Below are 42,568 nucleotides of genomic sequence, written 5' to 3' on the forward strand. Positions count from 1 at the left end.
GTTTTTACTATTAAATAAAATATTAGTTGTATTTTTAAGAGTTAATATAATTAATGTTTTTATAAAGTATTTATAAGTTTTAAATTCTTTTAATAAAAATAGCTTTTTATGTTTAGTGATTATGTTTGAGATTGTTTTATTATGGTGTGTGTTTTTAATTGTTTTTTAGTTTTTAATTTAAAGTATTGTTTGTGTTGTTTAGAGTGGGGTTGGGGGGGGGGTTATAGTATTTAATGGATTAGTGGTTTATGGTGGGGGAATAGTTTATGTATTTATAGTATATTGTTTGGTTTAAAAAATTGAAAGGTGAAAAATGAAAAAAATATTAGCTTTAATTTTATCGCTACTTGGATTATCTTCTAATATTTATGCTGATGATAATATTAATAATAAAATGTTGGTTAGAATTTCTGTTGTTGAAGTTTATCCAGAGTATCTTGATGAGTACCTTGTTATTGCAAAAGAAGTTGCTGAAGCTTCAATTGAAAAAGAAAAGGGTGTAATATCTATTTATCCAATGATGCTTGTAAAAAATAATAATATAATTAATATTTTAGAAATTTATAAAGACCAAGAATCTTATAATAAACATATTAATTCCGAACATTTTCAAAAATATAAAAAAGGCACATTGCATATGGTAAAATCTCTTGAGTTGCTTGATTCTTATCAATTAAGTGATAAAAATTTTAAAGCAATTTTTAAAAGACAATAATTTCTATATGTTTTTTAATTAAAAGTATTAAATAGATTGTGTGTTTTATAGACAAGGAGTATAATAATTTATTTTTAATATAAATTAATTTAATTAGTAATTATTATCTTAATTAATTATAGCAGTAATTTTTATAGTATTTTTAATGTATGTATGGATACTTAATTGCACTAAAATATATTATAAATATCAAAATATTATATTTTATACAGATATAATAGTCCTTATTAAACAATAGGTTTAATTAAGTGGTAATAATGAATATTTTATATAGCTAAAATTAAAATAAATTTTTCAAATTTCATTCTAATTTATTGATATATGTAAAACTAATTTTTTTATTAAATTAGTTTTACTTTATAATATTTATTTTTTTAAAATATCTTGAACGCATTCAAGTGGGGTTTTAAATATTTTATCGCAACTTTGCTTGAGAGTATTCATATCTGTGTATTCAAATAAAGTTACATAAGCATTCACTCCAGCAGCTTTAGCAGCTTCTGTATCGTTTAAAGTATCTCCTATCATATAAATTTTACTAAAGTCAAATTCTTTTTTAAGTTCGTTAATTTCAAGCATTTCAGAGCCTTTTAAACGACTTAGTGCTTTATAAATTGGTTCTGGATTTGGTTTGCAGTATTTTACTTCATCACCACCCACAACTACGCTAAAATCATCTAAAATATCAAAATCTTTTAAAATTTCTTTAGCAAAATAAACAGATTTTGTAGTTACTAATCCTACTTTAGCATTTTTACTAGCAAGTTTTACTGCTTCTTTTGCCCCATTTAAAAGACTAGTTCCATCTTTATAATATATTTTATAATTTTGTCTATATAATTTAACTATATCAGCAACTTGCTCTTTTGGCACTCCTATTGTTTCAAACATTCCTTCAGTAGACATTCCAATTAATGTTTTTATATATTCATCACTTAAATTAAAATTATAACTTTCTAAGGCTTTTCTAAGACTAGTAATTATTGGCTGGGTAGAATCTATTAAAGTTCCATCTAAATCAAAAAATATAATCATTTGTATCCTTTTTTTATTTTAAGCTTAGCAAAATAAAGCTAATTTATTGACAATTTACAAATTTAATTATAAAATCTAATTTAATTGACTTTATCAACTATTAGGAATAACATGTTTTTTAAAAAAATTACCTATGCAAATAGAAAAATCATCAGTAAAGTAAATGAAATTTTAAAGCCATTTAATATTAATGCGACTGATTGGAGAGTATTTTATTATCTTAGCTCAACAAAAAGTGCTAGTTTAAGTGAGATTTGCGAGTTTTATCAGATGGATAAGGCTATTGCGTCTAGGATTTGTAAGAAACTAGAAAAAGCAAATTATTTAGAAATTTCAAGCTCAAATGATAAAAGAGAAAAAATCATTTCACTTAGTTTAAAAGGCAAGGAATTGTTTTTTGATGCAAATATTTTAATTTCTAATTACGAAAAGCAAATTTGTGATGATTTAGATTATGCTGAATTTGGATTGTTTATTAATATGCTTGATAAAATCAATAAAAAATTATAAGGAGTTTTTATGGGATTATCCAAAAAGTATAATATTTGGAATAAGAATTTTATTTGTGTTTTTATTATTAATTTTGTTATTTGTTTAGTGTTTTTTATCACTACGATTGCTTCTACAGATTTTGCAAAAACTATATTACAATCTAGCACAGCAATAGCAGGTCTTGCTAATGGTATTTTTGTAATTGGAGCACTATTGTCAAGACTTTATTTTGGCTCAATTATTGATAATATAAACATAAAAAAAGTTATGATTATTAGTTTAGTTTTGTATTTTATACCTAATTTATATTACTTGTTTTTATCAACTAATTTTGAATTAATATTATCAAGATTGCTTGCTGGTATGTGCTATGGTGCATGCTCTTGTGCTTGTGGTGCTGCAGTAGCTAGACTAGTGCCTAGCAATAAAAGAGGAATTGGTATAGGATATTATGCAGTTAGTGTTGTATTAAGTTCTGCTATTGGACCATTTTTAGCAGTATATTTAGTGGGTAAAAATAATTTTAATTTATGTTTTATAATTTCTTTGATTAGTATATTAATAGCATTAATTTCAAGTGTAGTAATAAAAGTTAAAAGATTTAGAAAACATAAGATAAATCATGTTAAAAAATCTTTTTCAATTTTTAATTATATTGAAAAATCTGTTTTGGGTGTTGCTTATGTTGTATTTTGTATGGGTTTTGTTTATGGAGCAATTATTGCTTTTATAAGTTCTTATTCAAAAGAGCTTAATTTAATTGAAGCAGGTTCATTATTTTTTGTATTTTATGCTTGTATTAGTGTGTTTTCAAGACCAATTTCAGGTAAAGTATTTGATAAAATAGGTGCAGATTATGTAATAGTTCCTTCTATTTTGTTTTATGTAGCAAGTTTAATAATTTTAGCTTATACAAACAATTCTTTAATGATGTATTTATCGGCTATTTTTTGTGCTTTAGGATATGGAAATGCCACTTCAAGTCTTCAATCACTTGCTATAAAATTATCTCCTAAAGAGAAAATGGGCTTAGCAAATTCAACATTTTTTATAGCTTTAGATGTTGGAATGGGTATTAGTCCTTATTTGTTAGGTTTGATTGAGCCTAGTTACGGGCATTCTAGGATTTATGAAATATGTGCGGGGATAATTTTGTTTTCTTTAATATTGTATTATGCTTTTGTTATGAGAAAATCAAAAGATTTTAAAAAAGATTTAAAAGATTATGAAGATAATTTTTTAGAAAAAAATCACTCGGATATTATCATTAAAGACTAGGAGAAAATATGAAATTTAGTGGAAAAAATGTATTAATTACAGGTGCATCTAAAGGCATTGGTGCTGAAATAGCTAGAGTTTTAGCAGGATTTGGTCTAAAAGTATGGATTAATTATCGTTCAAAACCTGAACTTGCAGAGAATTTAAAACAAGAAATTGAAAAAAATGGTGGTAAAGCAGCAATTATTTGTTTTGATGCAAGTTGTGAAAGTGATTTTACAAATGCTATTAAAACAATAATTGATTGCGATGGAGAATTAAGTTATTTAGTAAATAATGCAGGAATTACAAAAGACAAATTAGTTTTAAGAATGAGTGAAGCTGATTTTGATGATGTTATAAAGGCTAATTTAAATTCAACTTTTATAGGTTGTAAAGAAGCATTTAAAGTAATGAGTAAAAAGCGTTTTGGTAGTGTTGTAAATATTAGTTCAGTTGTTGGTGAGATGGGAAATGCAGGTCAAGTAAATTATTCTGCTAGTAAAGGTGGAGTTATTGCTATGACTAAGTCTTTTGCTAAAGAAGCAGCTAGTAGAGAAGTTCGTTATAACGCAATTACTCCAGGATTTATAGAAAGTGATATGACAGATGTATTAAGCGATGAAATTAAACAAACTTATTATAAAGCAATTCCACTTGCTAGATTTGGTAAACCTAGCGAAGTTGCAAATGCAGTTGCGTTTTTATTAAGTGATTATTCTAGTTATATTACAGGTGAGATTTTAAAAGTTAATGGCGGAATGTATGTGTAATTTATTTACACTTTTTTGTAAGAATACGAGTTTAATTTTATTTTAGGAGAAAAAAATGTCTATTTTTGAAGATGTTAAAAAAGTTATTGTAGAAGAATTAGGAGCTGATGAAGCTAGTATTACACCTGATGCTAAAATTATTGAAGATTTAGGTGCAGATTCACTTGATGTAGTTGAATTAATTATGGCTTTAGAAGAAAAATTTGATATTTCTATTCCTGATGAAGATGGTCAAAAAATCGCAACAGTTAATGATATAGTAAAATACATAGAAGCAAAAAAACAATAAGGATTTAAATTGAGAAGAGTAGTAGTAACTGGCATTGGAATGATAAATGCCCTTGGGCTTGATAAAGAAAGTTCGTTTAAGGCGATTTGTGATGGAAAAAGCGGTGTTGGAGAAATTACTCTTTTTGATACCAGTGATTTAAGTGTTAAAATTGCCGCAGAAGTTAAGGATTTCGATCCTTTAACAGTATTAAATGCAAAAGATGTTAAAAAAGCTGATAGATTTATTCAACTTGGATTACACGCCGCAAAAGAAGCTATAAGTGATGCTAATTTTAAAATGGTTGATGGCGTGATTAGTGAAGTTGATTTAGATGAATTTGGAGTAGTAAGTGCAGCAGGAATTGGTGGCTTACCTAATATTGAGAAAAATTCTAATGTATGTTTGCAAAAGGGCGCAAGCAGGATTTCGCCTTTTTTCATACCTTCAGCTCTAGTTAATATGCTAGGGGGAATGGCTTCAATTGATTATAAATTGAAAGGTCCAAATTTATCTTGTGTAACTGCTTGTGCAGCAGGAACTCACGCAATTGGCGAAGCTTATAAAACAATAGTTTGCAATCAAGCAAATAAAATGTTAGTAATTGGAGCTGAATCAGCTATTTGTGCAGTAGGTATAGGTGGATTTGCTTCAATGAAAGCTTTATCTACTAAAAATGATACTCCAGAAACAGCTAGTAGTCCATTTGACGCTAGTAGAGATGGCTTTGTTATGGGAGAAGGTGCAGCTGCTCTTGTTTTAGAAGATTATGAAGATGCTAAAAAAAGAGGTGCTAGAATATATGCTGAAGTTATAGGGTTTGGTGAAAGTGCAGATGCAAATCATATAACTTCTCCAGCTTTAGATGGCCCATTAAGAGCTATGAAAAAAGCTTTATGTATGGCAAAGGGATTTGATTGCTCTGCTAATAAAATTAAAATTGATTATATTAATGCACACGGAACATCAACTCCAGCTAATGATAAAAATGAAACAGCAGCAATGAAAGAATTGTTTAAAGATGATATGCCTTTAGTAAGTTCTACAAAAGGTCAAACAGGACATTGTTTAGGTGCTGCTGGTGCTATTGAAGCAGTAATTTGTTTAATGGCTATGAGAGATAGTATAGTTCCACCTACAATAAATTATAAAAACCCTGACCCTGATTGTGATTTAGATTATGTGCCTAATGTGGCTAGAAAGCATACAATTAAAACAGCTATGAGTAATTCGTTTGGTTTTGGTGGAACGAATGCTTCAGTGATTTTTAGAAAATTGGATTAATTAAGATGGCAGCTTATTTAGATTTTGAGAAAAATATTCAACAATTAGATGAAGATATTATTAATGCTAATATTAAAGGCGATATAGAAGCAGTTAAGATTTTAAAAAAGAATTTAGAAAAAGAATTAACAAAAACCTATAAAAATTTAAGTGATTTTCAAAAGCTACAGCTAGCAAGACATCCTGATAGACCATATTCTCTTGATTATGTGAGAATAATTTTAAAAAATGCCCATGAATTACATGGAGATAGAGCATTTAGAGATGACCCTGCTATAGTTTGTTTTGCTGGTTATATTGGCGAGCAAAAAGTAATGTTAATAGGCGAACAAAAAGGTCGTGGAACAAAATATAAATTACATAGAAATTTCGGTATGCCACATCCAGAGGGTTATCGTAAGGTTTTAAGATTTGCTAAAATGGCTGAAAAATTTAAAATACCTATTGTATTTTTAGTAGATACTCCAGGTGCTTATCCTGGAGTAGGAGCTGAAGAGCGTGGTCAAAGTGAGGCAATTGCTACAAATTTATATGAATTAAGCGCTTTAAAAACGATAATTATTTCTATAGTAATTGGAGAAGGCGGAAGTGGTGGAGCTTTAGCTTTAGGTGTAGCTGATAAATTAGCTATGCTTAAAAATTCAGTGTTTTCTGTAATATCTCCTGAAGGTTGTGCTGCTATATTATGGAATGACCCAAGTAAAAGTGAAGCTGCAACAAAGGCTATGAAAATAAGTGCTGATGATTTATATGAGCAAGGATTAATAGATGATATTATAGAAGAAGGCATTGCTCATAGAAACAAAGAGATTACTGCAAATAATATACAAAATTATGTTTTAGAAAAAATAGAAGAACTAAAACCATTAAATCTTGATGAATTGGTTGCAAAAAGAATGCAAAAAATTCTCAAATTGGGTTCTTTTAATGAAGACAAATAATATTTATCCAAGTATCTTACTTGGATAATTTTAGGTTTGTATATGAAATATGTTTTTTTACTCAATATGGGTGGTGTAAATCAAATTGATGAATGTGAAGTATTTTTAAAAAATATGTTTAATGACCCAAATATTTTGGGAATAAAATCAGATTTTTTAAGAAGTCTTGTAGCATTTATGATAAGAAAATTTCGTATTAAATCTATGAAAGAAAATTATAATAAAATAGGTGGTAAAAGTCCTTTAACTAAAATCCAAAAATCTCTTTGTGATAAATTAAATTCTTTGCAAAAAGATTTTCATTTTGATTTTATATCAACTTATGTTCCGCCTTTTGCTAAAGAAGTCTTAGCTAAATATGATTTTAAAGATAATGATGAAATAATACTATTTCCTTTATATCCACATCATTCTATAACCACTACCACATCATCTTTGCAAGATTTTTATAAAAATTTTGATAAAAAAATCAATATAAAAGAAATACCTTATTTTTACCAAGATGAGCTTTATAATAATATTATTTTAAATGAGATACAAAAATATAAAAATATTGATTGTTTGATAATATCAGCACATTCTTTACCGATAAAAACTATAGAAAAGGGTGATATTTACGAAGAGCATATAAAAGAACATTTTGCTATATTAAAGGATAAATTGCAAAACGATTTTAAAGAAATTAAATTAGCTTATCAGTCAAAATTAGGACCTGTAAAATGGTTAGAACCTGCACTTAGTGATGAATTAGATAAATTAGGCAATAAAAGTGTTTTAATATATCCACTATCATTTTGTATTGATTGTTCTGAAACTATTTTAGAATTAGATATTGAATATAGACATCAGTATAAAGGTGATTATAATGTGTGTAAATGTCCAAATGATAGTGAAGATTTTGCTAAATATATCTTAAGCAAATTGGAATTTGCAAATACTAATTTAAATTATGAAAGTCAAAATAAAATTTAAGCTTAAAATGATTTTTTATAACTAATATAAATAACCTATCAAAAGAATTTCAATAATTTTACTTATTTATAATTGGTATCTTATTTATTCTTTATAATTTATATTAAGTTTTGAAATTCTTATTTCAATTTTTTAGATTTTATGGTATTTATAGATAGATTTATTTAGAGTATAAAATAGTAGTTTGGCTAAAATTAGATTTAAAAAAATAAACTTTTATTTTAAATTCCATAGTTTTTTAAGTTAAGATATATATTTTATTAAATTTTTTAAACTAATTTTAAAAGTATAAAAGATTAGAGTTTTAAGTGTTTTTTATTAGCAAAGCAAATAAAATTATAATTAAAATTGTAAAAATAACATTAAAAAATGTAAGTAGTAAATATATATCATATACAAAATGTGGCGAATTTTTAAAATACTTGATTGTAATATCGCTTAAAGTTTTATAATGGAATTTAAAGAGCTTTTAAAGTATAAAAACTAATGCACGAAAAATATGTATAATCGTTATTAAATTTTACAAAATAGGCAAAATTAAATTAATCTTGCTAAGTCCTTAAAATCATATTTTAATGATATTTTATGTAGTTTGAGTTTTTAAAAATAATATTAAGTCAAGCTTAAGCAATATATTCCATAAAAATTCATCTAACTTTAGCGAGTAAAAAAAGTTCTTGGCTTTAAATATTTTTATCTATAATTTAAAGCTAATAGTAAGTTTTTGTTATCACAATTTTGAAACGCTGCAATGGTTAAGAATATTGATTTATAAGGCAAATATTTGCTTTGTAATTTTTTATATTTTAATTTAATAAATTTAAAAATTAATAGATTTTTTCTATTCAAAAACTTATTCTGATTTATTTTTACTTAGAAGGGGATGGACACAAACTTCATTTAGTTATTCTCGTATCCTTATTGCATAATTAGTCATTATCTTTGTTTTAACATAATCTAGGTTTTTCTAACCTTTATACTTACTTATATTTATAAAAATCAAGGTAGGTTTATTAACAGCAGTTTTATATTCTAGTTGTTATTTCATTTATTTTAAGGTTAAATATTATGGAATTTAAAATAAGAATTTGTATTTGAAATTTATAATTTAAATTCCATAATTTAATATGAAAAATTACTAATAAAAGCTATTTAAAATACTATTAATTGCGTATGTTTTAAATTCTAATATTTTAGATTTTATAAATAAGTTTAGTTTTAAAATTTAGAATTTAAAATGAGAATTTGATTTTTAATACAGATTATATTTATGTTATTTTTATTAGCTGTAATACCTTTAAAACTCTTAATAACTTAGATTTAAATTTTAAAGATTTTATCTACAATACTAAAAACATTATAAAATATTTTATCATCTATGATTGAAACTTTTTTATTAATACCCTTTGCGTTTAATAATTCTATTAATTTTTCTAAATCATCTGGATTAAGCAATTCGGTGTTTATAATGCTGCTAAAGAATTTGTTTTTATAAGATAGATGTAAAATTTTGTGTGATGAAAATCTAATGTTTAAATATTCGAAATAATATTCTTTTAAATTATCATAATATATCCTTGTTTTACTAAAAAGCCTAATGATTTCAAAATACTCATCATAACAGATAATTTTTCTTATCATAAGTGGAAAAAGCATAAAACGAAAATGGTGAGGAAGGGCAAATAAAACAAATAGCAATATCACTAAATAACCATCATTCAAATACAAAGAACAAGCAAAAATTAAAATGATAAACAAGCATACAATAACATTAGGAAATAATAAAAATAGTGATTTATATATAGAAAACAATAAGCTTTTTTTAAGATTTACTATCAGAATTATTTCTTTATCATTTTGCATAATATAAGCCTTTTTTTGATAATTTAAGATTACATTATTTTAGCAATTAAATTAGTTAGCTTTAACACTAATTAAAATATATTTAAACTAAATTCTTATTTTCAATTATATAATGTTTTAATTTTTATGCTATTAAAATTGGGCTTTAATTAATGAGTAAATTGCGAGAAAATCTCGCAATTTTTTATTTAAAGTTTAGATTTTTTACATCCTCATCAACTTTTTTCATAGTTTCTGTTGGTAGAGAACCTGTTGGTGGTTTGTGATCTAGTTTTAGAGGTGCTGCTGGAATTGTTGCTGTTTTTGTTAATTCAATTTTAATTCCATAAGGAGCTAACGCATTTGCTAACTCTGCTTGTCCTTCTCTAGCTACTTCTTTACATTGACCTATAATTCTCATAAATTCTTGTGGTGAGTGGAAGCCATAGCTATTTTCACTAAATGATACGTCCCATCTAATATGTGCTTTTCTATGAGCATATTGTGCTTTTTCTATAACTTTTGAAATAGCATCATCTCTTGCTTTATCTTCAAGATTTGCAAATTCAGGAAGTTTTGCTAATTCTTCACGAGCTGTTTTTATATCAGCAATTAATGCTAATAAGTTATTTTCACAACCTCTAAGCTCATAAGCGTGGCGATTTTGAATAAAGCTAATTCTATCTTTTAATACTTGTTCGCTTTGTGGATGGCAAGTTTTGCAAGCTGCATTTATATCAGCTAATGGAGATAGTATATTGTGATTAGTTACTTTGTTTGCTCCATCTCTTTTGTATGGCATATGACAATCTGCACAAGTTACACCACTTCTATAATGTAAAGAGCTTGAATACATTTCAGCTTCTGGGTGTTGCATTTTAATTATTTTTGTTTTTGTATCTTTTTGAATGTAATCATATGGGAATTCGCCATTTGCAAATTTTTCATCATAGTATTCATCAAAATTCTCTATTTTAAATGCTTCATCTTTTTTCCATTTTGTCCATGGGAATGTTAAAGTGCTATCTTTACCTTCAAAATAATACTCAACGTGGCATTGCATACAAACATAATTTCTCATTTCTTTTCTACTAGCTTTGATACCACTTTTAGCGTCTGCTTCATAGCCTCTTAAAACCATAGCATTAACAAAAGCAGGGCGAGTTACACGAAGGCTCATATCATCTGGGTTATGACAATCTGCACAGGTTGATCCCATATGAGAGCCGTGAATTCCATCTCCGTATTTTTCTTCTACTTTTTTCATAACATCAAAATAAGGCATTTTATTCATATTTGTCCAAGCTTCTTTCATAGCTTCGCCTTTTTCACCAAATGCGTCAAAAAATCCCATTTTCTTTGCACCCATTACTTCAGTTTTACCCAGCATAAAACTTGGGCTTAATTTATCACTTTTATAAATAGCAGTTAAAAATCCAGTATGGCAATTTACACAAGCACCAGGCTGACCTTTAAATGCAGGTAATCCGTGAGCATTTAGATATTCTTTATTGTTTCTTTTTGTTTCCATTTGGTCAATTTGTGAGTAATAGTGAGTTCTTGGTTTAGAATAATCAACCGCAAAAGCATATCCATTCCAAAATGTTGTTGCAGCCGGCCAGCGAATAATCTTACTATAAGGTAAGCTTCCACCAAATGGTGTTTCAATATACTCATCTTTCATTTGTAAATAACCATCTAATTGAGCTGGGAAATTTCTACCCCATTTTGCAAAATCTGGTTCTTCATCACTAATTTCAAAAGTTTTTAATGGTTGAGTTTTACTTTCACCTTTATGTTCTGCAATGTTTGTATTAAGTGCAAATAAGCCTGCACCACCTAAAGCAGCTACCACAATAGCCGCAACATAAACTGATTTTGACATATTTTCTCCTTTTAATTATGTAAATGACCTATTGTTCTATGACAGCTAAGGCAATCAAGTGGCTCGCTATTTAATTTTGTCGTTGCATTGATTGCATTATGTGCGTAGTCTTTATGACAAGTCGCACAATTGCGATTAACATCTTCGTGTGTCATTTCGGTAGGTTCTAAATTAGGTGGATTTCCTCCTACTGTAAAATAATAGCCGTGTTTTAATCCGTGATAAGCTTTTTTAGTCCAATAAGCTACCACATCACCTTGAGGTAAATGACAATCTACGCAACCTGCATTGCTTGAATGCTCACCTTTTGCCCAACTATCATAAACATCTGTCATAATATGACATTTGCTACAGGCTTCAGGTTTAGAAGTCATCATTAAAAAGCCATCTGCTATTATAAAAGTATAAATTCCACCACCAATAAAAATCCCAATTACTATGCAAAGGGCTAATAAAAGTTTGTTTGTTGGTTTTTTCATTTATACACCTTGTGAAAATTTGAAACACTACTTTAATATAAAAAAGCTTAAAAATAATTGATGGCAATTAATATATTTTTTTAAATTTAATTTAATTTTTAAATATTTTATATTATTTTATGAATGTTTTTTCAATTTTTATTGAATTAAGAATTTTAAGTTAATTTAATGTTGATAATATTTATGCGCTTTACTTTAAAAAAAATATTAATCTTAATCAATAAGATTTTAAAGCAAATAATCTAATCTATTTTTACATTATTATTATAAGGAGAATAAATGCAAAGACGAGATTTTTTAAAGAGCACAGCAGTTGCAAGTGCAGCAGCTTGCATAAATCCTACTATTGCTTTAGCAAAAGACGAAACAAGTGAATGGACTTGGGATAAAGCAGTTTGTAGATTTTGTGGAACTGGCTGTGGTATTATGGTTGCTACTAAAAATGGCAAAATTGTAGCTACTAAGGGCGACCCTGAAGCACCTGTAAATCGTGGTTTAAATTGTATTAAAGGATATTTTAATGCAAAAATTATGTATGGAGAAGACAGACTTGTAACGCCTTTATTAAGAGTAAATGCTAAGGGCGAATTTGATAAGAACGGAAAATTTGCTCCAGTATCTTGGAAAAGAGCTTTTGATGAGATGGAAAAACATATGAAAAAAGCTTTAAAAGAGCAAGGTGTAAATGGTATAGGAATGTTTGCAAGTGGTCAGCATACTATTCAAGAAGGATATGCTGCTTCAAAATTATTTAAAGCTGGTTTTAGAAGCAATAACATAGACCCAAATGCTAGACATTGTATGGCAAGTGCTGTTATTGGTTTTATGCAAACATTTGGTATTGATGAGCCTGCAGGTTGCTATGATGATATTGAACTTACAGATACTATTATTTGTTGGGGTTCAAATATGGCTGAAATGCATCCAATTTTATGGAGCCGTGTAAGTGATAGAAAATTAAGAGACCCTGAAAAAGTAAAAATTGTAAATCTTTCAACCTATACAACAAGAACTAGCGACATTGCTGATATGGAACTTATATTTACTCCAAGTTCTGATATTGCAATATGGAATTATATTGCTAGAGAAATTGTATATAACAATCCAAAAGCAATTGATTGGGAATTTGTAAAAAATCATTGTGTATTTACAACAGGATTTGCTGATATTGGATATGGAATGAGAAATAATCCAAATCATCCAAGCTTTAGCGAAGCTGAAAAAGATACCGTTGCTAAAGAAAATGCAATCACTTTAGATAAAGATGAAGCAATAGCATTAAGTCATTTAGGTGTAAAAGATGGCGAAAAATTTGAAATGAAACATCAAGCTCAAGCAGCACTTAACTGGCAAATTCAATTTGAAGATTTCAAAAAAGCACTTGAACCTTATACATTAGATTATGTTGCAAGCGTAGCTAAAGGAAATCCTGATGAAGATATAGAAGAATTTAAGAAAAAATTAAAAGCATTAGCTGATTTATATATTGAAAAAAGTAGAAAGGTAGTAAGCTTTTGGACTATGGGCTTTAACCAACATACTCGTGGTAGTTGGGTAAATGAACTTGCATACACTGTGCATTTATTAGTAGGAAAACAAGCAAAACCAGGTGATGGAGCATTCTCTTTAACAGGTCAGCCAAGTGCTTGTGGAACAGCAAGAGAAGTTGGAACTTTCGCACACCGCTTACCTGCTGATTGGGTTGTAGCAAATCCTAAACATAGAGCTAAAAGTGAAGAGCTTTGGAAAGTTCCTGAAGGAACAATTAATGGTGTTCAAGGAAATCACTTTATGCAAATGATGAGAAATCTTGAAGATGGAAAACAAAAATTCGCATGGGTTATGGTAAATAATCCTTGGCAAAATACTGCAAATGCAAATCACTGGATAAAAGCTGCTAGAGAAAAAGATAATTTTATAGTAGTAAGTGATTGCTATCCTGGAATTAGTGCAAAAGTTGCGGACTTAATTTTACCTACAGCTATGATTTATGAAAAATGGGGAGCTTACGGAAACGCAGAAAGAAGAACTCAACATTGGAGACAACAAGTATTGCCAGTTGGCGAAGCTATGAGTGATTTATGGCAATTATTAGAGCTTAGCAAACGCTTTAAATTAAGCGAAGTTTGGAATGAAGTAAAAATTGATGAAAAGACAACATTACCAAGCGTATTAGAAAAAGCTAAAGAAATGGGATATAAAGAAGATGATACTTTATATGATGTTTTATTTGCTAATAAAGAATGTAAAGAAATTTCATTAGATGATAGTGAAAGCTTAAAAGATTGGTTAAATAGCGAAGTTAAAGGCGATAGTAGAAATGTAAAAGGTAGTGATGGCAATGTATTTAAAGGCTATAATTTCTTTATTCAAAAATATTTATGGGAAGAATATAGAAAATTCGGAGCTGGTCACGGACACGATTTAGCTAGTTTTGAAACTTATCATAAGGTAAGGGGCTTAAGATGGCCTGTTGTTGATGGTAAAGAAACTCAATGGAGATTTAATACAAAATACGATGTATATGCTAAAAAAGCAAATCCTGAAGGTGATTTTGCATTCTATGGGGATTTTGATAAATCAATTAAAAGTGGTGATTTAGTAAAACCAACAAGTGAAGAAGCAACAGCAATTACAAATAAAGCTAAGATTTTCTTTAGACCATTTATGAAAGCACCTGAAAGACCATCTGAAGAATATCCATTCTGGTTATGTACTGGTAGAGTTTTAGAGCATTGGCATAGTGGAACAATGACAATGAGAGTTCCTGAATTATTCCGTGCAGTTCCTGAAGCTATGTGCTATATTCATCCAGAAGATGCTAAAGCTTTAGGAGTTGAGCAAAGAGAATTAGTATGGATAGAATCTCGCCGTGGAAAAGTTAAAGCTCGTATTGATATGCGTGGAAGAAACAAACCACCAAGAGGTCTTGTTTATGTTCCTTGGTTTGATGAGAATGTTTATATTAATAAAGTTACATTAGATGCAACTTGTCCAATTTCAAAACAAACTGATTTTAAAAAGTGTGCAGTAAAAATAACTAAGGCGTAATATTTATGAGAAGGCAATTTTTTACAAATACTATAAAGATTTTAGCAGTTGGTGTTGGAACTTTTAGCATATTCAAATTAAACGATACACCAAAAAGTGAAAGCAAAATTGAACTTAAAAAGAGTTTTTTTCTACGCCCACCAGGAGTTGTTAGTGAAAAACATTTTTTGGCTAATTGCATTCGTTGTGCTAAATGTGTAAAAGCTTGCCCTTATAATACTTTAAGTTTAGCTAAGATAGGGGAATTTGCTAGTTTAGGAACTCCTAAATTTAGTGCAAATGAAATTCCTTGCTATTTATGCGATGATTTGCCTTGTATTAAGGCTTGTCCGACAGATGCGCTAGATAAAAGTATTAATAAAATTTCTTTAGTAAATATTGGTCGTGCAATAGTAGATGAAAGCTCTTGTGTAGCTCATTTTGGAATTCAATGTGATGCTTGCTATAGGGCGTGTCCTTTTATAGATAAAGCTTTAAAGCTTGAATATAAAAGAAATGAGCGAACTAAAAAACATGCAATGTTAGTGCCTAAGGTTGATTATGATTATTGTGTGGGTTGTGGTTTATGCGAAAAAGTTTGTATTACTAAAAAGCCAGCTATTGTTATTTTGCCTACTAGTTTTATATTGGGTGAGAGAAATGATAATTATGTTAAAGGCTGGGTTAGTGGTGATGATGAAAGATTAAAACACATAGATACTAGCAAAAAACACGATGAGAAAAAAGCTATAAATTACCTAAATGATGGAGAATTTTAATGAAGATATTAAAAAATAAATATTTGATTTTAAGAAGATTTATCCAATTAGGACTTTTAGCTTTATTTATATTACCTAGTGCTGATTTTATTTTAAAAGGAAATCTTAGCTCTTCGCTATTATTTAATAGTATTAGCTTAAGCGACCCTTTTGCGTATTTGCAAATATTTTTAGCAACTTTTACTCTTAATGTGGGATTATTTATATCTGCATTTTTAGTTTTTATTATTTATGCTTTGTTTTTAGGTCGTGCATTTTGTTCTTTTGTTTGTCCTGTTAATTTGATTACAAATTTAGCAGATTTTATCAAGCAAAACACAAGTTTTAAAAGCTCTAAGCTGACTAATTTTAAACAAAACACTAGATATTTTATATTATTTAGTATTTTGATTTTGTGTTTGATAGCAAATGAGCCAGTATTTGAAAAGTATTCTCATATAGGAATAATTACTAGGGGAATAATTTTTATGCAAACTTCGGCTATATTTGTTGCAATTATTATATTTTTACTTGATTTATTTGTGCAAAGGAATTTAGTTTGTTCGCATCTTTGTCCATTAGGTGCTTTTTATAGTTTAATTTCAAAATTTGCTATGTTAAAAGTAAGTTATGATTTAAATAAATGCACTAAATGTATGAAATGCAAAATGATTTGTCCAGAAGCTCAAGTATTATCACTTATTACAAAATATAGTGGTAATGTTAGCAATAGTGAGTGCATTAAGTGTGCTAGATGTATTGAAGTATGCGATGATGATGCACTTAATTTTAATTTAATTAATTTTTTGAAAGGAAAAAAATGAAAAAAATATTTTTAAGTTTAGCTGCTAGTAGTTTGTTGATTGCTGCTAGTGTGAGTGATACTGAAATTGGTTTAAGAAAACATTCACTAAACGATGAAACAAAATTAGAAATCAAGAATTTTACATACTCTGAAAAAGAAGCTGGAGAAGCAGAGCGTTTTGAAAGAGCTTATTTAAATGCTCCACCACAAATTCCACACAATGTAGAAGATTTTTTACCAATTACTCAAGATAATAATATGTGTCTTAGCTGTCATGATTTAGGTGCTGATAATGAGCGTGTAAAGCTTAGTATTGAAGAAGCAACTCCTATGCCAGCAAGCCATTATTATGATTTAAGAAATGAGAAAAAACTTGATTCTATATCTCAAGCAAGATATAACTGCGTTCAATGCCACGCACCACAAGCAAATATTGATAGTGGAATCAAAAACACATTTAAGCCTGATTTTAGAAATGATGAATTAGGCAAACATCGTTCAAATTTACTTGATGTAATAAATGAAGGATTAAAGTGAAAAAATTGCTATTATTTATAGCTAGTTTAGGTTTAGCAAGTGAGCTAAACCTAAATGAATTAGAATATTTAGAATATGATTGTTATATAAACTATATTAATAATGAATTTGTGGCGTGTGGCAATGATATTTATAAAAATAATGATAAGGTTTTAAGCCTTGATGATAATATTATTTTTATTGATGATTACGATAGTAGCATTTTAGCAATTAGTTCAAAAGATGGATTAAAGACTTTAAACATTTATAAAGATAATAAATTATTGAAATTTAAAATCTCAAGCGATATTAATAAGGCATTTTTATACAAAGATAAAATAATTCTTACTTCTTTAGGAAGCGAACTAATCATAAGAGATTTATCATTTAACTTAATAAAAAAAGTTCATTTTTCAAATGCAAGCATAAATGCTGCAAGTATTAATAAAGAAAAGGCAAAAATTGCTTTAGGATTTGAAAGTGGAAAAATAGTTGTTTATGATTTAAATTCTAATGATTTTATAAGCAAGGAAGTTCATAAAGATAATATTTATAATGTAGATTATAAAAAAGATAATATTATTTCTTGCTCAACTGATAGAAAAGTTATAATTAATGATGACAAATTAAATGAAATTACTAATATAGAAAGTGATAATTTAGTTTATAATTGCGCTTTAAGTGATAATTTAAACTTTGCTTATTCTTGCGATTTAGAAAATAATATTTGTATAGGTAAGGATAAAATAAATATAGGTAATTTATATCTTAATTCAATATTATTTGATAAAAATACATTAAAGCTCAATGCTTATTCAAAAATTTTATACAAAAAGGATTTTTAATGATTTCATCTTTAGTAGTTATTGCAAATGAAGAATTTGAAAACGAAATAAAAAATATAAAAGATGCCAACATAGAGCAAGTAATTGATAAAAAATTTATCGTTTTAATTGAAGCTAGTGATTTTGACAATACTTTAGCAACTTTTAATGCCATTAAGCGATTAGATAGTGTTATAGATGTTAATATGGCTTTTAGTGAAGCTAGTGAATTTGATTTAGAAATTAACGCTCAAAAAATAGCAGATAAAGTAAATGCTTTAGGCAATGCAGAGAATATTGAGTATTATGGAAACATTTATAATAAATATTAATAATTTAACTCGTAATTTTTTTATATTTTTATCTTTTAATATAAAATTCTTATAAGTATTATAATTTTAGATTATAATACTTACTCACATTTTTAATTAGATTAAAAAATTAATTTATTTTTAAGGAGAAGCTATGAATAAGCTTTTATGGATAGTTGTTGCTATTCTTGGAGCATTTTGTATGGGCGTTATTGCTTTAAATAATGGCGAAACAATAAATGCTGCTTGGATAGTTGTAGCTGCTGTTTGTATTTATACAATCGGCTATAGATTTTATGCTTTGTTTATAGAAACTAAGCTTTGCGGCGTTGATGCTACTAAGATTACTCCTGCTGTAGCACTTAATGATGGAAAAGACTTTGTTCCTACAAACAAATATGTTTTATTTGGCCATCACTTTGCTGCAATTGCAGGTGCAGGACCACTTGTTGGACCAATCCTAGCAGCTCAAATGGGATATTTGCCTAGTGTATTATGGATATTAATTGGTGGCGTTTTAGTTGGTAGCGTGCATGATTTTGTTGTGCTTTTTGTATCAAGCAGACGCGGTGGAAAAAGTCTTGGCGAAATGATTAAAGACGAGATGGGGAATTTCGTTGGTGTTGTTTCTATGATAGGAATTTTTCTTATTATGTTAATTATCATTGCTATTTTAGCTATGGTTGTTGTAAAAGCTTTAGCACATTCTCCTTGGGGGACATTTACAATAGCTTCAACAATTCCTATTGCTATTTTTATGGGAATTTATATGAGATTTATTCGCCCAGGTGCAGTCGGAGAAGCTAGTATAATTGGCTTTGTTTTACTTATGATAGCTTTATATTTAGGAAAAGTTGTATCAAACGACCCTGATTTAGCAAGACATTTTGATTTTAGCGTTCTTGAACTTAGCTTTATAATGATGGGCTATGGAATGATAGCTGCGATTTTACCGGTTTGGTTTTTACTTGCACCAAGAGATTATCTTTCAACATTTTTAAAAATCGGTGTAATTTTGATAATGGCTATTTGTGTTGTTTTAGTTTCTCCTGAAATTAAAATGGCAAAAGTTACACATTTTATAGATGGCACAGGCCCTGTGTTTGCAGGTGGATTATTTCCATTTTTATTCATAAATATTGCTTGTGGGGCGATTTCAGGCTTTCACGCATTAATTTCTAGTGGAACAAGTCCAAAAATGCTAGAAAATGAAACACAAGCAAAAATGGTAGGCTATGGTTCAATGCTAATGGAGAGTGCGGTTGCTATTATGGCTTTAATTGCTGCTTGTATACTTCAACCTGGAGTATATTTTGCAATAAATTCAGCACCAGCAATTATAGGCACGACACTTGAGAGTGCGAGTGCAGCTATTAGTGCTTGGGGATTTAGCGTAACTCCTGCTGATATTCAAACACTTGCTAATGATATAGGCGAGAGCACTATATTAAGTAGAACAGGTGGAGCACCTACATTTGCAATAGGCTTATCATTAATTATTCACGAGCTAATCGGTGGAAAGGAAATGATGGCATTTTGGTATCACTTCGCTATTTTATTTGAAGCATTATTTATCTTAACAGCGGTTGATGCGGGAACTAGAACTTGTAGATTTATGGTTCAAGATATGTTAGGAAATGTTTATAAGCCACTTGCAAACACAAGTAATTTAGGAGCAAATATATTCGCTACTTTAATTTGTGTTGCTGGATGGGGCTGGTTCTTATATGGTGGTGCTATTGACCCACTTGGTGGAATTTATTCACTTTGGTCGCTTTTTGGCGTATCAAATCAACTTTTAGCAGTAGTTGCTATGTTTTTATGTGGCTCTGTATTTATTAAAATGGGAAAAAGAAAGTATATCTTAGCTATTGTTTTACCTGCGCTTTTTGTAATCTCAACTACATTTACAGCAGGTATTGCAAAGGTATTACCACAAAGTGAAAGCAAAATCGCAAACTCAATTTCTCACGTAGCAACAGCTCAAATTAATTTTGCTAAAGCTGATGAATTATTAGTAAAAATTAATGCAGGAGATAATAGTGAAGCGACTTTAAAAGAATTTAATAAAGCTAAACAAGTGGCACATTCTAATGTAGTAAATGCTATTTTAACGATTTTCTTCTTATTAGTTACCATAATAGTTGGAATTAAATTCGTTCTAATTTGGAAAGAAAGTTATTCTAATAGGTTTAGCATTCCACTTAAAGAAGTGGTTTATGAAAAAGCAGCTTCGTGAGTTTTTTTACGCAATGCTTGGAGCACCTGATTATGAAAAATATTTAGAGCATTTTAAGAAAATGCACCCTGATAAAACTCCTTTAACTAAAAAGGAGTTTTTCATAGAACAAACAAGCAAGCGTAAAACAAAATGCTGATAAATTTAAGTAGCTAGTTAGCTAATACAAATTATCTTTATTAGCACATATTTTTATCTTTTTTTTATAATTTTATTTTTAAAAATCTTGAATAATTATTAAATAATTTTAATCCATTAACTTCTTGTTAGCGGGGGGGGGTATTACAATAGCTCTTTTATTTAATCAAAGGAGTCATTATGGACAAAAGTTCTTATTTAATGTTGCTTGATAATAAAATATCAAGCGAGCAAAAGTTTATGCTAAGCAATAAACTTGACAGCTTAAGTGAAGAAAAATTTAAAAATCTTTCTTGTATTAATTACAAACACCCTATATTGGCAATGAATTTAGGGTTTTTCTTCGGGATATTAGGTATTGATAGGTTTTATCAAGGTAATAGGTCTTTAGGTTTTTTAAAATTAGGAATATTTTTAATAGGCTTAATTAGTGTATTTCTTTTTATAGGGATATTTATTTTATGGGCTTTATATATTTATGTTTTAATAGATATTTATTTTGTATATAAAGCAATTCAACAAAGTAATTATCAAAAAATTTTACAAGCTATAGGCTAAGTAATAATTGGTTTTCAATACCAAATAACGGCAAAATTAGTGCAAAAGATAATAGCAAAGAACAGAATTATTAAAAGCTAAATAATTTGTAAGATTAAATATTGCAAAGTTATTTTGCCTATATTTTGCCTTTAATCCATTTTAAAATTAAAAATAAAGAAAATAAAATTAAAGGAAAAAAATGAAAAAAAAGAAAAATATCGGTATTGGTGTTATTGTAGGTTTAATAGCTGCTAGTTTATTTAGCACTAAGGTATTTACTCTTATGTTGTATTTAAAGAATCCTAATAACCCTTATAACTCGTTGAAAAATATTGAAGCAACAATTAACTTAGTAAAAAGTGTAGGGGAATTTGATAAATTTATATCGCAAGAGCGTTTGGCATTAGAACTATATGCTTCTTATGGTTTAACTTTTATCTTAGGATTTGTAATAGCGTTAATAGCATTATATTTTATGCAAAAAGCTAAGAATAAAAATAAAATACAAAACTGATTTAATATTTTTATCTTAAAGTTATAAAAACATTAAGCTCTATTATTTTTATAACAAAGCTTAATGTATAAATAAAAATTAAAATTATGATTAGACTAATTTTTTAAATACTAGAATTTAAAATCATCAAGAAGTTAAATAAATATCAAACTATAACTTTTTTTAAGATGAATTAGCAAGCATAAAATACTAATAAGCTAAGTATTTTTATAGGTTTTTGTTTATAAAAACCATTGTAAAATCCTTTTAAAAATAATATTATATAAAAAATAATTTTAAGGATTAATATGAAAAAACCAACAAAAGCACAAATGCAATTAATTAAAAAATTACCATTTAAATACCAAATAATTGCTTTAATTATTTTTTTAGTAGTTGCAAATTTTTCTTATTTTACTTCTTTTACTAAAGAGTATTCACTAGAAAAAGTAAGTGATGGAGATACTATAGTTTTGCTTAGCAAAGGAGAAAAAATCAAAGTGAGATTTTATGGTATAGATGCACCAGAAAGCGCTCAAGAATACGGGCAATTTTGTAAAAATATGCTAAGTGATTTTCTTAAAAATAAAGATATTAAGTTAGAGATTAAAGACAAAGATAAATATGGACGGGTTGTAGGCATTGTCTATGCTAATGGCGAAGATATAAATAAAGCAATGGTAAGAAATGGTTGTGCGTGGTCGTATCAAAACTATACGAAAAAATATTTAGATGATGAAAAATACGCAAGAGCCAATAAATTAGGATTATGGCAAGGTAAAAATCCACAAAATCCAAGAGAATTTAGATTAGAGCATAAAAGAGATTGATTAGCAAATCTTTTATGTTATCTTTAGATTTTATTTTAACTTAAGGAGAAAGCTATGGGATTTTTTGATAAACTCAAAGCAGCTTGTGGTATTCCTGATTATGAAGCTTATTTAAGAGAACATAAGGAAAAATACCCAAATGAAGAGCCTTTAAGCAAAGAAGAATTTTTAAAGCGTGAGAAAGAGCGTTTAAATTCTAATTGTGCTTGAGGTTAATTAAGAAGCAAGTTTGCTTATACAAGATTAAGGACAAGCAATGTTTAAAAAGCTTAAAGCATTTTTTAAAACAAAAACTCAAAGCTATGAAAAATATTTAGCTGAATGTGAAAAAACAGGCGAAAAGCCAAAAAGCGAAGAAGAATTTAAAACGATTAAAAAAAGTTGTTGATTATTTAAAAGAAGCTAGTTTAGTTTTACAAATTAATTTAAAATAATTCCTATTTTAAAATTAAAATAGGAATTATAAATATTAAAATCTTCTAAAAATTGTTGCTAAAATCCCACCTGAAATATTGTGCCACACGCTAAATAAAGCAGCCACAACAGCAGCTAAAGGATAAGCAGCAAAATGAGTAGTTGCTAGTGAAGCAGCTAAGCCTGAGTTTTGCATTCCTACTTCTATTGCTAGAGTTTTTTGTTTTGCTAATTCTAATTTAAAGATTTTTCCCGCAAAAAAGCCTAAAAGATAGCCTAAGACATTATGAAGCATTACAACTACTAAAATAATGCCTAAATTATCTAAGATTTTTGTTGCGTTTGCACCAACTACGCTCATTACTATAGCTACAATTCCAAAGGTTGAAATAAGTGGCAAAGTATCTTGTAATTTTTCAGTAATTTTAGGTAAAAACTTATGAGCTAAAACACCTAATAAAATAGGAATAATTATTACTTGAATAATGCTAACAAACATTGAAATAGCGTTAATATCAATGCTTTTTCCAACTAATAAATAAGTAATAAATGGAGTAATTATCGGAGCTAAAATCGTAGTGCAGCTTGTAATACTAACTGATAAAGCAACATCAGCTTTTGCTAGGTAGCTAATCACATTTGAGCTAGTGCCACCAGGACAAGCACCAACTAAAGCAACACCTATTGCTAAAGCACTATCAAGTTTGAAAACAAAAATCAAAACAAAAGCTATAAAAGGCATTATTATAAATTGTGCAAAAATACCTATAATCACATCTTTAGGTCTTAAAAATAATTCCTTAAAATCACTAGCTCTAACGCTAAGCCCCATTCCAAACATAATAATTCCAAGCAAATAATTAACATAACTTGTCTTAATGATATTAGAAATACTTGGATAAAACAAAGCAAAAGCAGTGCAAACTAAAACCAAAATAGCTAAATTTTTTGAAATAAAATCGCTAATTTTTTTCATAAAATCTCCTTTAAAAAACACGAAATTTATTAAATTAAACTTTAAAGTAAATTAAAAATGAAAATTAGTTTTTTATTAGTTTTATTAATTATTCTTTTGATAACATAAAGGCAAAATCAAAGGTAGAAAATATGAAAAAAATAATAGTAGTAGATACTTTAAATGTGCTATTTCGCTCTTATTATGCGATGAGGAATTTAAAAAGTGCAAAAGATGAAAAACCAATAGGAATGATATTTGGTTTATTAAATTTTATGTTAAAAATTGTTGAAGAAATTGAATGTGATTATGTAGTTTTTGCACTAGATAGCTCGGGCGGGTCATTTAGAAAAGAGCTTTTGCCTGATTATAAGGCTAATAGAAAAGAATTAGAGCCTGAATTAAAAGAGCAAATTCCAGTATGTATCGAGCTTATTAAAAAATCAGGATTTTTATCAATAGAAATTCCTAATTATGAAGCTGATGATATTATTGCTAGTGTTAGTAAGTTTGCTAAGCAACAAGGCTTATTTACTAGCATTTATTCAACCGATAAAGACCTTTATCAATTGCTTGATGATAATAATACCGAGTTAATTGGTAAGAATTATGAGATTATAAACGAGTTAGCTTGTATTGAGAAATTTGGCGTTAAGCCTTATCAAATGCTTGATTATTTAACCTTAGTAGGCGATAGTGCTGATAATTTTAAAGGTATTCCTGGTATTGGACCAGTTGCTGCTAAAAAATTATTAAACGAATACGATAGCCTTGATAATGTATATAAAAATCTAAATGTATTAGGTAATAAAAGTTCTCAAAAAAAATTAGCCGAACATAAAGATGATGCAGTTTTATCTAAAAAATTAGCAAAATTAGTTGATGATTTGCCTTTAGGAGATTTTCTAAGCAAGGCTAGTAAGCCAAGTATTAATATATTTAATAATATTGAAGATGAATTAAGAGAATTTGAATTATTTAAATTCTTAAAATTTATAGATAAACAAAACGAGATAAAAGAAGAAAAACAAGTAAGCTTAAAATATACAAAAACCTTATTAGATGATAAAGAAGAATTATTTAAGATTATAGACAATTTAGGTGATGAGGTTGGATTTGACACCGAAACAACAGGGCTTAATTATGATGATAAGATAGTTGGATTTTCGTTTTGCAATCAAGATAAAAGCTATTATGTTCCAATACTACATAAAAATGCAAAAAATATTGCTAAAGAAGATGCTATAAAAGCTATAAATAAGATATTTGAAAAAGTAATAATAGGTCATAATTTAAAATTTGATTTAAAAATGCTGAAAAATGACTTAGGTATTTCATATCCAAAGAAATTTAAAGATAGTATGATAGCTGCTTGGCTAATTGATTCAAGTTCTAAATACTCACTTGATTATCTTGCTAAGGAGTATTTTGATTATACTTGTTTAGCTTATGAAGAAGTAGTTAAAAAGGGCGAAAATTTTAGCGATATTGATACCAAATTAGCTTGTGAATATGCAAGCGAAGATGCGTTTATAACTAAAGCAATTTATGAACACGCTTTTAAAAACTTAGATGATGAACGCAAAAAAGAATTTGATTTTGAATGTGAGTTTATTAAAGTTTTAATTTCTTTAGAAAATAATGGAATTACACTAAATAAAGAAAAATTATTAAATCTTCAAAATATATTAGAGCTTAATTTAAAAGAATTAGAAAATCAGATATTTAATATGGTTGGCTTAAGCTTTAATTTAAATTCTCCAAAGCAACTTAAAGAGATTTTATATGATAAATTAAAACTACCTGATAATCATAAAGGCTCAACTAATGAAGCAGCCTTACAAAGCATAGAGCATCCTATTGCTGAATTGATTTTAGAATATAGAACCGCTAGCAAAGTCCTTAGCACCTATGTTTTACCATTGCTTGAGTTAAATATAAATAATCAAGAGAATTTCAAAGTGCGTTCAAACTTTTTACAAACAGGCACAGCAACAGGAAGACTTAGCTCAAACAATCCAAATCTACAAAATATCCCTGCTAGAAGCAAATACGCAAGTTATTTAAAAGAAGCTTTTATCCCGCAAACTGGTTATTCATTTATTAGTCTTGATTATTCTCAAATTGAGCTTAGAATGTTGGCTCATTTTAGCCAAGATGAAAATTTATTAAAAGCATTTTTATTTGATGAAGACATTCATACAAGAACTGCTATTGAGATTTTTGGCACGAGCGATAAAGATAAAAGAAATTATGCAAAAAGCATAAATTTTGGTCTAATTTATGGAATGGGTGCTAGAAGACTTAGTGAAGAGTTAAAAATACCATATAGCGATGCTAGTGATTATATTAAAAAATATTTTGCTTCTTTTAGTTTGATTAAAGAATATTTTGAAAATACAAAAAAACAAACAAAAGACTTAGGTTATATCAAAACGCTTTTAGGTAGGAAAAGATTTTTCAAATATACAAATGATATTAAGATAAATAATGCAAACGATAGAGAATGTATAAATAGCATTTTGCAAGGTTCGGCAGCAGATTTAATTAAATTAGCTATGATTAAGATTTATCCATATTTGAGTGAAAATGCAAAATTGATATTGCAAATTCACGATGAATTAATTTTTGAAGTAAAAGATGAATATGTATTAGAATTTTCAAAAATAGCTCAAAATATAATGGAAAATGCTTATGGTTTAAAAGTTAAATTAAAAACGAGTTTGAGTGTTGGGAAAAGTTGGGATAAATTAAAATAAAGGGAAAGGTTATGGAAATAATATTTGCTTGGAATAAAGACTATGAAACAAATATTGATAATGTTGATAAGCAGCATTATTATTTAGTGCAATTAATCAATGAACTAGCTTTAAAATTAAGCGAAAAGAATTTAAATAAAAATGAGTTAGATGAAGCTTTTAATGGTATTTTAAACTATGCTAAAGAGCATTTTTCAGAAGAAGAAATGCTAATGCAAAATGTAAATATTTTTAGTGATTTTTTTCAAGAGCATAAATTAAGTCATAAAATGTTTATAGAACAAACTAAGCAATTATATGATGATGTTGGAGATGGCACTAATAAAGAAGCTGTTAAGAGTTTGTTAGAGTTTTTGATTTCTTGGCTTGCTTTTCATATTTTAGGGATTGACCAAAATATGGCAAAACAAATAGAATTAATTAATCAAGGTCTTGAAGCTAAAGAAGCTTATGAGATAGTAGTTCAAAATGAAAATAAGCAAACAGCACCTTTAGTAAAAGCTCTTAGTAATCTTTTAAATGTTGTAGTTAAGAAAAATAGTGAATTATTAGAACTTAAAAGAAATCTTGAATTAAAAGTGAAAGAGAAAACAAGAGAATTAGCAGCAACAAATCAAACTTTAAGAAGTATAGCTTTAACAGATGTATTAACAAATTTGCCAAATAGAAGACATTTATTTGAAGTTTTAGAAGTTATTTTAAATGAAGCTAAAGAAAATTCATTAATTACAAGTGGTTTAATGATTGATTTAGATAATTTTAAAGAAGTAAATGACACTTATGGACACGAAATGGGCGATAAGGTATTAAGAGAGTTTTCGCAAACAATCAAAGAAACTATTAGAACTGATGATGTTTTAGCAAGACTTGGTGGAGATGAGTTTTTTGTTTTACTACCAAATACAGATATTGATGGTGCTATGTTACTAGCAAAAACACTTTTAAATGTTACTAGAAGTTTAAATATTCAAGTAGGAAATAAGCTAGATGATAGATGGAAAAGTAGTATTAGTATAGGAGTGGCTACAATTTTACCTACTACTATTACAAATTCTAATGATTTTATGAAAAAAACCGATTTAGCAGTGTATGCTGCTAAAAATGCTGGCAAAAATTGCATAAAAGTATATAATGAAGAAATTTTAACTAAATGAATGTAATATTTTAAGATTTAAATAAAGGAAAAAATGTGGATTTAACAACGGTCTTAGGAATGGTTTTAGCTCTTACATCTATTTGCGTAGGGGATATTTTAGAAGGTGGTAACCCATTACACCTTATTCATATTTCATCGGTTTTAATCGTTTTACCAACAGCATTTTTCTCTACTATGGTTGGAACGAATAAATATTTTATAAAAGGAGCTTTTAAAGAGCTTAAAATAGTTTTTAAAGGTAGTGGGGTTAATTTTCAAGCAAGAACCGATCAGTTAATAGAATTTGCTTCTATTGCTAGAAAAGATGGGCTTTTAGCACTTGAACCAAAAGTAGCTGAAATAGATAATCACTACTTAAAATCAGCAATGATGATGATGGTTGATGGTAAAGATGTTGAAGAAATAAAAGAAAGTATGGAGCTTGATATTTCTCATTCAGAAACTTATTATGATGAGTGTAGGGAATTCTTTTGTCGTGTAGGTGAGTCTTGTCCTACATTTGGACTTGTTGGAGCGGTGTGCGGTCTTATGCTAGCACTTCAATTACTTGATAATCCGCAAGCAATGGCGATGGGTATTGCGGGTGCATTTACGGCTACGGTTACAGGGATTTATTGTTGTTATGGAGTGTTTGTGCCTTGGGGAAACAAAATCAAAGGTAACGGACATGATTTAATAGTAGAAAAAGAGCTTATGATGGCTGGGGTAGTTGGTATAGCAGAAGGTGCAAATCCAAGAGATTTAGAGCAAAAGCTATTTTTATATTTCCCACATGGTTTAGTGCCTAAATCACAATTTGGTGAATAATAATGTCTAAGAAAAAAAAGTGCCCACCAATACCAGCATGCGAGAAATGGGCTGTTCCTTTAGCAGACTTTTTCTCATTATTACTAGCGTTATTTATCGCACTTTATGCTATTGCTTCGGTAAATACTGATAAAGCAAAGGCTTTAACTAAAGAATTTGTAAAGATTTTTGATTTTCCAAGCACGCAGGTGGTAGAAAAAGAGAGTAAAACAGATGGCAAACATAGCCCATCAAATAACGAAGAATCTCGTGCTTTACAAGCTCAAAATATAAATCAGCAAGAAAGTATAGAAAAACTAAAAGCTATCTTAGATCAAAGAGAAAACCAATTCTATATGGAACTTCCTTCAATATTGTTATTTAATAAAGATGAAACTAGAGTTGCAAATAGTGATGATATTTTATATCTTAAAAGAATTAAAATGATTATGCAAGGCTTAGGAGATGGGGTTCAGCTTGAAATTCGTGGATTTAGCGATAATGATGATAGTTATTTAACAAGTTTTGATTTAGCAACTGCAAGAGCTAGAGAAGTCCTTGAGATACTTATTAAAAGCGGGGTTGATTCATCAAAACTTAGTATCAAAAGCTATGGAGCAAACAATCCTAGATTTGATAATAATAGTTTAGAATCTGCAAAAAATAATAGAGTTGAATTATATTTTAAAACTGATATAAACGATATAAAATCTCAAAAAACAATACTTGATGCAGTAGAAAAAGTTAAATAATTTTATATATATTTAAAGTTTTAAGGAATTTCAAATTCTTTTAAAGCTTTAAATATTACATTTTTACTACTTTTATCTTTTATAAATTAATAATAAAAACCTTATACTTATTTTACATATAATTAATTGTGTAATTTTGTAACAATTTTAGTTAAGTTTTTATATTTTTACTTTTTTTCACATTTTTTCACACTACATTTTCAAAAAGGAGAAAAAATGAGACCAGAAGAGTTAAGAGCTTTAATTTCAAAAAACATATTTTAAAATTAAAGCTTAAAACTATAATGCTAAAAATGATTTAATAATTTTACTTTGTAATTAAAATTAAAGCTATTTTTTAAAGCATTACTTACATAATCTTTTGCATTTTTACAAGCTGTTTTAATATCTTCGTTTAAAGCTAAATTACAAGCAATTGCAGAGCTTAGAGTACAACCCGTGCCGTGAGTTACAATATTTTTTATTTTTTCGCCTTTAAAAATAGTAATTTCACCATTTTCGCTTAAAAAATCACTTGCTTTTAAATGTCCACCTTTTAACAAAACCTTACAATTTAGAGTTTTTTCTAGACTTTTTGCTGCATTTATTGCATCTTTTTCATTTGTGATTTTTTCGCCCAACAAAACTTCAGCTTCATATAAATTTGGAGTAATCAAATAAACATTTTTTGCAAAATCTTTTATAGCATTAATCGCTTTTTCATCAAGTAATCTTGCACCACTTGTAGCCACCATTACTGGATCTAATACGATTTTACTATATCCATTTAGAGTATTTTTAACACAATTTATAATTTCTTCATCATAAAGCATTCCGATTTTTATGTAATCTATTTCGCATTCATCAAAACAAGCTTTTATTTGAGCTTTTATAAAATCTGCATCAACTTTTAAAACGCCAAAAACTCCGCTAGTATTTTGAGCAGTTAAGGCTGTAATTACACTCATTGCATACATTTTATGAGCTTGAATTGTCTTTATATCAGCTTGCAACCCAGCCCCACCAGATGGGTCACTTCCAGCTATGCTTAATATCTTTTTCATTTAATTCTCCTATGTTTTTAATATTTATTTTTGCATTTTCGCAATTGATTCCAATGCTAAAAATGTCGTTTTTATTAGCTAAATCAATTATTTTAGAGCTATCATCAATTAAAATAAATTTATTAGTATTTAGCTTATTCATACAAGTTTTTAAAGCTATTTGAGTAGTTTTTAAATATTTTCTTTCATCTTGAATGAAAACAAATTCATCTAAAATATCAAATCTTTTTAAAACAAGTTTTGCAAATGGACTAGCTGTATAAATACATTTTTTATAAGCTCTAAATTTGGCTAAAAACTCATTTACACCTATACATAAATTAGCTTCTTTGCTATAAAAATCAATGCAAGTTTTAATGATTTTTTTACTTAATTTAGTTTTGTTTAATTCATCAATTTTTTTAAGCCCATCATAAAAACTTAAATCATCTAAATTATATCCATTAGCTAATTCTTGCCAAAAGCCAACGCTATCAATGATTACGCCATCAAGGTCAATTATAAAAGAGAAATCTTTTTCCATAATTTTTCGCAATTTGCTTTATAATTTTGATTTTCATAAATCGCACTTATACAAGCTATATTTTTTATTTTAAATTCTTTTAAATTGTCTATATTTTGATAATTTAATCCTCCTATTGCCACTTTAGGAATATTTATTTCTTGCACTATTTTTATTAGGTCATTTTTGCTTAGCATTTTTGCATCTTTTTTAGTATTGCTCTCATAAATTGCTCCAATGCCTAGATAATTTGCTCCTAATTGTAAGCCTTTTAACGCTTCTTCATAATTACTTGCACTTATTCCTAAAAACATATTTTTTGGTATTTTTAGATTTTTGTTTATATCACTTTGTCCTAGATGAATACCATCAGCATTTAGCTTAATTGCAAGGTCTAAATCATCGTTTATTATTAAAGCTACTTTTTTTATTTCACAAAGATTTTTTAATTTTAAAAGTGTATTAAGGCTATAATTGTTCGCTTTATTTCTTACTTGAAAGCAAGTTACATAATCAAATAAAATCTCACAAATATCTAATAATTCATCTTCTTTAGTGTATATATCATCACTAATTGCATAAAATCTTAAAATTTCATCTAAGTTTTTCAATTTTTATCCTTTCTTTTATGGTAGTTCCATCAATTTTGCTTAACTCATCAATTAAGTGCATTTTAAACGACATAGTGCCATTTGCTTTAGTTTCGGCTATTTCAGCACTTATGTTAAATGCACTTATACCTGTGATTACAGAATTTAATTTATCATCATTTGCCCCTACAAAAACGGCTAAGATATTGCCTAGCATACAACCTGCACCTGTGATTTTTGTTTGCATTGCCGAACCATTGCTTAGCATAAAAACATTTGTTTTATTGATGATAAAATCATTTTTACCTGTGATTACCAAAATAGTTTTATGTTTTTTAGCAAAATCAATGTATTTTTCTAAATCATTTTGATTTATTTCATCACTACTATCGCAGCCACTTGTATTTAATGTCTTATTTACTAGATAATTTATCTCGCTTGCATTGCCTTTAATTACACAAAACTTTATATTTTGCATTAAATATTTACATAAATTATTTCTTGCATTACTAACTCCTGCTGCAACGGGGTCAAAAACAATAGGAATATTTAATTCATTTGCCTTTAAGGCTGCGTTTTTATGGGCTTTTATTAGATTTTCGTTTAACTGCCCGATATTTAGCAAAACCGCATTACTAATTGTAACAATTTCGCCAACTTCTTCATAAAAATCTCCCATAATAGGTGAGCCACCAACAGCTAAAATAGCGTTAGCTGAGTCATTTATCGTTACATAATTTGTAATACTTTCTACTAAAGTTTTATGATTTCTTGTTTTTTGAATAATGTTTTGATACATATTCTCCTCCTAAGGTTAAAATTAAAATAATTAAAAAAGTTAAAATTGATGCTAAAAAATCAAAATAAATTAGTATTTGATAAATTAAAAATCCAATAAACCAAATTAAAAAATTTAATTTAGCTGAATTTTTTAGTTTAAAACAATATACACATACCATAACCGATGCCATAGGTAAAAATACTGAACTTAATGTATATAAAAAATTTTCATATAAAGAAAAAGGTATAAAAATAGCTATTAATAAAGCAATAAAGATTATTAATAAAATTGTAATTTTATTACCAAATTTATTATTTATGTTTTTAATACTTTCATTAGCTGAAAAAATGTCTAAATATGTTGTTGTTATTGTTGAAAAAATAATCAAAAATATTATTAACATTGATAATTTTAAAGTGATTAAAAAACTAGAAAGGTCGCTATAGTATTTCATAGTTAAATATCCAATTATATATATAAGCGAACTTCCTAGAAAATACGCAACTGAAGCTACTAAACTATCTTTTATTGGATTTTTAAAATATTTTGTATAATCACCAACTAATGCAAGCCAAGAAATTGGCATAGCAATACTTAGTTCAATAGCATTTATTAAGTTTATTTTATTAACTTCTATTTGGTTTAAATTAAGATTGATTAAGTTATAAAAAATATAAATTACTATCAAAAAAAGTATGCAAACTATAAAATTATTTATTAACATTAATAAATTTTGTTTTAATAATAGCCATATTATTAAAAGTGATGATAACAAAATTGCTACTAAGTTAAAATTTGTATTTGGATATAGTCCATTTAGTAGTATTGCTGCACTCATAATCATAACTGCACTCCAGCAAATTAAAGCTAGAAAATTGCAAAATGAAAAGAATATTTTGCCATTTTGTGAGTAAAAATATTTAAGACTACCCATAGCATTGCATTTTAGTTTAGTGCTAATATACATCATAGCAAAAAATAAAATTCCACCTAAAAAATGTCCAAAAAATATAGCAAATAAAGAATCACTTAAAATAAGACCTGAAAATAAACTACCGGCTTCAATTTCAGCTAGCGAAATACTAGCTCCAAGCCACAAGAAAAAATTACTCATACAACTCTCCATAAAATCAATTTATGGGAATGCTAAGAAAGGATTAGAAAATTTTGCATCTCCCTACGCTGGCATTACCCAAACAGGTTCAAAGGGTCAAGACTATTACGCCTACTCTCAGCTTTCGCTCCCCTAAAATTATTATTCTAATTAAAATTAGTTATGAAATAGATATATAAAATATTACAATAATTATTTGTTATATTGCAATAATTTCTTAATTTTTAATATAAATAATCAATATATTTAATACTTATTTTATATATAATTAATTGTGTAATTTTGTAACAATTTTAGTTAAGTTTTTTATATTTTTACTTTTCTTCACATTTTTTCACACTACAATTTCAAAAAGGAGAAAAAATGAGACCAGAAGAGTTAAGAGCTTTAATTTCTAAAAATGAATTTAGCAAACCTACAGCAGGGGTTTGTAAAGGTTATGTTCAAGCTAATCTTGCGATTTTGCCTAAAAGTGATGCTTATGATTTTTTATTATTTTGTCAAAGAAACCCTAAACCTTGTCCTTTAATTGAAGTCTTAGACGCGGGAGAATATCTTACAAAAACAAGTGCAAATAATGCAGATATTAGAACGAGTATTCCTAAATATAGAATATATAAAAAAGGCGAATTAGTAGAAGATACAAGCGATATTATTAATCATTTTAAAGATGATTATGTGAGTTTTTTAATAGGTTGTTCGTTTTCATTTGAAGCAGCTTTATTAAATCACAATATACCTTTAAGACATATTGATGAAGATCATAATGTGCCTATGTATATTACAAATATTGATTGTGCAAGTGCTGGTAAGTTTTATGGAAAAATGGTTGTTTCAATGCGACCAATTAAACATAAAGATTTAATCAAAGCTACAACCGCAACAGCTCTTTATCCTAGCGTGCATGGAGCACCTGTTCATATAGGAAATCCTAGTGTAATAGGTATTAAAGATATTAATAATCCTGATTTTGGAGACGCATCTACTATTTATCCTGATGAAGAATGTGTATTTTGGGCTTGTGGGGTAACTCCGCAAAGCATAGCACTTACTAGTAAGCCTGATATTATGATAACTCATTCTCCTGGATATATGTTTGTAACGGATAGAAAAGATAGCGAATATAGTGTGTTTTAGTATTAAAAAAAATAAATTTAAAGGATGATTATGTATAACAAATTTAAAATTACAAGCGAAACTTCATTGCTTTTATATCTTGAGCCTCCAATAAGCATAGAAAAACAACGCCTATGCTATGCACTTAATTTAGTAATTAAAGATATGCCTTATATAAAAGAAGTAGTGGTTGGAATGAATACTCTTTATGTCTTAACAAGTGATTTAAATTATAAAGATTTATTAGATTTACAAAGTAAATTAAATGAGTTAATTACTAGCACTAAACCACTAGAGCTATCAGGAAGATTGATTGAAATTCCTGTTGATTATGGTGGGGATTTAGGACTTGATTTAAAGGTAATTGCAAAGGCTAAAGGTATGAGTATGAGTGAGTTTGCTAAATTACACGCCGAGCCTATTTATGATGTTTATTTTATAGGTTTTCAACCAGGATTTGCATATTTGGGTGGATTAAATGAGCTTTTGCACACTCCAAGGCTTAGCACCCCAAGACTTAAAATTCCAGCAGGTTCGGTTGGTATAGGCGGAGCTCAAACAGGAATATATCCTTATCAAAGTCCAGGTGGATGGAATATCATAGGAAATACAAAGGCAAAATTATTTGATGTAAATAGCGAAAATCCGAGCCTTTTAAAAGCAGGTGATAGATTAAAATTTGTAATCAATAGCATTAAGGAGAGATTATGAAAATTACAAAAATATCATCAATTGCAACTATTCAAGATTTAGGTAGGTTTTCGTATAAAAGTTATGGGGTAAATGAGAGTGGGGCTTTAGATAAATGGAGCTTTATGTTAGGTAATGCTTTATTAGGAAATGACTTAAATGCACCTGCAATTGAAGTGATTTTAGGTGGGATAGAAATATATTGTAATAAGGCAATGACTTTTTGTATCACAGGGGCAAATTATGAAGCATTCATAGATGAAAAGCCAATTCATAATAATTATAGAATTAGAATTGAAGCAGGAAAAACTCTTAGATTAATAAGAGCTATGTCAGGAATGTGTGCTTATATTTGTGCTTATGGTGGTTTTAGTGCTGATTTTGTTCTTAATTCAGCTTCTACAAATCTTAGTGCATCTTTTGGTGGATTTAATGGTAGAGCGTTAAAAGTAGGCGATGAATTAAGCATAGGTTCAAGAATGAATTTATCTCAAATAGCAGTATCTAGGATAAAACCAAGAGATAAAATAAGAATAATTAAAGGTGCTGAATGGGAGCTTTTTAGTGATGAAGCAAAGCATAATTTATTAAATCAAGAATTTAATATATCAAGCTCAAGCAATAGAATGGGATATAGGCTAAATAGTGATTTTAAACTTAATTTAATCAATGAATTAAGCTTGCCATCTCACGGAGTTAGTGCAGGAACTATTCAAGTGCCAAGTAGTGGAGAGCCTATAGTTTTATTAAAAGACGCACAAACAACAGGCGGTTATCCAAAAATTGCTCAAGTAATTGAAGCTGATTTAGGACTTTTTGCTCAAAGTAGAATTAATTCTAAGATTAGTTTTGAATTAGTAAGCATTGAAGAAGCTCTAATGGCAAAAAAAGAAAGAATTTCACATATAAATCAAATAAAGGAGTATGCAAGTGAGAATTGATTTTAATTCAGATTTAGCTGAAGGTATGCAAAATGATGATGAGATATTAGCTTTAATAAGCTCTGTTAATGTATGCTGTGGGCTTCACGCTGGTGGATATAAAGAAATATATAATACCTTAATTAAAGCTAAAGAATATAAGCTAAGAATAGGAGCTCACCCAAGCTTTAATGATAGGGCAAATTTTGGAAGAACTAATGAGAATTTGAATAAGGAATTATTACAAGCATTACTTGCTTATCAATTTGGTGCGATTAAGCAAATGTGCGAATTAGTAGGGGTAAAATTAAGCTATGTTAAACCACACGGAGCTTTATATAATATGGCTTGTGTTGATTTAGACTTAGCAAAAAATATTGCAATAGAAGTTGCAAAATTAGGCAAAGATATAGCATTAATGGGGCTTAGCAATTCTTGTTTAATTAGTGCAGCAAATGATGTAGGTATTAATAGTATTAGTGAAGTTTTTGCTGATAGAAGATATACAGATGATGGTTTATTAGTATCAAGAACTAAAGAAAATGCTTTAATTGAAAATGAAGATGAAGCAATAAATCAAGTATTAAATATGATAAAACATTCATATGTAATCAGTGAAAATGGTAAAAAAATTAATATAAAAGCTGATAGTTTATGCGTTCATGGAGATAGCAAAAAAGCACTTTTATTTGCACAAAAAATCAAAAAAACTTTAGAAGAAAACAATATAAGCATAAGGAGTAATTAATGAAAAATAATAAAGCTATATTAGGTGCTGCATTTTTAATGGCTACTTCAGCAGTTGGACCTGGATTTTTAACTCAAACTGCTAGCTTTACGCAAAGCTTAGGGGCTAGTTTTGCTTTTATTATTTTAATGTCGGTTTTAATGGATATTGGGGTTCAATTTAATGTATGGAGAATTATTGCAGTTAGTAAATTAAAAGCTCAAGATATTGCTAATAAGGTCTTTCCAGGTGTAGGATATTTATTATCATTTTTGATAATTTTAGGTGGACTTGCATTTAATATAGGTAATATTGCAGGTGCTGGACTTGGATTTGAGACTATTTTTGGGATAAATCCTATTTTAGGAGCTTGTATTAGTGCAGTAATTGCTATAGGTATTTTCATTAATAAAGATGCAGGTGCACATATGGATAGATTTGCTAAGATTTTAGGTGCTATATTAATACTTATAATAATTTATATTGTGTTTAAATCAAATCCACCTTTAAAAGAAGTGGCTATTGAGACATTTGCTCCATCAAAATTTGATGCTTTAAGCTTAGTTACTTTAATAGGCGGAACGGTTGGCGGATATATTACTTTTTCAGGTGCTCATCGCTTACTTGATGCGGGGATTTGTGGTGTTGAAAATCTAAAAGAAGTTAGTAAAAGTTCGGTTTCAGGAATAATTATAGCTAGTATTATTAGGGTATTTTTATTTTTAGCAGTTTTAGGGGTTATTTCTTTAGGCGTTAGTTTAAATCCTAACAATCCAGCTCTTACTCCTTTTGAATATATTTTGGGTAATTTTGGTAGTGTTGTTTTTGGTATTGTAATTTGGGCTGCTTCTATTACTTCAGTGGTTGGTTGTGCTTATACATCAGTTAGTTTTATATCAAGCTTTAGTCCTTGGCTGAAAAAGAATGAAAACAATATAATAATAGCTTTTATTATATTTTCTACTTTAGTATTTTCAACTATAGGAAAACCAACTGCAGTATTAATTTTAGTAGGGACTTTAAATGGTTTTATATTGCCTATTGCTTTATGTGTGATATTAATTGCAGCTTATAAGAAAAACATAGTAGGAGATTATAAACACTCTAAATTACTAGCTTTAATAGGTTGGTTAATTACCATTGCTATGGCGTATTTGTGCTATGTAACTTTAATGAAATATATAAACTCTTAAAATAATTAGAATTTGAAATTAATATTTCAAATTCTAAAACCCCCTTTAGCTTATTGTCTATAACCAAAAGTTATTACATAAGCTTCGTTTCTTGGTATAAAAAGTTCATCTTTTGGCTCATATACTCCTTTTGCCATATCCCAAGGAAAATATACATCAAGATTGCAATCTAAGCCATTATATTGTGTAAGTTGCAAAGTCCCTGCGAAAATTTGCTTGTGTTCTCCTTGCCATAAAGCATTTGTTGAATACAATTCATCATTTTCATTTGGTAATGTAAAAAATAATTCATATTCAATAGGAGCATTTTTTATTTTTTCTTGAAAATCTTTTGCTAAATAATCATTGCTTGTTGTTTTTATTTCTTCTTCGCTTAAAAATTTAACTCCATCTTTTGGTTTAAAAGTCCATCTAGCTGGAAATTTGTTATTGTTTTTATCATCAAAGAAAAAAGTATGAACGCTGTAAAATTGAGTATTAGCAACACTTTTTGAAAACCCTATATTTTTAGTATATTCTGCAAAATTTTTAAAAGATTGAACTTCGCTAAAAGCTTGTTTTATTTTTTCTTTATTTACATTACCATTTTCATCAGGTAATTGCATTTCGTGAAAATATCCAAATTCTTTTAGAGTTTTTGCAAAATTAATTGGATTGCTTAGCATTACCATAGTCCAATTATCATTATCTCCTTCTAGCTTAATAGCTAAACCCCTTGCTTTACTTTTATCATTTAATTCACCACCACCTAAAGAAACTCTTCCATTTACAGGTATGCTTTTTTGTTTAAATAGCTCAATGTTAAAATATTCATTAATATTACTATCTGGCTTAAAAACTCCACCTACGCAAAAACCCTTATGATGATTTGGTTTTTTGCTTTTATCTCCCATAACATTCAACTTTACAATAATATCTGCTAGTTTTTGAGCATCATATTCTTTTGCAGCAATTTCTTCATTTATATTGTTAGCATACAAACTAATTGAAAGAGTTGTTGCGACACTAATTTTTATAAGATTTTTCATTTTTATCTCCTTAATACAAATATAAAAAATCTTATAAAATAAATATTAATAATTAATAATTATTTTTAAGTAATAATTAATTATGTATATCAAATATATCTAATAAAGTAGAAGTTACTTCTTCTATGCTTTTATTCGTGATATTTAAAAATGGGATATTGTTTATCTTCATTAAAAATTCCGCATTTTTTACTTCATTTTTACAATTAATTATACTTGCGTATTCAGAATTAGGCAGCCTTTCGTTGCGTATTTCACTTAGGCGATATGGGTCTATGCTAAGACCAAAAAGCTTGTTTTTATAAGGTTTTAAAGCATTAGGCAAAGCACAAGCCTTAAAATCATCAGGAGTTAGTGGATAATTAGCTACCTTAATTCCATATTGCATAGCAAGATAAAGGCTAGTTGGTGTTTTTGCTGATCTTGAAACCCCTATTAAAATTATTTGAGCATTATCAAGTGCGTAGATGAATTGTCCATCATCGTGCTCTAAAGTAAAATTAATAGCTTCTATTCTATTTTGATAATTTTTATTATGAGTGTTTGAGTGAGATAGACCTTGTTTTATGCTAGGTTTTACATTTAATTTATTTGAAATTAAGCTAACAAAAGGCTCTAATAAATCTATAAAAACACAATTAGAATTCTTAATATGATTAGCAATATTTACATTAATTAAAGTACTAAATGCTAGCGGAATATCAGTTTTTGCTAATTCATTAATTTTATTTGCAACCTTAATCGCCTTTTCTTCGGTATTTATAAAAGGCTCTCTAATTTGTGTGAAAATATATTCATCTTCAAATTGAGCTAATACCGAGTGAGCAAATGTTTCAGCGGTTATTCCTGTTCCATCACTTATAAAAAACACAATTTTTTTATTTAATTGTTTCATTTAAGTTATCCTTGCTTGTTAAAATAAAATAATTCTATCAAAAAGGAGTGTGAAAATGGAATATGTTTTAGCTTTTTCAAAACTTAGAATGAGCGATGTAGAAATAGTTGGTGGTAAAAATGCTAGTTTAGGCGAGATGATTTCAAATCTTGCTAGTAGTGGGGTTAGAGTTCCTAATGGTTTTGCAACTACAGCACAAGCTTTTAGAGATTTTTTAAAATACAATAATTTAGATGAAATAATTACTAATGAGTTAAAGAATTTAAATCCTGATGATTTAGATGCACTTGCTAAGTGTGGTGCAAAAATTAGAAGCTTAATAACTAAAGCTAATTTTCAGCCTTTATTTTTAGAGCAAATTATTAAGTTTTATAAAGAATTAGATAGCGATGGATTAGGCACTTTTGCTGTTCGTTCATCAGCTACCGCAGAAGACTTGCCTGATGCTTCTTTTGCTGGTCAGCAAGAAACTTTTTTAAATGTTAGTGGAATTGATGATATATTGGATAAAATTCGTTTGGTTTTTGCATCGCTTTATAATGATAGGGCGATTTCTTATAGAGTGCATAAGGGTTTTTCACATTTTGAAGTATCGCTTAGTGCTGGTATTCAGCGTATGGTAAGAAGCGATAAAGGAAGTAGCGGGGTTATGTTTAGCCTTGATACTGAAAGTGGATTTAAAGATGTTGTATTTATCACTTCATCTTATGGATTAGGTGAATGTGTGGTTCAAGGCTCGGTGAATCCTGATGAGTTTTATGTATCAAAAACTTGCCTAAAAAACAATAATAAAGCAATAATCTCAAGAAAAATCGGCTCAAAGCTAATTAAAATGGAATTTAAAGAAGAAAGAAAAGCAGGAGAAAACGCCGTAAAAGTAGTAGATGTAGCTAAAAATATGCAAGATAAATTTAGCCTAAATGATGAGCAAATAAACGAACTTGCAAGATATGCTTTAATTATAGAAGAGCATTATAAAAGACCTATGGATATTGAATGGGGATTAGATGGATTAGATGGTAAGATTTATATACTTCAAGCAAGACCTGAAACCGTTCAATCTCAAAAGAAAAAAGATATAAGCTATAAATTAAAAGAAGAATCAAAAGTCCTAATAACAGGTAGAGCAATAGGACAAAAAATAAGCGTTGGGATAGTTAAGGTTATAAACGATATTAGCGAGATTTCTCGTGTAAATGCTGGAGATGTAATAGTTACTGATATGACAGATCCAAACTGGGAGCCTGTTATGAAAAAAGCCGCAGCAATAGTTACAAATAGGGGTGGTAGGACTTGTCATGCAGCAATTATTGCAAGAGAGCTAGGAATTGGTGCAGTTGTTGGCACTAGTAATGCTACAACTATATTAAAAGATGGAGATTTAGTAAGCGTTAGTTGTGTTCATGGAGATGAAGGTAGGGTTTATGAAGGGGCATTAAAATACGAAGTAATTGAAAATGAAGAATTTGAAATGCAAAATTGCGGTGTAAAAATAATGATGAATGTGGGAAATCCTGCATTAGCATTCAAATTCGCACAAATGCCAAATGATGGTGTAGGACTTGCTAGACTTGAGTTTATTATAAATAATCACATAGGCATTCATCCTAATGCTATTTTAGATTACGAAAATATAAATGATGATTTAAGAAATAAAATAAATGAAGCTAGTAAAGGCTATGCTAATGCAAGAGAATTTTTTGTATCAAAATTAGCCGAAGGTATAGCTACAATTGCGGCTGCTTTTTATCCTAAACCTGTGATTATTAGACTTAGTGATTTTAAGACTAATGAATATAGAAAATTATTAGGCGGAGAATTTTACGAAATGCACGAAGAAAACCCTATGCTAGGATTTAGAGGTGCAAGTAGATATTTAGCTCCTAATTTTGCGGAATGCTTTAAGCTTGAATGTGAAGCTTTAAAAATAGCAAGAGATGAAATGGGGTTAAATAATATTGAAATTATGGTGCCTTTTGTAAGGACTTTATCACAAGCAAATTCAGTTATAAATTTATTAGCGAAAAATGGCTTAAAGCGTGGTGTAAATGGCTTAAGAGTGATTATGATGTGCGAAGTGCCTAGTAATGCTATTTTATGCGATGAGTTTTTAGAATATTTTGATGGTTTTAGTATAGGCAGCAATGATTTAACCCAGCTTACTTTAGGACTTGATAGAGATAGTGGAATGGATATTTTAGTGGCTGATTTTGATGAAAGAGATGAAGCGGTTTTATTTATGTTAGAAAGAGCAATTACAGCTTGTAAAAAAGCAAATAAATATGTAGGAATTTGTGGTCAAGGTCCAAGTGATCATATAGATTTAGCTGTTTGGCTAAAGCAAAAAGGCATTAGCTCAATGTCACTTAATCCTGATAGCGTTATTAGCACTTCAAAACGCCTAGCTAGTATTTAAAAATAGTTAATTTACATTGCTAAAAACAAAAAAGCAATGTAAATTTATTTTTTTTCAAACTTTAAGAATAATTTAAGCTTAAAGAGATAGAATACGAGCTTTATTTCACAAATCAAAACTTAAACAGAGCATTTAAGCTAAATGTTCTTTCTAGGTTTTATTTAATTTAATTCTATGTTTATATATAGTTTCTAACCTAGTGTTATTTTATTTATCAATGTTAAGAGTCACAAGCAAGTAATATAAAACAATTTCATAAGCTTGTTAAAGGTAGTTATACTTAATCTCTTTCTTATTACATATA

42 protein-coding genes, 1 pseudogene and 1 riboswitch are annotated in these 42,568 nt (G+C 28.2%); of the genes and pseudogenes, 31 read left to right on the forward strand and 12 right to left on the reverse strand.

Going from position 1 to position 42,568, the window contains the following annotated elements; all coding sequences use genetic code 11:
* The first annotated feature begins 313 nt into the window (after positions 1-313).
* Positions 314-715: a putative quinol monooxygenase gene (locus tag KJR01_RS07740; protein ID WP_214118262.1), complete on the forward strand. Its 402-nt coding sequence runs from the start codon at positions 314-316 to the stop codon at positions 713-715.
* A gap of 366 nt (positions 716-1,081) precedes the next feature.
* On the opposite strand, the gene KJR01_RS07745 is transcribed toward KJR01_RS07740, so the two are convergent.
* Positions 1,082-1,750: an HAD family hydrolase gene (locus tag KJR01_RS07745; protein WP_214118264.1), complete on the reverse strand. Its 669-nt coding sequence runs from the start codon at positions 1,748-1,750 to the stop codon at positions 1,082-1,084.
* Between the two features lie 111 nt (positions 1,751-1,861).
* Here KJR01_RS07745 and KJR01_RS07750 point away from each other — a divergent pair, with 111 nt between their 5' ends.
* From KJR01_RS07750 to hemH, 7 genes are read left to right on the forward strand one after another with little or no spacing between them, the layout of a single operon-like run.
* On the forward strand, positions 1,862-2,260 hold the full coding sequence (locus tag KJR01_RS07750; RefSeq protein ID WP_214118266.1) for a MarR family winged helix-turn-helix transcriptional regulator: 399 nt from the start codon (positions 1,862-1,864) through the stop codon (positions 2,258-2,260).
* A 9-nt stretch (positions 2,261-2,269) separates the two neighbouring features.
* Positions 2,270-3,520, forward strand: a complete 1,251-nt coding sequence (locus tag KJR01_RS07755; protein ID WP_214118268.1) for an MFS transporter — start codon at positions 2,270-2,272, stop codon at positions 3,518-3,520.
* 8 nt (positions 3,521-3,528) lie between these two features.
* A complete protein-coding gene (gene fabG / locus KJR01_RS07760; RefSeq protein ID WP_214118270.1) occupies positions 3,529-4,272 on the forward strand; it encodes a 3-oxoacyl-ACP reductase FabG in 744 nt (247 codons plus the stop codon).
* Positions 4,273-4,327: 55 nt separating this feature from the next.
* Positions 4,328-4,561, forward strand: a complete 234-nt coding sequence (acpP, locus tag KJR01_RS07765; protein ID WP_214118272.1) for an acyl carrier protein — start codon at positions 4,328-4,330, stop codon at positions 4,559-4,561.
* A 9-nt stretch (positions 4,562-4,570) separates the two neighbouring features.
* Positions 4,571-5,824 carry a beta-ketoacyl-ACP synthase II gene (locus tag KJR01_RS07770; RefSeq protein ID WP_214118274.1) on the forward strand — a complete coding sequence of 418 codons (1,254 nt, stop codon included), beginning with the start codon at positions 4,571-4,573 and terminating at the stop codon, positions 5,822-5,824.
* 5 nt (positions 5,825-5,829) lie between these two features.
* Entirely contained in the window at positions 5,830-6,765 is a 936-nt protein-coding gene (locus tag KJR01_RS07775; RefSeq protein ID WP_214118277.1) for an acetyl-CoA carboxylase carboxyltransferase subunit alpha, read from the forward strand.
* 42 nt (positions 6,766-6,807) lie between these two features.
* Complete coding sequence (gene hemH, locus KJR01_RS07780; protein ID WP_214118279.1) at positions 6,808-7,737, forward strand: ferrochelatase; 930 nt, start codon at positions 6,808-6,810, stop codon at positions 7,735-7,737.
* A 1,320-nt stretch (positions 7,738-9,057) separates the two neighbouring features.
* Here the strand turns inward: hemH and KJR01_RS07785 are convergent.
* The 3 genes from KJR01_RS07785 to nrfH form a co-directional block, all read right to left on the reverse strand.
* Positions 9,058-9,600 (reverse strand): hypothetical protein, encoded by a 543-nt coding sequence (locus tag KJR01_RS07785; RefSeq protein WP_214118281.1) that lies wholly within the window; start codon positions 9,598-9,600, stop codon positions 9,058-9,060.
* A gap of 184 nt (positions 9,601-9,784) precedes the next feature.
* On the reverse strand, positions 9,785-11,464 hold the full coding sequence (locus KJR01_RS07790) for an ammonia-forming cytochrome c nitrite reductase subunit c552 (RefSeq protein ID WP_214118283.1): 1,680 nt from the start codon (positions 11,462-11,464) through the stop codon (positions 9,785-9,787).
* 11 nt (positions 11,465-11,475) lie between these two features.
* A complete protein-coding gene (nrfH, locus tag KJR01_RS07795) occupies positions 11,476-11,943 on the reverse strand; it encodes a cytochrome c nitrite reductase small subunit (protein ID WP_214118286.1) in 468 nt (155 codons plus the stop codon).
* A gap of 279 nt (positions 11,944-12,222) precedes the next feature.
* On the opposite strand from nrfH, the gene napA reads away from it, so the two are divergent.
* From napA to KJR01_RS10410, 13 genes are all read left to right on the forward strand, one after another.
* Positions 12,223-14,994 carry a periplasmic nitrate reductase subunit alpha gene (gene napA / locus KJR01_RS07800; RefSeq protein ID WP_214118288.1) on the forward strand — a complete coding sequence of 924 codons (2,772 nt, stop codon included), beginning with the start codon at positions 12,223-12,225 and terminating at the stop codon, positions 14,992-14,994.
* A gap of 5 nt (positions 14,995-14,999) precedes the next feature.
* On the forward strand, positions 15,000-15,752 hold the full coding sequence (napG, locus tag KJR01_RS07805) for a ferredoxin-type protein NapG (protein ID WP_214118289.1): 753 nt from the start codon (positions 15,000-15,002) through the stop codon (positions 15,750-15,752).
* A complete protein-coding gene (gene napH / locus KJR01_RS07810) occupies positions 15,752-16,555 on the forward strand; it encodes a quinol dehydrogenase ferredoxin subunit NapH (protein ID WP_214118290.1) in 804 nt (267 codons plus the stop codon). Before napG ends, napH begins: the two co-directional genes overlap by 1 nt.
* The gene (locus KJR01_RS07815) at positions 16,552-17,073 is read left to right on the forward strand and encodes a nitrate reductase cytochrome c-type subunit (protein WP_214118292.1); all 522 of its coding nucleotides are present in this window, start codon (positions 16,552-16,554) and stop codon (positions 17,071-17,073) included. The genes napH and KJR01_RS07815 overlap by 4 nt, the downstream gene beginning before the upstream one ends.
* A complete protein-coding gene (locus KJR01_RS07820) occupies positions 17,070-17,897 on the forward strand; it encodes a WD40 repeat domain-containing protein (protein WP_214118300.1) in 828 nt (275 codons plus the stop codon). Before KJR01_RS07815 ends, KJR01_RS07820 begins: the two co-directional genes overlap by 4 nt.
* Positions 17,897-18,208, forward strand: coding sequence for a chaperone NapD (locus tag KJR01_RS07825; protein ID WP_214118302.1), 312 nt, complete (start codon positions 17,897-17,899; stop codon positions 18,206-18,208). The genes KJR01_RS07820 and KJR01_RS07825 overlap by 1 nt, the downstream gene beginning before the upstream one ends.
* Positions 18,209-18,341: 133 nt before the next feature.
* Positions 18,342-20,426, forward strand: coding sequence for a carbon starvation CstA family protein (locus KJR01_RS07830; RefSeq protein WP_214118304.1), 2,085 nt, complete (start codon positions 18,342-18,344; stop codon positions 20,424-20,426).
* Positions 20,407-20,565 carry a CstA-like transporter-associated (seleno)protein gene (locus tag KJR01_RS07835; protein WP_214118306.1) on the forward strand — a complete coding sequence of 53 codons (159 nt, stop codon included), beginning with the start codon at positions 20,407-20,409 and terminating at the stop codon, positions 20,563-20,565. The genes KJR01_RS07830 and KJR01_RS07835 overlap by 20 nt, the downstream gene beginning before the upstream one ends.
* A gap of 179 nt (positions 20,566-20,744) precedes the next feature.
* A complete protein-coding gene (locus tag KJR01_RS07840; protein ID WP_214118308.1) occupies positions 20,745-21,122 on the forward strand; it encodes an NINE protein in 378 nt (125 codons plus the stop codon).
* A gap of 181 nt (positions 21,123-21,303) precedes the next feature.
* Positions 21,304-21,618, forward strand: a complete 315-nt coding sequence (locus KJR01_RS07845) for a hypothetical protein (RefSeq protein WP_214118310.1) — start codon at positions 21,304-21,306, stop codon at positions 21,616-21,618.
* 287 nt (positions 21,619-21,905) lie between these two features.
* Positions 21,906-22,427 (forward strand): thermonuclease family protein, encoded by a 522-nt coding sequence (locus KJR01_RS07850; RefSeq protein ID WP_250325170.1) that lies wholly within the window; start codon positions 21,906-21,908, stop codon positions 22,425-22,427.
* 54 nt (positions 22,428-22,481) lie between these two features.
* Positions 22,482-22,637: a CstA-like transporter-associated (seleno)protein gene (locus KJR01_RS07855; RefSeq protein WP_214118312.1), complete on the forward strand. Its 156-nt coding sequence runs from the start codon at positions 22,482-22,484 to the stop codon at positions 22,635-22,637.
* Between the two features lie 46 nt (positions 22,638-22,683).
* A complete protein-coding gene (locus tag KJR01_RS10410; protein ID WP_275591981.1) occupies positions 22,684-22,815 on the forward strand; it encodes a hypothetical protein in 132 nt (43 codons plus the stop codon).
* Between the two features lie 81 nt (positions 22,816-22,896).
* Here the strand turns inward: KJR01_RS10410 and KJR01_RS07860 are convergent, their stop codons facing one another.
* Entirely contained in the window at positions 22,897-23,817 is a 921-nt protein-coding gene (locus KJR01_RS07860) for a bile acid:sodium symporter family protein (RefSeq protein WP_214118314.1), read from the reverse strand.
* A gap of 131 nt (positions 23,818-23,948) precedes the next feature.
* Between KJR01_RS07860 and polA the strand changes: the two genes are divergently transcribed.
* The 4 genes from polA to motB are packed head-to-tail and all read left to right on the forward strand — an operon-like array spanning position 23,949 to position 29,249.
* Positions 23,949-26,555 carry a DNA polymerase I gene (polA, locus tag KJR01_RS07865; protein WP_214118316.1) on the forward strand — a complete coding sequence of 869 codons (2,607 nt, stop codon included), beginning with the start codon at positions 23,949-23,951 and terminating at the stop codon, positions 26,553-26,555.
* Positions 26,556-26,566: 11 nt separating this feature from the next.
* The gene (locus tag KJR01_RS07870; protein ID WP_214118318.1) at positions 26,567-27,709 is read left to right on the forward strand and encodes a GGDEF domain-containing protein; all 1,143 of its coding nucleotides are present in this window, start codon (positions 26,567-26,569) and stop codon (positions 27,707-27,709) included.
* 35 nt (positions 27,710-27,744) lie between these two features.
* Positions 27,745-28,518, forward strand: a complete 774-nt coding sequence (gene motA, locus KJR01_RS07875) for a flagellar motor stator protein MotA (RefSeq protein WP_214118320.1) — start codon at positions 27,745-27,747, stop codon at positions 28,516-28,518.
* A 2-nt stretch (positions 28,519-28,520) separates the two neighbouring features.
* A complete protein-coding gene (gene motB / locus KJR01_RS07880; protein ID WP_214118322.1) occupies positions 28,521-29,249 on the forward strand; it encodes a flagellar motor protein MotB in 729 nt (242 codons plus the stop codon).
* A gap of 287 nt (positions 29,250-29,536) precedes the next feature.
* Here motB and thiD read toward each other — a convergent pair whose 3' ends face one another.
* The 5 genes from thiD to KJR01_RS07905 are packed head-to-tail and all read right to left on the reverse strand — an operon-like array spanning position 29,537 to position 33,279.
* On the reverse strand, positions 29,537-30,292 hold the full coding sequence (gene thiD, locus KJR01_RS07885) for a bifunctional hydroxymethylpyrimidine kinase/phosphomethylpyrimidine kinase (RefSeq protein WP_214118324.1): 756 nt from the start codon (positions 30,290-30,292) through the stop codon (positions 29,537-29,539).
* Positions 30,261-30,815 carry a beta-phosphoglucomutase gene (locus tag KJR01_RS07890; protein WP_214118326.1) on the reverse strand — a complete coding sequence of 185 codons (555 nt, stop codon included), beginning with the start codon at positions 30,813-30,815 and terminating at the stop codon, positions 30,261-30,263. The genes thiD and KJR01_RS07890 overlap by 32 nt, the downstream gene beginning before the upstream one ends.
* Positions 30,791-31,405, reverse strand: coding sequence for a thiamine phosphate synthase (locus KJR01_RS07895; RefSeq protein ID WP_214118328.1), 615 nt, complete (start codon positions 31,403-31,405; stop codon positions 30,791-30,793). Before KJR01_RS07895 ends, KJR01_RS07890 begins: the two co-directional genes overlap by 25 nt.
* Positions 31,389-32,183, reverse strand: a complete 795-nt coding sequence (thiM, locus tag KJR01_RS07900; protein ID WP_214118330.1) for a hydroxyethylthiazole kinase — start codon at positions 32,181-32,183, stop codon at positions 31,389-31,391. Before thiM ends, KJR01_RS07895 begins: the two co-directional genes overlap by 17 nt.
* Positions 32,146-33,279 (reverse strand): cytosine permease, encoded by a 1,134-nt coding sequence (locus KJR01_RS07905; protein ID WP_214118332.1) that lies wholly within the window; start codon positions 33,277-33,279, stop codon positions 32,146-32,148. Before KJR01_RS07905 ends, thiM begins: the two co-directional genes overlap by 38 nt.
* Positions 33,280-33,322: 43 nt before the next feature.
* Positions 33,323-33,423, reverse strand: a riboswitch (TPP riboswitch).
* A gap of 216 nt (positions 33,424-33,639) precedes the next feature.
* Between KJR01_RS07905 and KJR01_RS07910 the strand changes: the two are divergent.
* The 5 genes and pseudogenes from KJR01_RS07910 to KJR01_RS07930 all read left to right on the forward strand — a co-directional run.
* Positions 33,640-34,416: pseudogene (locus KJR01_RS07910) on the forward strand (putative hydro-lyase); the annotation flags it as partial.
* Positions 34,417-34,446: 30 nt separating this feature from the next.
* Positions 34,447-35,106 carry a 5-oxoprolinase subunit PxpB gene (pxpB, locus tag KJR01_RS07915; RefSeq protein WP_214118337.1) on the forward strand — a complete coding sequence of 220 codons (660 nt, stop codon included), beginning with the start codon at positions 34,447-34,449 and terminating at the stop codon, positions 35,104-35,106.
* The gene (locus tag KJR01_RS07920) at positions 35,103-36,026 is read left to right on the forward strand and encodes a 5-oxoprolinase subunit C family protein (protein ID WP_214118339.1); all 924 of its coding nucleotides are present in this window, start codon (positions 35,103-35,105) and stop codon (positions 36,024-36,026) included. The genes pxpB and KJR01_RS07920 overlap by 4 nt, the downstream gene beginning before the upstream one ends.
* Positions 36,016-36,753, forward strand: a complete 738-nt coding sequence (locus KJR01_RS07925; protein ID WP_214118341.1) for a 5-oxoprolinase subunit PxpA — start codon at positions 36,016-36,018, stop codon at positions 36,751-36,753. Before KJR01_RS07920 ends, KJR01_RS07925 begins: the two co-directional genes overlap by 11 nt.
* The gene (locus tag KJR01_RS07930; protein ID WP_214118343.1) at positions 36,753-37,925 is read left to right on the forward strand and encodes an NRAMP family divalent metal transporter; all 1,173 of its coding nucleotides are present in this window, start codon (positions 36,753-36,755) and stop codon (positions 37,923-37,925) included. Before KJR01_RS07925 ends, KJR01_RS07930 begins: the two co-directional genes overlap by 1 nt.
* Before the next feature lie 50 nt (positions 37,926-37,975).
* Here the strand turns inward: KJR01_RS07930 and KJR01_RS07935 are convergent, their stop codons facing one another.
* Together KJR01_RS07935 and ppsR are read right to left on the reverse strand one after the other, a co-directional pair.
* On the reverse strand, positions 37,976-38,953 hold the full coding sequence (locus KJR01_RS07935) for a catalase (RefSeq protein WP_214118345.1): 978 nt from the start codon (positions 38,951-38,953) through the stop codon (positions 37,976-37,978).
* Between the two features lie 76 nt (positions 38,954-39,029).
* Positions 39,030-39,848, reverse strand: coding sequence for a posphoenolpyruvate synthetase regulatory kinase/phosphorylase PpsR (gene ppsR, locus KJR01_RS07940; RefSeq protein ID WP_214118347.1), 819 nt, complete (start codon positions 39,846-39,848; stop codon positions 39,030-39,032).
* A gap of 55 nt (positions 39,849-39,903) precedes the next feature.
* On the opposite strand from ppsR, the gene ppsA reads away from it, so the two are divergent.
* Positions 39,904-42,264 (forward strand): phosphoenolpyruvate synthase, encoded by a 2,361-nt coding sequence (gene ppsA / locus KJR01_RS07945; protein ID WP_214118349.1) that lies wholly within the window; start codon positions 39,904-39,906, stop codon positions 42,262-42,264.
* Positions 42,265-42,568 lie beyond the last annotated feature (304 nt).

Source organism: Campylobacter sp. 2018MI10 (assembly GCF_018501175.1).
Taxonomy (GTDB): Bacteria; Campylobacterota; Campylobacteria; order Campylobacterales; family Campylobacteraceae; genus Campylobacter_E.

Bases quoted from the DNA above. Each gene is read 5' to 3' on its own strand.
- KJR01_RS07740 (WP_214118262.1), top strand. From the start codon at position 314: ATGAAAAAAATATTAGCTTTAATTTTATCGCTACTTGGATTATCTTCT.
- KJR01_RS07745 (WP_214118264.1), bottom strand. From the start codon at position 1,750: ATGATTATATTTTTTGATTTAGATGGAACTTTAATAGATTCTACCCAG.
- KJR01_RS07750 (WP_214118266.1), top strand. From the start codon at position 1,862: ATGTTTTTTAAAAAAATTACCTATGCAAATAGAAAAATCATCAGTAAA.
- KJR01_RS07755 (WP_214118268.1), top strand. From the start codon at position 2,270: ATGGGATTATCCAAAAAGTATAATATTTGGAATAAGAATTTTATTTGT.
- fabG (WP_214118270.1), top strand. From the start codon at position 3,529: ATGAAATTTAGTGGAAAAAATGTATTAATTACAGGTGCATCTAAAGGC.
- acpP (WP_214118272.1), top strand. From the start codon at position 4,328: ATGTCTATTTTTGAAGATGTTAAAAAAGTTATTGTAGAAGAATTAGGA.
- KJR01_RS07775 (WP_214118277.1), top strand. From the start codon at position 5,830: ATGGCAGCTTATTTAGATTTTGAGAAAAATATTCAACAATTAGATGAA.
- hemH (WP_214118279.1), top strand. From the start codon at position 6,808: ATGAAATATGTTTTTTTACTCAATATGGGTGGTGTAAATCAAATTGAT.
- KJR01_RS07785 (WP_214118281.1), bottom strand. From the start codon at position 9,600: ATGCAAAATGATAAAGAAATAATTCTGATAGTAAATCTTAAAAAAAGC.
- KJR01_RS07790 (WP_214118283.1), bottom strand. From the start codon at position 11,464: ATGTCAAAATCAGTTTATGTTGCGGCTATTGTGGTAGCTGCTTTAGGT.
- nrfH (WP_214118286.1), bottom strand. From the start codon at position 11,943: ATGAAAAAACCAACAAACAAACTTTTATTAGCCCTTTGCATAGTAATT.
- napA (WP_214118288.1), top strand. From the start codon at position 12,223: ATGCAAAGACGAGATTTTTTAAAGAGCACAGCAGTTGCAAGTGCAGCA.
- napG (WP_214118289.1), top strand. From the start codon at position 15,000: ATGAGAAGGCAATTTTTTACAAATACTATAAAGATTTTAGCAGTTGGT.
- napH (WP_214118290.1), top strand. From the start codon at position 15,752: ATGAAGATATTAAAAAATAAATATTTGATTTTAAGAAGATTTATCCAA.
- KJR01_RS07815 (WP_214118292.1), top strand. From the start codon at position 16,552: ATGAAAAAAATATTTTTAAGTTTAGCTGCTAGTAGTTTGTTGATTGCT.
- KJR01_RS07825 (WP_214118302.1), top strand. From the start codon at position 17,897: ATGATTTCATCTTTAGTAGTTATTGCAAATGAAGAATTTGAAAACGAA.
- KJR01_RS07830 (WP_214118304.1), top strand. From the start codon at position 18,342: ATGAATAAGCTTTTATGGATAGTTGTTGCTATTCTTGGAGCATTTTGT.
- KJR01_RS07835 (WP_214118306.1), top strand. From the start codon at position 20,407: ATGAAAAAGCAGCTTCGTGAGTTTTTTTACGCAATGCTTGGAGCACCT.
- KJR01_RS07840 (WP_214118308.1), top strand. From the start codon at position 20,745: ATGGACAAAAGTTCTTATTTAATGTTGCTTGATAATAAAATATCAAGC.
- KJR01_RS07845 (WP_214118310.1), top strand. From the start codon at position 21,304: ATGAAAAAAAAGAAAAATATCGGTATTGGTGTTATTGTAGGTTTAATA.
- KJR01_RS07850 (WP_250325170.1), top strand. From the start codon at position 21,906: ATGAAAAAACCAACAAAAGCACAAATGCAATTAATTAAAAAATTACCA.
- KJR01_RS07855 (WP_214118312.1), top strand. From the start codon at position 22,482: ATGGGATTTTTTGATAAACTCAAAGCAGCTTGTGGTATTCCTGATTAT.
- KJR01_RS10410 (WP_275591981.1), top strand. From the start codon at position 22,684: ATGTTTAAAAAGCTTAAAGCATTTTTTAAAACAAAAACTCAAAGCTAT.
- KJR01_RS07860 (WP_214118314.1), bottom strand. From the start codon at position 23,817: ATGAAAAAAATTAGCGATTTTATTTCAAAAAATTTAGCTATTTTGGTT.
- polA (WP_214118316.1), top strand. From the start codon at position 23,949: ATGAAAAAAATAATAGTAGTAGATACTTTAAATGTGCTATTTCGCTCT.
- KJR01_RS07870 (WP_214118318.1), top strand. From the start codon at position 26,567: ATGGAAATAATATTTGCTTGGAATAAAGACTATGAAACAAATATTGAT.
- motB (WP_214118322.1), top strand. From the start codon at position 28,521: ATGTCTAAGAAAAAAAAGTGCCCACCAATACCAGCATGCGAGAAATGG.
- thiD (WP_214118324.1), bottom strand. From the start codon at position 30,292: ATGAAAAAGATATTAAGCATAGCTGGAAGTGACCCATCTGGTGGGGCT.
- KJR01_RS07890 (WP_214118326.1), bottom strand. From the start codon at position 30,815: ATGGAAAAAGATTTCTCTTTTATAATTGACCTTGATGGCGTAATCATT.
- thiM (WP_214118330.1), bottom strand. From the start codon at position 32,183: ATGTATCAAAACATTATTCAAAAAACAAGAAATCATAAAACTTTAGTA.
- KJR01_RS07905 (WP_214118332.1), bottom strand. From the start codon at position 33,279: ATGAGTAATTTTTTCTTGTGGCTTGGAGCTAGTATTTCGCTAGCTGAA.
- pxpB (WP_214118337.1), top strand. From the start codon at position 34,447: ATGTATAACAAATTTAAAATTACAAGCGAAACTTCATTGCTTTTATAT.
- KJR01_RS07920 (WP_214118339.1), top strand. From the start codon at position 35,103: ATGAAAATTACAAAAATATCATCAATTGCAACTATTCAAGATTTAGGT.
- KJR01_RS07930 (WP_214118343.1), top strand. From the start codon at position 36,753: ATGAAAAATAATAAAGCTATATTAGGTGCTGCATTTTTAATGGCTACT.
- KJR01_RS07935 (WP_214118345.1), bottom strand. From the start codon at position 38,953: ATGAAAAATCTTATAAAAATTAGTGTCGCAACAACTCTTTCAATTAGT.
- ppsR (WP_214118347.1), bottom strand. From the start codon at position 39,848: ATGAAACAATTAAATAAAAAAATTGTGTTTTTTATAAGTGATGGAACA.
- ppsA (WP_214118349.1), top strand. From the start codon at position 39,904: ATGGAATATGTTTTAGCTTTTTCAAAACTTAGAATGAGCGATGTAGAA.